The organism is Halomonas sp. HAL1, assembly GCF_030544485.1.
GTDB classification, from domain to species: Bacteria; Pseudomonadota; Gammaproteobacteria; order Pseudomonadales; family Halomonadaceae; genus Vreelandella; species Vreelandella arctica.
Window position 1 is genome coordinate 2,693,938 of sequence record NZ_CP130610.1, and the last position, 57,671, is coordinate 2,751,608.

Here is a 57,671-nt window from a genome sequence, read left to right on the forward strand (position 1 = left end):
GTGTAAAATAGTCCAACAGTTCAAAGTGCTGTAAGAGCGGCTCAATAAAACGCTCAGGCTTATTGGTAATTAGCACCAGTGTCATTCCTTGCTGGTGCAGCCCCTGAAGCGCTTGCTGAACGCCCGAATAGAGCGTTGTGAGAACATGGGGCGCGGCGCCATAGTAATCCATAAAAGTATCATAGCCGCGCTGCTGGAGTGCGGGCGTGGGAGGCGTCTGTAACGCCCAGGTTAGGGCTTTTTCGACTAATACCGGCGCCCCATTACCGACCCAATCACGCACCTCTGCTTCGCTTGGCTGGCGTAGATCAAGCGCCTTTAGAGCATGCGCCACCGCGGCGGCAAGATCAGGTACCGAATCAATCAACGTGCCATCCAAGTCGAACGCAATCAGCCGCTTACCCTGCAGTGCTGAATGTAGTCCTGAATATCGTTCTGTCAATCGTATGGAATGCACCGTCATTGCCCTCTGCCTCATCGTGTTTAGAAAACTATCTTACCTGTTCAAGGTAAACGTTCGCATTAGTCAGAAGCGTAAGAAGCTTCTATGCTGGAGCTAACTTAGCCAAGGAGATAATGATGGCCATACCCAGGATTGTGATTGTCGGCGGTGGCGCGGGTGGGCTAGCCCTCGCTACGCGGCTAGGGCATACATTAGGCAAGCGTAAACGCGCAGAGATTGTGTTGTTGGATCGTAACACCACCCACGTTTGGAAGCCTTTGCTCCATGAACTGGCGACCGGCGTGCTTAATTCCAGTATGGACGAGGTGGATTATCGCGGACATTCGTCTGCTCACTTCTACCGTTATCAGCGAGGTTCACTGACGGGTGTGGATCGCCAGCAGCAAGTCCTACGTTTAGCCCCCGTTAAAGACGAAGATGGCGCTGAGGTACTGCCTGCCCGCGAGTTAACCTATGACTACTTAGTGATGGCGTTGGGTAGTGTTTCCAATGACTTCGGCACGCCCGGCGTCGCCGAGCACTGCCACTTTATTGATTCGCCCCAGCAGGCCAAAGCGTTTCAGCGCGATATGATCAATACCTTCCTGCGCTATACCGACCCCACCCTGCGCCAGCATACCCAGTTGACTATTGGCATTGTGGGCGGCGGCGCAACAGGGGTAGAGCTTGCCGCCGAGCTATTTGATGCCTCACGTATGCTCAATGCCTATGGCGTAACGGCGATAGATCATCAGCACATTAGCGTACACTTGCTAGAGGCTGCGCCACGCTTACTGCCTGGGCTTTCTGACCGGGTCAGCCAGACCGTTAAAACAGAGCTTGAGAAAATGGGCGTCACCGTTCATACCGATACGGCGATCAAGGAAGCACAAGCGCATCGGCTGATTACCGACAACGGTGAGGAGATCAAGACGGATATTAATGTGTGGGCAGCGGGTATCAAAGCGCCGCCATTTCTAACCGAACTTGGCCTGACGACTAACAAGAAAAATCAGATCGAAGTGAAACGTAGCCTGCAAAGTGTCGACGATGAACGAATATTCGCACTTGGCGACTGCGCCAGTTGCCCGATGGGAGACGAGGGTACCGTGCCGCCTCGCGCTCAAGCGGCGCATCAACAAGCCAAGTTATTAGCCAAAAACCTGGTTAACCAACTGGAAGATAAGCCATTACAGGATTTTCGCTACCGTGATCATGGCTCACTGGTGTCACTGGCGCGCTACGATGCAGTGGGTAATTTGATGCGTAGCGGAGCCTCCAAAGGTCTGTTTTTGGAAGGCTGGCTGGCACGCCAAGCCTATGCTTCGTTATATCGTACGCATCAGCTCTCAATTCATGGGCCGACAAAAACGGGGCTGTCATGGCTGGTGGATAAGCTCAATAAGTATTTAAAACCACGCATGAAATTACACTAAACACCCCGTTAATTTTTGCTTGAAGCGTATTATTACGCCGTCGCCAGCGCCGCCCGCAGTTGTTTGAGTACTGTGTCGTAGCCGTGCGGGTCGCTGGCTTGGTGGGCACTGAAAATAGCGGAGCCTGCTACAAAGGTATCGGCGCCAGCGGCGGCAATCTCAGCAATGTTATCCACTTTTACTCCGCCGTCGATTTCCAAGCGGATATCATAGTGTGATGCATCAATGCGCGCCCGTGCCTCGCGCAGCTTGCTCAGCGTACCAGGAATAAATGACTGGCCACCAAAGCCTGGATTAACGCTCATCAGCAGTACCATATCGACTTTATCCATCACGTAGTCGAGATAGGAGAGCGGCGTTGCGGGATTAAACACTAAACCGGCCTTACAGCCACCATCGCGGATCAACTGCAGCGAACGGTCAACGTGCTCAGAGGCTTCAGGGTGAAAGGTGATATAGCTGGCACCTGCCTCAATAAAGTCGCTGATCATGCGGTCGACTGGCTTGACCATCAAATGCACATCAATGGGCGCCGTTACGCCGTGCTTACGCAGCGCTTTGCACACCATAGGGCCAATCGTGAGGTTAGGTACATAGTGATTATCCATTACATCGAAGTGCACCACATCGGCACCTGCAGCCAGCACGTTATCCACTTCTTCACCCAACCGGGCAAAATCAGCTGATAAAATAGAGGGGGCAATGAGAAAATCATGCGCAGCGGTCATATTCCATTCCTGCTTATTAATCAGTAGACGAGAGTAGCTACCCCCTATGCCTGTGAGCACAGGCTAAAGAGCAAAGCCAAACGTCTATCTTATCAGAGCCGCTTACCAGAACCACGTATCAGCAACGTAAGCGCTGCTAGGTATGTCGTCACAGGTATATTCTTAAATAGAATATAAAACATGATTGTAATTCCACATTGATAGATTTAACCTTACGGCTATTGTGACACTACTTTTTGGCGATCCTTTGCGCTTACTGATTTAAGGAGTTACTTATGACGTTGCCGACAATTTTCCGCCGCAGCCTAATTGCAGTTGCACTGGGCGTCACGGTCAGTGGTACCGCTGCAGCCCAGGAGCGTGAACTGCTCAATTCGTCCTACGATATCGCTCGTGAGCTGTTTGCCGCGATTAACCCTGAGTTTCAGGCGTGGTGGCAGGAAGAGCACGGTGAAGAGATTGCCATTAGCCAGTCTCACGGCGGTTCTTCTGCACAGGCGCGTGCCATCCTGCAGGGCCTACGAGCCGATGTGGTGACCTTTAACCAGGTGACTGACGTACAAGTACTCGCGGATGCTGGGCTGGTAGCAGAAGATTGGCAAGACGCATTTGAGAACAATGCCTCGCCCTACTACTCCACTACCGCTTTCCTGGTGCGTAAAGGCAACCCAAAAGGCATCGAAAGCTGGGACGATCTAGTCCAAGAAGACGTAGAAATGGTCTTCCCTAACCCGAAAACCTCGGGTAATGGCCGCTACACCTACTTAGCTGCCTGGGGCTTTGCCGAGAACGAATTTGATGGCGATGAAGAGCAAATCGAAGAGTTCATGAGCACCTTCTTAGCCAACGTGGCGGTATTTGATACCGGCGGCCGTGGCGCGACGACCAGCTTTATTGAGCGAGAAATTGGCGATGTACTGATTAGCTTCGAGTCTGAAGTTAACAATATTCGTAGCGAGTACGGCAGCGACGATTACGAAGTGATCGTGCCCCCGGTCAGCATCCTGGCCGAGTTCCCCGTTGCCGTTGTCGGCGAAAACGCTGAGCGCAACGGCAACAGCGACTTGGCCCAAAGCTACCTTGAGTACCTCTACACCGAAGAGACTCAGCGCCTGCTGGCAGGCTTTAACTACCGGGTGCATAACGAAGCCGTGGTCGAAGAGTTTGCCGACCAGTTCCCGGAGACCGAATTACTCGAAGTAGACGACGTGTTTGGTAGCTGGGACGAGGTAATGGAGACTCACTTTGGCAGTGGCGGCCGACTCGACCAGTTACAGCGCCGCTAATATTCATACATGAGCCAGCCTGAACTATGAGTCAACTTGCCACTTGGCGAACCGGCAGCACACGCGTGCTGCCGGGTTTTGGCCTTTCTATGGGTATCAGCGTGCTGTTTATCTCGCTGGTGCTGCTCTTACCGATTACCGGCCTGTTCGGCCAGTTAGCGGGGCTTAGCTTCGCCGAATACTGGGCGATTATCACCGAAGGCCGTGTGGTCGCAAGCTATATGGTGACCATTGGCGCGGCAGCCGTCGCGGCCATTATCAATGCCATCTTTGGCCTATTATTGGCTTGGGTGCTGGTGCGCTATGAGTTCCCTGGCAAGCGCTTACTGGATGCCTTGATGGATCTGCCCTTTGCGTTGCCCACCGCGGTGGCAGGCATTACGCTGGCAACGCTTTATGCCAGTAGCGGCTGGATGGGCCAACTGCTTGAACCGCTTGGTTTTCAGGTCGCCTATACCTGGGTAGGCATTGCGTTGGCCATGGCCTTTACCAGTATTCCGTTTGTAGTGCGCACCGTTCAACCAGTGCTGGAAGACTTACCCGCTGAAGTCGATGAAGCCGCCATGTCACTAGGTGCAACTGACGGTGTCGCCTTTCGTCGCGTGATCTTGCCGCATATCTGGCCTGCCTTAGTCACCGGTACCGGGCTTGCTTTTGTGCGCTCGTTAGGTGAGTTCGGGGCGATCATTTTTATCGCTGGCAATATGCCTTATGAAACCGAGATCACCGCACTGATGATCTTCGTCAAACTGCAAGAGTACGACTATGCGGGCGCATCGGCGATCGCTTCGGTCGTACTGTTCGTATCACTGGCGCTGCTACTGGCGATTAATGTTTGGCAGGGACGTTTTGTACGCCGCCTGCATGGAGGTAAGGGCTAATGCGCCGAATTGGTGATGCACCGGTTGTCCGGCGTCTGCTGATAGGAGCCGCCCTGGTACTGTCAGCACTTTTTTTGCTGCTGCCATTGGTGGCCATTTTTGCTCAGGCGTTTTCTGAGGGCGTCATGGTCTTCTGGGCCAATGTTAGCAATACCTTCACGCTGCATGCGATTGGCTTAACGCTGATGATTGCGCTACTCACTATCCCGGTGTGCTTGGTGTTTGGTGTGGCGCTGGCGTGGCTGGTAACACGCTTCAGTTTTCCCGGGCGACGCATTTTACAGACCCTGATCGATATTCCCTTTGCGGTCTCCCCCGTGGTGGCGGGTCTGATTTACTTGCTGCTGTATGGCCGCAACGGCTGGATCGGCACGTGGCTGGATGGCCACGATATTCAGCTGATGTTTGCCTGGCCGGGTATTCTGATGGTGACTATTTTTGTGACCTGCCCCTTTGTGGCTCGCGAACTTATCCCGTTGATGCAGGCCCAAGGCTCGCGTGAAGAAGAAGCGGCCGTGACGCTTGGCGCTTCCGGTTGGACGACATTTCGTCGCGTCACGCTACCCAACATTCGCTGGGCACTACTGTATGGCGTCATCCTCACCAATGCTCGTGCAGTCGGCGAATTCGGTGCCGTTTCGGTGGTCTCAGGTGCCATTCGCGGCCAGACCAATACACTGCCACTGCACCTTGAGCAGCTTTATCAGGATTACAACGCCGTAGGGGCTTTTGCCTGCGCGGCCTTACTCGCATTCATTGCCCTATTGACGCTCGCCGCGAAGGCTGGGCTGGAATGGCGCGCAGCGCGCCGGGAGGCATTTGCATGAGCATTCGCTTACACAACATCGCTAAGCACTTCGGCAATACCCAGGCATTAGAGCCAATCAATCTGGATATTCATGAAGGTGAGCTGGTCGGCCTGCTCGGTCCTTCGGGTTCAGGCAAAACCACCCTGCTGCGGATTATCGCCGGATTGGAAAATGCCGACCGCACCACCCAACCGGGTAAAATTCTGTTTGGCGACCGCGACGTGACCAACGTGCATGTACGCGACCGGCGGATTGGCTTTGTCTTCCAGCACTATGCGCTGTTCCGCCATATGAGCGTTTACGACAACGTGGCGTTTGGCCTGACCGTGCTCTCGCGCAAACGCCGCCCCAGCAGCGGTGAGATTCGTGCACGGGTGTTCAGGCTGCTTGAAATGGTCAAGCTGGAACATCTTGCCAACCGCTACCCCGCCCAACTTTCGGGCGGCCAGCAGCAGCGCGTGTCGTTGGCCCGCGCCTTAGCGGTGGAGCCTGAAGTATTGCTCTTGGACGAACCGTTTGGTGCCCTTGATGCCAAAGTACGCCAGGAGCTTCGCCGCTGGCTGCGTCATCTGCATGATGAGCTCAATTTCACCAGCGTCTTTGTAACTCACGATCAGGAAGAGGCACTGGAGCTTTCCGACCGCGTCGTGGTAATGAGCAATGGCCGTATAGAGCAGATCGACACCCCCGACGAGCTCTACCGCACGCCAGCAAATCGCTTTGTGTTTGAATTTTTAGGCGATGTCAACCACCTGGAAGGCAAAGTGAGTAACGGCGTATTGACCTGCGGCGATGCCTATTGGCACGTTGATCTGCCCGATGGTCATGAAGAGCTGTTGCTGCGCCCTCATGAAGTACGCCTGACCGAGCAGCCCACCTCGGAAAGCCATCTGCCGGTTACCATCACAGCGATCTCGCCAGTGGGCGCCGAAGTGCGCGTGGAGTTGGAAGCGGATTGGCTCGCCCAGCCGTGGCTGGCAACCGTGCGCCACACTGACTTTGAACACTTGGCACTACGCCGGGGGCAACGCTTATTCGCCCATCCCCGTCACTGGCGCCGCTTCCCCAAAGTCACTGAGAAAACGACGGAGCAGACACGCGTCGCGTAACGTTTCAATAGCCGCCCCGTCCCGGGGCGGCTTGCGTAAATAACTACTCGGATTAGTTCAAAAGCGCATTTGCCTAAACGTGAGGCTCACCCGCGGCTCGATATCTTTCTTGGTTTTGGGCAGGCTATGTAACCAGTTCTTTTGCGTGGCGCCTTTCATAATCAACAGACTACCGTGCTCTAACGTAAGAGAGACACTCTCGCCTGTTACCTTATGTTTAAAAGAAAACTTTCTTTCGCCGCCAAGCGTGAGCGCCCCGATTGATCCCTTTTCAACCAGATCCTTCTCGGCATCACTGTGCCAACTCATACCCTCATCCCCTGAGCTATAAAAATTACACAGGCATGAGTTAAAGGCATCTCCACAGTGGCTTTCCACCAACTGGTTCATATCGCGTAAAAAATCAGGCCATACCAACGCCGTTTTGGTATATCCAGAGTAGCTAGATTTGACCGGTTCATCTGCATACCATGCCATCTTTCGCTTAGTGACAATCTCTTTACCGTAAATAAGAGCGCGATCATGCTCCCAGCTCAATTCGTTAATGCACCTACTGAAGTACATATCGGCGGTAGAAGCGTCTAGGATTTTGCCGTGGTAATAGGCTGCCCCATCCCGTGGAAGCAGGTTAATCAATTTCATACCGTCGTTTTCAAATAGATCTGTATGCGTCATAGCGATGCCAATTGTATGCCTATTACAAAGACAGCAAGAAACGGGTTTTTCTCACCCTAACAAGGAAGCAATACTGAAAGCCATGCGGCAAAACACCCAGGCTGAGGCCTGTTGGCTAATCAGAAAATTTATAAAGGGAAACAAAATGAGAGCAATAGACTATATACGGCTACTGTCGCTAGCCGCTATCTGGGGAGCAAGCTTTCTTTTTATGAGAATCGCCTCACCGGCGATAGGCCCAATCAACACAGCATTTTTTAGAGTCTTTTTTGGCCTCATCGGTTTGGCTTTTATCATCGTTATCATACGTAAAAGCCTGGCGTTCAGAGGCAAACTAGGCAAAATTTTGATTTTAGGTGCCATAAACTCAGGCATCCCATTTCTTATGTACAGTATAGCAGCAACATTACTACCTGCTGGCTATTCAGCGATTCTAAATGCGACGACGCCTTTAACAGGTGCCATGATTGGCTTTTTTATCTTTAGCGAGAGTTTAACTATAAAAAAATGGCTGGGCGTAACGCTAGGCATTGTCGGTATTACAATAATTACTACAGTGGGTGAATCCAATATTGTTGGCAACATCTACATTGGCGTTGCCGCCTGCATTATAGCTACTATTGGTTATGGCTTTGCGGGATTTCTTACCCGAAGATGGATAACCCAGCAAGGCGGCCTGGATTCAACGCTAGTTGCGTTTGGCAGTCAAATAGGCGCGACCATTTTTCTCACTCCCTTTTTGATTTGGAACCTTTCATCTGGCCCCAACATTGATTGGCTTCAAGGTGATGTGTGGGTCAGCCTGCTAGCAGTCGGCTTTTTATGCACCTCCTTCGCTTATATTCTTTACTTTAGATTGATCGCCGACATTGGTCCGTTACGGTCGCTCACCGTTACTTTCTTGGTGCCGCCTTTCGCTGTGTTATGGGGCTTTTTAATCCTTGATGAAACGATTTCCAGCGGATTTTTACTTGGCTCTTTGGTCGTTTTACTTTCCGTTTGGCTAATCGTGAGCACTGATTCCAAAAAAACCACTTAGCGCACTATCTTGTTTTGCTTCTTTCGCAAATTCAGCGGCGTGCCGTAGAAAATAAATTAATAGTCTTTGAAAATAGCGAGCAAAGCCGTTTCACCAGAACATACCGTCAGCACGCTAGCCGCGTTATACTGGCCTTTTAGCCATAGCGGAGGAAGACCATGCTTCGGCGTCACTTTTTACGGATTTCAGGTGTTCTGCTTGCCAGCGCCTGGCTAGCCGGTTGTACTAGCCCGCAGTACCTGCAACTCAGCCCTGAACGCAGCGCCCAGGTGCCCCAGGTTGGCTCCGGCCAGCAGGTTACGGTAATTGCTCAAGATGGGCGCGAAAGCGATATTATTGGCAATCGTGCTGGCGGCGGAATGTCCACCGCGCATATCACCGTGAGCAGTCACGAATTGATTCCGCGCTTACAGCAAGAAGCTGAGCGCGCCGTTAGCGATATGGGCTTTACACCCACGACAGAACAAGCCGAGGGGCGTCCGAGTTTGACGCTGGAACTTGCCAGTCTGAATTACGCACGTGGCGAGAGCGGCCAGCCATTGGTAGACGAAGCGCGTCTTGAAGGTGTCTTCCGCGCTATTGCGCAAAATAAGGGCACTACTTATACCGGCACTTACACATCGCGCCGTACTCAGGGTTATGCGCTTAAACCCGACGCCGACAGTAATGCGCGCATGCTGAGCGATCTACTTAGCGATGGTATGAACCGTGCTTTTAGCGACCCTGAACTGGGCCAATTGCTCGCCCGCTAAGCTATTCCCTTGCACAAACCACATAAATGCGGGCTGCCCCTCTTAACTCTCTAGAGGCGCGGCCCGCGTCGTTCCAGCGCCCACACGCTCTCCGTGTAACCGCGTTCATCGGGGCTGCCCTGTTCTAGAAATGTTAATGTGAAATTAGGGGCGAACAAGCTTTCAATTTCGCTGGCGGGGACACTATAGGGAGGCCCTGCATCACCCTCGTTGTGGGCCAAACTAATCAGCAGACCTTTGGCGCCGGGCGGTACCAGTTGAGCAAGATGAAAAGCATAGCGCTGGCGGGTTGCTGGCGGCAGCGCTATCAGTGAAGCGCGATCATAAAACGCCCCAATTTCTGCGGCCTGCTGAATATGTAGGTGAAAAAAGTCCCCACACCAGAGTTCAACATTGCCTTGACGGGAGACATTGAATCCTGCCTGGCGATAACGCGACACAGCCATACTACGCTGAGCCAAAAACTGCTCAATGGCTTCAGGGGCAAACTCAATCCCCAATACCGGATACCCTTCATCTGCCAGCCAGCGCATATCCAGGCTCTTACCACACAGCGGCACAAGCACCTTGGTGCGTTTGGCAACACCAAGCGAGCCCCAATGGCGCAGTAGCGCCGGGTGCGCCTGCTGCAGATGAAAACCAATGCGCCCTTCTTGCCAGCGCTTGCGCCATTGATCACTCATTTTTTGCTACCTTGTCGTTGATCGCGCTATTAAAACCAACGGTCACGCTTTTTACGTCGACGTGGCAGATGCGGCACAATCAGGCCAACCAACAAGCCCGCGCCAGCCACACCACCGCCGTACATAAAGTAGCGCATCAACAGATCTTCTTCCTGGGTTTCTAAGCGCGCCTGAAGCCCTCTTACCTGCTGGCGCGACTGCTCAGCCTGACTGTCCAGCTCTTGATTACTCGCTTCAAGCTCGGCAATACGCCGTTCACGAACCTCAAGGGTTTCTGTCATTGAGGAAACCCGCTGTTCCCAGGCCTCATTGATGCCATCCAGCTCCGCGGTTAACTCCTCTACCTGCGCTTCTAACGCGGGTAGCTGCTCAACCGCACTCGGCGTCTGCTGAAGCTCGTCGCTCAATACCCAGACCGCATTGCCATCGCTATTACGAACCCGGGTGTAATTCCCGCTGGTTTCAAGAACATCGACCTGCTCACCGGCATTCAACGTACCGATGATGCGATAACCGTCCGTTGGGCCACTACGCACGTAGGTACTTAACTCGTCGGTCACCCATGCCTGGTTGTCGGATTGGGCGTTAGCATTAATGCTCGCCACACTTAGTAAAACGCCGGCCGCAGCGGCGTAATATCGAAAACGAATTTTATTTACCTGCATGACATCATGTCCTGATTTAAAACGCTGCAAGGCGGACGAAGCCAACAGCGCTTATCGCCTAACTTAGCGGTGCGCTTGTCTCATACGCTTACCCTTCTCCGCGCGGTGGCAACGAAAAGGGACGGGGGAACTCTGCTACTCGGGCATCAGTTTTAACCGCCTTCAATGGGCCTTCACGCTCTACTTCATCAATGCGCACAATAGCATTTAATGGTAAGTAGCTACGTTTGACACCATCAAAGGTTCGCTGCAATTTTTCAGTCGCAGGGTCGACGACTACCCGTGAAGCATCGTCAAAGACAAACTCCTCGACTTCAATAAAGCCCCAAAGTTCGCTCTGAAAGATTTCTCGGACGTATAAATCCCAAATTTCACCCTGCTGGTGAACCACCACACGGTAGATCGGCTTGGCCGCCATCTTGGCCTATTCCTCTTGCCATTTGTACATGAAGTTGAACCGACTAGCTTACCATATTCCTACCGCTACGACTTTACGCAAAGCCTTTAGCGAGTGCTGCGTTAATGCTGCGGATAATGGGCTCATTAGCCGCACCAGCCGCCCTCGTGTATGGTGGGCTGGGTGTTTTGGCAATTCTTTTCACTCACCAAGTAGGAGTCATCAACATGCAAAAGGATCCAAATAAGGGCTATATCGCTCTGCTCGGTTGGAGCCTCAATGCGATTGAAGCGGCTGAGAATTTTGATCGTCGCTACATTGTCGTTGCACCTGACTGGGCCGAAGAGTATTGCCAAAAACACGACATTCCCTATGTGCCTTGGAATTTCGAGCGCCTCAATGACCGCTCAATGGAAATCGCCGAGACACTCAAAGAAAAGGGTGTTGATGTCGCGATCCCTCTCTATGAAGAAACCGTAGAATGGGCTGGGGCCATCAACTCCGTACTGCTTGATAACCCACGTATTTATGGTCAATCGCTACTGCTTCGCGACAAGGCGTTGATGAAGCGTCGGGCCCAGTTAGGCGGCATCCGCGTCGGTATCTTTGAAGAAGCCCACGATAAAGAAGACGTGGTGCGCTTTCTCAAACGCGTTAACCAGACGCTGCTTAAGCTGGATGGTGACCCCAACGACCCCATTCACCTCAAGGCCTTCGATAAAGCAGGCTGCCTGGGCCACCGTGTTATTCGCACACCGGATGAAGTGGATACCATCCCGGACGAAGAGTTCCCGGTGCTGATGGAATCGCACCTGGACGGCTGGGAGTTTGCTGTCGAAGCGTGGATTCATGATGGCAAAATCGCCTTCTTGAACATCTCAGAATATGTAACGCTGGGTTACTCTGTATTTGTGCCTGCGTCTCCAGAGCTTGAGAAGTATCGCGAACAGATCACCGTGCAAATCGAAAAGCTAGTTAAAGCATTTGATATTGAGTTTGGCTTGATTCACCCCGAATACTTTGTCACCAGCGATGGTGAGATGTATTTTGGCGAAGTGGCTTACCGTCCGCCCGGTTTCAAAGTCTTTGAATTGTTAGAACGTGTTTACGGCTTTAATGCTTATCAAGCGTCAATGCTAGTGTTCGACCCGAAAACCACGAAAGAAGAAGTGGCCAAGTTTTTCCCGAAAGAAGTGGTCGATGCCGATGGCTTTGCCGGTTGCTTTGGCGTATACCCACGCCGTCGTGTGGTCAGCCGTTTGGAAATTCCCGAAGAGACCGAAGATCACCCCTACTTTGAGTCTCATGAGCTAACCTCACCAGTAGAAGAAACCGTTACCAAACGCACCGCGTTTGGTACCCATTGGGGTCTGGTCTACTTTAAAGGCGAGGATGCGCATACCATACGCGACCTATTAAAACGCCAAGAAGACCTCGACTTCTATGTATAATCCCTGCTAACGCTGGGATAAGGAGTCACCGTGGAGACTGATCAAGTTACGTCTTCTCAAGAAGATAGCAAGCTCAATGGATTGTTGAGCAAATTTGATGACGCTGTGCGCCTGCTTACGCAGGCGCCCGCCTTCTCAAAGCCCGCCAAGCTGCCGCGAGTAATGGATACTGCGCGGCGAATATTACTTCAGGATGGCGGTTGTGAAGCACTGGAATCCCGCGCGCAAGCGTTCGAGGAGGCTGGTGTGTTTTTAGGCTCCGACTGGGAAACTCCCCAATATCTGGTGCCGACCCTGACAACTTTTGCGCTGAAAAGCGCGGATGCCAACGTGGTCGTCATCGAAGCATTAAGCGAGCTTCGGCTTCTCGCCGTCGCTAAAGGCGACTTTATTCATCCCCTGATTTCCGCCGATCATGCGCACCATTACCTGACTCAGGTCATGGCCATTAATTTATGGCTGCTATTTTTACCGCCCAGTGAGGCGGAGCGGGAAACCCAGGGGCGCCTGGCGACCATTCCTCGCCAGCTTTTCCAGCACTTAGCGGATCGAATCGGCTACGAACATATCGTCGATCAACTGATTGATGAGATTTGGCGCATTTTAAAGCAGCGTCCCATCCAGGTTGACTCGATCAAACAGATGATCACCCAAATTGCCCTTTGCCAAGCCAACCCAGCAATTGATCTAGGAGCTAGTGGCCAAGGTGCCGACCGTTTGGTCAGCTCGCTTTACGGGCCCACTCAGGCCTGCCGGGAAGACCCTGGTGTCGATGTCTATCGTGATCGCTTAGAGCACATGGATCAAGCGGCGCTGCAGGCTGAATCCACGGGCTTTGCCAGAGCAATGCACGATACCGGTCTAGTTTCGCCCTATCACGCCGTGTTGCTACGCCACCTGCTTGAAGAGGGTGATCATTTACTCTCTGAAGCACTGGGCTTGTCGTCTACCGGGCGTGATTGCTTACTCTGCTACCGTGAGCTGGTTCAAGCGTTGATTCGTGGTGGGGTTTATCCTGCTACGTCGCAGGCGGTCTATGGCCTAGCGCTCATGCTCGAACGCGGCATTCTTTATCAGCCACCGGTGGCACCGGCCATGTGGCGTCAGCTTAATCTACCGCTCTCAGAGTGGGCCCAGTCACGACTCACTATCGCCTATGGCGACACTGTTTCGCCCCGTGCACGGCTGATTGAAGGCGTGCTATGCATGCTGGGTCTACCGTTAGGCGTTGGACAGGGTAATAACCCTACCTGCCAATCGGCACGCGCCCTTTCCATGTGGGCCTACAATGATCCGGACTATCTGCTGCAGATGGTGGCGTGGGCAGCGCGCGATGACGAACTCATTATGCATTTCGAGGGCCAGGCCATCTCATCGATGGAGAGCCTTTCTGGCGTTGCGACTGAATTGCCAATGGATTTAGATCCCGTGTCGCTGATTGTGGTGCCACACCTTGATCGCATTTATGCCGAAATGGGCCGACGTTGCATTGGTCGTGAGGGTGACCCTCACCGCTGGGTGAATCCTGAATTTCATGGCTGGTGGTCAGGACGCGGTTTCCGCATCAATGTCGATGTGGCCACCGGGCAGCTAAGCGATGTGGATGATTTTGTACGCCACTTCTATGCCAGCTATCACCCCTACTACAATGGCAACCAACCGCTGATTCATCCCCAGCCAGCGGGCATTGCGGTCACCGATAGCGCAGCACGCTTTATTGGCTGGCACGCGATCACCATTTTGCGGGCCTCCCTCGACCCATCTGACGTTATGCGGGTTTATTTTTATAATCCCAACAACGATAGCGGCCAGGATTGGGGCGACGGCGTCATTGTCAGCACCTCGGGTAACGGTGAACGCTTTGGTGAAGCATCGCTGCCTTTCGAACGCTTTGCATCGCGGCTGTATATTTATCATTACGACCCACTCGAGCGTGGTGAAGTAGTGTCTGTCACCGATGAAGAGTTGGAAAATGTGAAATATTACCTCCACCGTAGCTGGGGGGCATCGCGTTTACCGCCTGTCGAACTGCAGGCTGATCAAGGCCCTAACGCCCCACCGGATGCAGAATAAGCCGCCCTATTAACGACACTCTTAATCATTATGATGCGACTCGATCAACTATTGGTCAGCCAAGGGCTGGCCAATTCGCGTACCCGCGCCCAGCGGCTTATTCGACATGGGCGGGTTCGTCTTGCCAGTAACGGTAAGCCGTTAACTAAGGCGTCAGAAAAGTGGCCCGAAGATACTCGCTTTGAAGTGGAGGACGACCCTGAAGAGCGCTATGTCTCCCGCGCAGGTTTGAAACTGGAAGCGGTGCTGACAACGCTACAAATGCATTTCAATGAAGCGGTGGTACTCGATATAGGCCAATCGACCGGTGGCTTCACCGACTGCGCGCTGCGCTTTGGCGCGCGCCATGTCGTTGGTATAGAGGTTGGCCATGGGCAGCTGGCCCCCGAGCTACGTGGCGACCCACGCGTGACGTGCCTGGAGGGATTGAATGCGCGTTACATGAGTAGCGATGAAGCACTAAAAAGCGTGCTTGCCGCTCAACCCATCGATAGCGCCATTATGGATGTGTCATTTATCTCGCAAACGCTGATTCTGCCTGAAATTGTCGCTCTGCTGCCACAGGAAGGACAATTGATCTCCCTGGTTAAACCTCAGTTTGAGCTGAACGCAGAAGCTCTCAATAAACGCGGCGTGGTGCGTGACGCTAGGCGTTATAACGACGTTGAAACCAATATTCGCAGCACTTGTGACGCCTGCGGATTTACCATTCACCACTGGCAGGAGAGCCCGATTACCGGCAGCGATGGCAATCGGGAGTTTCTACTGCACGCCGTAAAAGGGGCTTAATAAAAAGCATCAAGTCGACGAAGGAGGTGTGAGCTGATTTGCGGACTGCACTTTTATCGCCTCGCCCTTATCGGGATGTAGCCATACGTCCATCTGCTCAAAGGCCACGCGTACACCCGCCTCACGAAACAGTGCATCAACCCGACAGTTAATTTCATCGGCAGCAAACAGCCTGTCGAGCAGGTCATTGACGAAAATACGTAGCTCGAAATTGAGGCTGTGTTGTCCGTAACTCAAACAAAAAACCTGAGGTTCAGGGTCTGCCAGCACGCGAGGATTTTCATCTGCGGCTTTGCGCAGCAGTTGATGCACCTTCGGCATGTCCGACCCATGAGCCACGCCGTAAGTCAGCACGACACGGGTGATATTATCCGACAGTGACCAGTTGATGAGTTGGTCGGTTACAAAGGTTTTATTGGGGATAATAATTTCTTTACGATCAAAATCAGTGACGGTGGTCGCCCGGATGCGGATACGGCTGACAGTACCGTGCAAATTACCAATCGTGATCGTGTCGCCAATACGAATTGGCCGCTCAAACAGAATGATCAAACCGGATATAAAGTTGGCAAAAATTTCCTGTAAACCAAACCCTAACCCCACACTCAGGGCGGCCACCAGCCACTGCAGCTTGTCCCAGGAGACGCCAAGGGTCGATAACCCCATCACAATCCCCGTGCCCACAATGGTGTAGGAGAGCAGCGAGCTAATGGCATAGGCGCTGCCCTGTTTCAAGGACATCCGAGATAACACCATCACTTCTAACAAGCCGGGTAAGTTGCCCGCCATGATAAATGTAATGGCGACAATCAGTAGGGCAGCAAAGATGTCCGATATCGATAACGCGTTATCAACCAGATCTCCCTCTTGCGCCTCCCACAGTGATACGTTGTCCAGATAGCCAAGCACCGAAAGCAAGTCTGCCCAGACCAAATAAAGCAGGGCACTAAAGCCAATCAACACAATCAGCTTGGAAAGCCGCAGCGACTGGCTATTGATTTGCGCCATATCAAGCGGTGGCTCTTCGACAACTTCTAACCCACCTTCTGCACCTTCTTGCACCTGAGCGCGACGGCGCGCCAGCGCACGGCGATAGGCGAGCCGACGAGCAGCTACTGCCAAGCTGCGCACCAACGTGGCTTCCACAACCACCCACAGCCCCAGCAGGTAAAGCGTAATGGCGAACCTGCCTACTAGGCGCAACGCAGTATATTCATAGCCCCAGGCGACTAATCCCAGCAGCATCAGCGGCACCGACGCCATCGCCAGCCCCAACAGCAAACGAAACAGACGCACGCCAAAAATGGGGATATGCGCCAGTATCAATTGCGCCAGCCACCAGCTCATGGCTATCAAACCAAGCGACAGTAATGCTAGCGCAACGGGACGCAGTGCTAACGGAGTCTCCATCTCACCCGACATCGCGGCAATGGCAATGACGGGCACCAAAGCGACCCCTAATCCGCCTAACAGTTGGCGTAACCGAGCAGTGTATTGAGGTGACCAGGTAAAATGACGCTCAGCCACCCCATCAGCAACCAATAGTCGGCGCCCCCATGCCACTACGCCCCAACTCAGGGCTAACTGAAGCAGTGCCGGAGCAACGCTAGTTGCCAACGGCCCCGCCGCGCCTAATAACCCGCCCCCAATACCCGCTAACGCTAAGGGTCCAGGCAGCGCCAGCAATGCATTTAGCAGCACTGCTTTCGGCGTGTGCAGCTGGGTGTCGCTTTTCAAGCGTCCGATTTGTGAATGCAGGTTCGCCAAGCGCGTCTTAATTTGGCGACGTAACCCCATCAGCACGAGTCCCACCAACACAAGCGGTGCCCCGTTAAGCACTTGCCAAGAGAGTCCTTGCCAACGGGTGGGCAGAATGGCGCGCCACTCTCCCTCTTGCCACTCTAGGCGTAAATTATTCGGCAACTGGCGCAGCCAGTTAACGTCCAGCGGGCGGCTGTTGGCGACCCAAAATAGCTGTTCATCAATGGTTTCACGCAGCTCACTGGTGGTCGTTAATACCTGCTGCTGGTTCAGTTGTAGCTCGATCGCTGCACTCAACAAGCTACCATAGGACTGCTCCAATTGTTCGACCAGCTCCCGCCGGGACTGATAGAGCCGTGAGAGTGAATCCACCAGTTCTGGCGTCGCTTCTATGCCCGCTTCGACTAGCTGCTCAGTAGCAAACTGCTCGCTTTGGCGTAACTGGTCACGCTGACGGACTAAATCAAATTGCTTCAAACGCAGATCGGCAATTTCATCCTGCAAATCGCGCCGTGCGATTAATGGCGGGAGGGATTGGCGCTGCTCACGCAGAATACGCGACAGCAGTTGGCTTCCGCGTATGGCATTAATTTGCTCATTCAGGCTGCGCTGTAGTTGGCGGACATGCTCCAACTGGCGCTGGGCTTCAATATTCTCACGCACGATACTGTTAGCGCGGTCGGTGGCCCGTAGCAGTTCAAGGCTTAATGTTTGGTTGGCTTGTTGGGCTTGCACCACCACTGGGTGGCCAGCGGCAATTAAGGGGTTATCCCGGGCGGCATCAGCAATCGCTTGCTCTGAGGCCAAACGCCGCTGTTGGTCTATCACCCCTTGCAGCATACTGAGCTGCTGTTCTTGATAATCAATTTGCAACATAAGAACATCACGGCGCTCCTGCGCCAATTCGCGCAACCGGCTATTCGCGCTGAGTTCACGCTGGTAAAAGCTTACTTCGCGGTCAGCAAGTGCGCGCTCAAGGCTCAGCTGTATAAGCCGTGCATCATTCAATGCCGAAAGTTGCCGATCTGCTAGCAAAGCCTCGCGCTCAGCGTGTTGTCGGCGTAAACTCTCCGCGCGCTGAAGGGATTCAGCGATAGATTGTTGGGCACGCTCAGGGAGTGTTTGGGCAGCCAGTAGTTGGGAGTTCACTTCCGCTAGCTGGCTTTGCAGCTGCTGAAGTTCGACCACCGCTTCAGTTTGCAGGGTTTCCAGCTCGTCAAGGGGCCGGTCACTCAAACCAGCCACGGACAGTTGCTGTGACGCTTCTTCGGCTTCGCTCAACTCACGCTGCAAACGAGTTAGTAATTCTGGGGCTTGCTCTACGCGCGTATCTAACGCGGCCAGGCGCTCATCGACAGAGGCTAGCCGTTCATAGGCATCAAGAGCGGCCTCCAAGGCCTCTTTATCGCTGGTTTGTTGGGCGGTCAATGCGCCCTCAAGCGCTTCCAACTGAGCAAGCCTTGATGCCAGCTCAGCCTGCTCAGGCACGCGTTCGAGCATGCTGGCCTGGAATGTGGCCTGGGCCGCGGCACTGCTCACAATAAGCAGCAAGAATAAACACGTTACGATCCACTTACAGGTGCATCTCACCACGTTACTTATGCCTCGTTGACATCGAAAGCTCCGCAGACACGGATAATAGGCGTATTGTCAGACGTTCTGATAGCCAGCGCAATCAGAGGTGTTGACTTCCGCAGGCGGCGTGATAGAAACAACCATGGCATTTGCCTATTCATTCATTTTGCGAGCCACCTTAGATGGTTATCCGAAAACTACCGATCACGAAATTATTGGTTCTGCTGGGTCTTGCTACGTTGAGTGCAAGCTCCTTCGCTGAGTCCCAACAAGAGATTGAGGCGCGTATCCGTGCCCTCAACGCTGAGCTATATGATCTGCATCAACAGTTGCAGCAGGTAGAAAAAACCGAAGACGCCGCCCAAGGCTTACCATTTGAGCAGTTGCCTGAAGAAGCTGCCAGAGAAGACTTGAGCGAGCGCCGTGAACTTGAGCAGGAATCAAGCCGAAACCCGTTTTCAATCACAACGCACCGCACCAATTATCTGTTTCCGGTTAGCTATAATGCGAACCAGAACCGCGAAAGCTTTCGCAATATCTCAGACGACAGCGAAATAGATAGCGTAGAGCTTAAGTTCCAGTTTAGCGCCAAGGTAAATCTGGCTGAGCAGGTGTTTGGCAACTACGGTGACGTCTTTTTTGGCTACACCCAGCGCAGCTGGTGGCAGGCCTACAATACCGACGCTTCATCGCCTTTCAGGGAAACCAACTACGAACCTGAAATATTCATCGATTTTGACAATGCTTGGGAGGCGCTTGGCTGGGTGAACACCCGCAACCGAATCGCCCTTAATCACCAGTCTAATGGTCGCTCAGATCCTCTCTCCCGTAGTTGGAACCGGGTGTATCTTGAAAGTACTTTCCAGCGCGGTGACTGGGCGTTCACCCTGGCACCCCATTGGCGGATACCGGAATCCACAAAGGATGACGACAACCCAGATATCGAACGTTACATGGGGTACGGCGATATTCGCCTCGCCAAGCGCCTTAATAACAACCATGAAGTGAGTGGACAGCTGCGTGGCAACCCAAGCGCTGGCAATATAGGCACACAGATAGATTACAGCTGGCCTGCTTTCAACAGCTTGCGAGCACATGTACAGTATTACTATGGCTACGGCGAAAGCATGATCGATTACGATCACCGTGTGCATCGCTTAAGCCTGGGGTTCAGTTTAAATCCCTTATTTAGTGCCACAGGGCTGAACCGATAGGTGTAACTGCTTGTCTGTTGTCAGGTGGCTGCTATGCTTGTAGCAGCCCTCTCATTCATTCGTCAAAGGAAGACTTCATGGCCAAACGTCAGCAAACTTATTCTACGCAAGCCGATCAACTTAAAGATGATCTGCGCCATTTGAGCGAAACCGTTGAAGAACTCGTCAACGCGACAGCTAAAGATGCCAGCGGAGAGATGAACGATCTACGTACTCGCGCCGAGCGCCGATTAAAAGATACCCGTGCGCGCCTTGAAGCTCGCGGCGAACGCATCTATGACGACACGCGCGACTCACTGACACAGCAAGCTGATGCCTGTGACCGCTATGTTCATGAAAACCCCTGGACGAGCATTGGCATTGGTGCCGCAGCAGGTATGGTTGTGGGTATGCTGCTCGGTCGTCGCTAATGGCTTTGGGTCCAACCCAACGCGTCTTCTCTGCTGCCAAACGCTTACTAAAATCGCTGATCGCTAATAGCGAAACTCGCCTGCGTTTGGCGGTGTTTGAGTTGGAAGAAGAGCGTGCGCGGCTACTGGTTTTACTCCTTCTTGCAGGAGCGAGCTTACTGTTGCTCTTGCTGGGTATTGCCACACTGACAGCGCTGGTTGTGGTTCTGTTCTGGGATAGCTATCGTTTAACCGCCATCGCCATAAGCGCTGGGGTGTTGATAGGTGCCAGTTTGTTACTAGCGTGGATCGCTGTTCGCCAGTCGAAGCGCCATTCTCTTTTAAAAGAAACACTCAAACAGCTTGCCGCAGATCGAGCACTGCTTGAGGAGCCAAGTGATGAAACCATCCGCAGACACCGCTAACCCCCCAACAAAGCCACTAAGCCGTGCTGAACGTAAAGCCCTGCTGCTGGCAGAATTGGAGCAGCAGCGCGTGGATATTCTGGTCGATAGCGAATACCTGCAGCAAGCCGCCTCGCCCCTGGATAAAAACTGGCAAAGTTTCAAGCTGCCGCTTTACGCCGTCGGCGGTTTTGCCGCATTCAGACTAATGCGCCACCCAGGTGGAGCAATGGCGGCAGGCAGAAAAGTGCTTGCAGGCTATATGCTACTCAAGAAGCTTAAGTTATTAGCCAAAGTGGCTACTTAAGCCTGTTGCTAATACCCTGAGCGAGTGGCGTTGCCTAGCAAGACTGACCACAGGCTACGCCACTCGCCCACGCCCACTGAAAGTTATACCCACCAAGCTCGCCTGTTACATCCACTACTTCACCGATAAACCGCAGCTGTGGCAATCCTTTCACTTCAAAGGTTTTGGATGATAGCGCGTCGGTATTGACTCCCCCCATGGTCACTTCAGCAGTACGCCATCCTTCAGTACCCGCCGGCTTCAGTTGCCAGGCATTAAGCCTGCCAGCCCATTCGTCCAAGGCGTGATTGGCATATTGAGCGAGCGGCCGCGCAGGATCATGATCGGGATACCACTCAAGCAACGCTTGGGCCAAGCGCTTCGGAAAACGTTCCGTCAGCCACGTAGAAAGTTGACGCTTGGGCGTTTCTTGACGCGCCTCACGCAGCGATTCCGCCACATTTTCACCAGGCAATAGATCAACGGTAAGACTCTCCCCTGGCTGCCAAACGCTGGATACCTGCAGCATCGCTGGCCCAGACAGGCCGCGATGGGTAAACAGCATAGGATCAACGAAGCGACTGCTGCCAGCACTGGCGGCCACTGGTATGCTAACGCCCGAGAGTGCCGCTGCACGCGCTTTCCAGGTATCGCTGAGGGTGAACGGCACCAACCCCGGCCGGGTATCGAACACTTCCAAGCCAAATTGACGCGCTATGTCGTAGCCAAATCCCGTCGCTCCCATGCTCGGAATAGAAAGCCCCCCGCTGGCCACTACCACCACTCCGGCATCAATTTTACCGATCGACGTCGTCAGCCGCATGGCATTGCCCTGCTGTTCCACGCGGGTAATCTGAGTACTGAGTTTTATTTCAGCCCCAGCCCACTCGCACTCGGTGAGTAGGGTGCGAACAATTTCCTTGGCGGAGGTTGCGCAGAACAGCTGCCCCGGTGTTTTCTCAACATGCTCAACGCCATGGCGCTCAACGAGCTCGACAAAGTGTTCTGGGCGGTAGCGCTTGAGCGCCGATATACAAAAGTAAGGATTTGAAGAGTAAAAATGCTGTGGCGTCGTGCCTAGATTGGTAAAGTTGCAGCGGCCGCCGCCGGACATCAGAATCTTTTTGCCCGCTTTGTTAGCATGATCAAGCACCAAGACCCGTTTACCGGCATAGCCCGCTTGCGCTGCGCACATCAACCCTGCGGCGCCAGCGCCAATGATAACGACATCATAGATCATAATGGGCAGTTCATATTGGACGACATTCAAGGCGGCTCCGAGTGCAAAAAACAGGCATTCTATCAGGGGCATGCTTGATAAATTTTTATATTAAAAAAATACTCTGCATAATAAACGTATAACTATTTACAACACTGAGATCACTATGTCTTTACCGGTTCGACGACGACTGCTTCTAAGACTCACGCTTGTTCCTTTTGCCCTGCTGTTAGCGCAGGTGGCGTTTGCCCAATCGGCACCGTCTGTCATCGGGACACGGGCAGAAATGACCACCTGGTCTGACCCCCTTGAAGCGCTGGGGACGCTGAGTGCCGATGAAAGCGTCACGCTTTCCACCACCGTCACGGAAATTGTCTCCGAGATCAATTTCCAGGACGGTGAACAGGTTGACGAGGGGCAACTGCTTATCCGACTAGAAGATGCCGAAGAGCAGGCGCAACTAAGGGCCTCGCAGGCGCTACGCGAAGAGCGACGCAATGCCTCGAACCGTGCCACGCAGTTGCAAGACCGTAATCTGGCGGCCAGAGCCGACGTAGAAGATAGCCAGTCCCGCCTGCGTCAGGCAGAAGCCGACATTCAAGCCATTGAGGCCCAACTAGCCAACTACCAAATAGAAGCTCCCTTCAGTGGCCGCGTTGGGTTTCGTAATATCAGCGTCGGTGCGCTGGTCACCCCAGGAATGGATCTGGTGACGTTGGATAAACTAGATGTTATGAAACTGGACTTCAGCGTACCCGAGGTGTTTCTAGGCCGCCTTGCACCAGGATTAATACTAAATGCCACTACCGCTGCCTTCCCAGACGATATTTTCAGCGGTGAAATTGCCACCATCGGCACTCGGGTCGACCCGGTGACGCGCAGCATTGATGTCCGCGCCGAACTCGACAACTCTGACGGCCGGTTGCGCCCTGGCATGCTGATGGAAGTCATCGTTCAGCAACACGTGCGCGACACTATTGTGATCCCTGAAGCCGCTATCGAACCCAGTGGAGACCGTCATTTTGTGATGCTTATCGAACAAAGTGATGGCACGACTCGCTTGGCACGCCGCGAAGTGGCGATTGGCGAACGACGCAATGGCGAGGTAGAAATTCTTGAGGGGTTGTCTGCCGATGAGTTAATTGTCGTTCACGGCCTACAACTGGCCCGGGATGGACAAGAAGCCAGACTGATCGGGATTGTCGATGACGAGACCGGTATTCGAGCGTTGCTAGAGGCTGACCGCTGATGCGCCTTTCGGATATCTCCGTTCAGCGCCCTGTGCTCGCGATGGTGATCGCGGCGCTGATTATCGCGTTTGGTCTTTTGGCGCTCAATCGCCTGCCATTGCAGGAGTACCCCACCATTGACCCGCCGGTGGTCACTATCGACACCCGCTACCCAGGCGCCTCGGCCAGCGTGGTCGAAACGCGCATCACCCAGGTGCTTGAGGATCGCATAGCCGGGGTGGAAGGCATCGAGCTGATTACTTCGCAAAGCGAAGATGGCCGTTCCCAGATTGAAATCGAATTCGGCATCGATATGGATATCAATGCCGCCGCCAATGATATTCGTGATCGAATTTCCGGCGCCCTGCGCAACCTGCCCGACGATGCTGACAACCCCGAGGTCACCAAGGCTGACAGCAGTGAAGAGATAGTGGTGTGGCTCAGCCTTTCCGGTGAAAACTACTCCATTACCGAACTCACCGATTACGCTAACCGCTTTCTGGTCGACAGCCTTTCCGTGCAACCAGGCGTGGCACGGGTACGCGTTGGCGGCGGCAGCGACTACGCGATGCGGGTTTGGCTGGATCGCAATGCACTGGCTGCCCGAGGGCTTACCGTCGGCGATATCGAGGATGCCCTGCGGGCCGAAAACGTAGAGCTCCCGGCAGGCTCGATTGAATCTGTCGATCGCCAGTTTATCGTTCGCCTTCCCCGCAGCTTTGCCAGCGCTGACGACTTTCAGCGCCTTGCGATCAACTCTCCTCAAAACCAGAGCGAAAACGGCTACCTGGTGCGCCTTGCCGACGTAGCCCGAGTGGAGGTCGGTGCGGTAGAAGATCGCTCTGTCTTCCGCTCCAACGGTGTGCCCATGGTCGGGCTTGGCATGATCATGCAGTCCACGGCCAATGTCATCGAGCTTTCCGAGGCGGTGCAGGTAGAGCTTGAACGGCTGCAGGGCACGCTGCCCGAAGGAATGACGCTTAGCTTGAACTACGATGCCTCACTGTTCGTCTCCGGCGCGATTGATCAGGTCGTCATGACCCTATTTATCGCCATGGGCTTGGTAGTGGTGGTGATTTTCCTGTTCCTGGGAAACTTGCGCACTACCCTGGTACCCGCGGTAACAGTGCCCATTGCCGTTATTGGCGCGTTTACCGCCCTAGCCGCGATGAATTTTTCGATCAACCTGTTAACCCTGCTAGCGCTGGTGCTGGCCATTGGCCTGATTGTGGATGACGCCATCGTGGTGCTTGAGAACATCAATCGGCGTATGCACGACTACGGTGAAACACCGCTGGTCGCCGCCTTTCGCGGCACCCGGCAGATCGCCTTTGCGGTCATCGCCACCACGCTGGTATTGGTGGCGGTTTTTGTGCCCCTGAGTATGCTGCAGGGGGACATTGGCCGGCTCTTTTCCGAATTCGCGCTGACCATGGCCGCCGCAGTGGTGATCTCTACCCTACTCGCGTTGACACTTACGCCCATGATGGCGTCTAAAATTCTTAAGCCAGGCATGCACGATAGCCGCATTGGTAAAGCCGTACAGTGGCTGCTTAATGGCACCCAGCACCGCTATCAGGCGACATTGGAGTGGATGCTCAAGATGCGCTGGCTGGTCGTCGCCATGTTCGTGCTGTTGATTGCGGCTACTGCCTGGCTGGCGACAGCGCTGCCAAATGAATACACCCCGCAGGAGGACCGCGGCAACTTTATCGTATTAGTGAATGGCCCTGAAGGCGCTACCTTCGATTACATGATGGATTATATGGATGAAATCGAAGCGCGTATGACGCCGCTGATCGAGAGCGGCGAGCTGGAGCGTGTGGTAGTTCGTGCGCCGCGTGGCTACGGTAATATCGAGAATTTCAACAGCGGCTTTATTATCGTCAATATGGCTGATTGGGGCAGTCGCCGTAGCGCTTGGGAAATCATGGCCGACGTACGCCAGACACTGAGTACCCTACCCGGCGTACAAGCGTTCCCCGTCATGCGCCAGGGCTTTGGGCAACGCACCGAAAAACCGGTCCAGTTTGTACTGGGTGGCGGCACGTATGAGGAACTTGCCCGCTGGCGAGATATGTTGATCGACCATGTGCGTGAAAACAATCCGCGCTTAACAGCCCTGGAAAGCAACTACAACGAGACCCAACCGCAACTGCGGGTGGAGATCGACTACGAGCGTGCTGCCTCGTTAGGCGTTACCGTCTCGGAAATCGGCAGAACGCTGGAAGTGTTGTTGGGCGGTCGCAATGTCACTCGCTATGTGGATGAGGGTGAGGAGTACGATGTCATCCTGGAAGGTGACCGCGGTAGCCAGAACAGCCCCAGGGCGCTGGATAACATTCAGGTTCGCTCGGCGCGCTCCGGTGAGCTGATTCCTCTGGCCAGCCTAGTCACGCTTTCCGACTTTGCTGGCGCCAGCACCCTGAATCGCTTTGACCGCATACGCGCGATTACCATTGAGGCCAACCTGGCAGATGGTTACCCGCTCGGCGAAGCGTTGGCGTACCTAGAGGAGAGCGCTGCTGAGTTGCTGCCAGAAGAGGCACAAACCAATGTGGCAGGCGCATCGCGCGACTTCCAGCAGGCTAGTGGCGCCACCGCCTTCCTGTTGATAATGGGCGCACTGGTGGTGTTTTTGGTACTCGCTGCCCAGTTCGAGAGCCTAATCCATCCTTTTGTCATCATGCTCACGGTGCCACTGGCAATGAGCGGCGCCCTGCTTGCCCTACTGCTCACTGGACAGTCGTTGAACATCTACAGTCAAGTAGGCTTAGTGTTACTGATTGGCTTAGCCGCTAAAAACGGCATTCTGATTGTCGAGTTTGCCAATCAATTGCGTGACGAGGGGAAAGCGTTTCGAGCCGCATTGATTGAAGCCTCTGTGACACGCTTGAGACCTATCTTAATGACCGCCGTCACCACCATGGCCGGCGCCATTCCATTGATTATCTCGACAGGGCCAGGGGCCGAGTCGCGTTTGGTCATCGGTACCGTGATTATGGCGGGGGTCGGTTCAGCCACGCTGTTTACACTGTTTGTCGTGCCCGTGGCATACGACCTGCTGGCACGCCATACGGGATCGCCAGGCGCAGTGAAGCGACAGCTCGAAGATGAAATCGCCAATGCCCCTTCCCATGAAGGCGCTTCAGGCAGGCAGTAAGTACCTCTCTAGTAAGTACCTATGCAGTCAGTACCAACGAAAAGGGCCTCCCGGTTAAACGGGAAGCCCTTGCTTTGAACTAGCATTGCTGCTGGCGGTTACTCACACTCGCCGAGGTACTCGCCTTCAATGACCGTGTTCATGCTCAGCTCGCCCATGGGCGACTGGGTCAGAATATCGACACTGCCTTCAATACGTTCACCCATAAAACGCATTTCGCCATCGATGGTCGCTTCGCCACCTTCAGCACGGCATACCATGCTGTAACTAAGACCGTCTGCGTTCAAATCCTGATCGAGTAGCTCACAGCCCTCTTCTTCTTCGATGAAGCCGAATTCAGCGCCCTCAAGCTCTTCCTGAGTAATACACTGGCGCTCGGTTTCCGTTTGATCCGGAATTTCCATTTCGCCGCTGACGCTGGTTTTGCTGACAAACTCCCATTCACCAGCGGTCACATTGGGGGTTTCAGCCAACGCGACCATCGGAAAGGCCACTAGGGCCGCTACTGCCATGTTACGTAACATCATCGCTACTCTCACTGCGTTGCTTTAGGAACCAGCGAATATCCTACCTGATTCAATCCTACGATGCCCTACCTGACGACCACACTGCTACACTCACTTCCTTAGAAAAGCTTGATTAAGCGCACTCCATCTAAAAGGAAGCCAACCATGCATGACGACGCCCTAGTCAATTATGACTTCCACTGCCCTTACTGCGACTCACCGCTGACCTTTCTCATTGATACGTCACAAGGCAGCCATGACACGTGGGAAGATTGCCATCAGTGCTGCGCGCCTATCCAGTTACAAGTTGTCGTTTCGCCGATGACCGGCGAACTCGATAGCGTAGTGGCCGGGCGCGACGACGACGTTCTATAGTTTGAATTAAACGTCTTGCAGGGCAGCCTTTCGCTTGGTTTCGTTGCGGCGCATAAAAAACCAAGCCAACAATGTTGCCAGGGATACGATCAGTATAATCAGCGTGGCAAGCGCATTAATCTTCGGTGATACGCCCATACGCACCGATGAAAACACCACCATTGGCAGCGTATTCGCTCCTGGGCCCGAGACAAAGCTGGCAATCACTAAGTCATCGAGTGAGAGCGTAAACGCCAGCAGCCAACCGGCTGCCAGCGCTGGAGTGATAATCGGCAGCGTAATGGAAAAGAAGGTTTTCACCGGCGGCGAGCCCAAGTCCATGGCCGCCTCTTCAATAGAGTGATCCACTTCTCGCAGGCGCGCCGCCACCACGACCGCGACATAGGCACTGCAAAACGTGGTGTGGGCAATCCAGATCGTCGCCATGCCACGGTCAGCGGGCCACCCGGTAATCTGCGCCATCTGCACAAACAACAGCAGCAGCGACAGACCGGTAATCACCTCGGGCATGACCAATGGGGCCGTCACCATGCTGGAGAGTGCCGTTTTACCCCGGAAATGGCCGTAGCGCGTCATCACAAAGGCCGCTACGGTGCCTAAGCAAACCGCCATGCTGGCAGCGAAAAATGCGATCCTCAGACTCGTCCACACCGCCGACAGAATCTGCTCGTCACGAAATAGTTCACCGTACCATTGGGTAGAAAAGCCAGCCCACACGGTGACTAGTTTCGAGGCGTTAAACGAATACACCACCAGTACAAACATCGGCAGGTAAAGAAACAGCAGGCCAAGCACCAGCATAACCGTTGAGAAGTTGATCCGTCGCAGGCGGCTCATGATGCTAGCTCCTTGGACTGATAGCGATGGAACCAGACAATTGGCACCAGTAACAGCAGCAGCATCACCATGGCCAGCGCCGACGCCACGGGCCAGTCGCGGTTAAGGAAAAACTCCTCCCACAACACCTTACCGATCATTAATGTGTCCGGGCCGCCAAGTAACTCGGGAATCACGAACTCGCCTACCGCCGGGATAAACACTAGCATCGAACCGGCGACAATCCCCCCCATAGAGAGCGGCAGAGTAACTTTGATAAAGGTATTGACCTTGCGCGAACCCAGGTCGGCAGCAGCTTCCAATAACGAATTATCCATCCGAGTTAGGTGGGCATACAGCGGCAACACCATAAACGGCAAGTAGGCGTAAACGATACCAATCGTGACCGCAAACTGGGTATTCATCATGCGTAGCGGAGAATCGATTAGCCCTATCCCTATCAGTAGGTTATTGATCAGCCCGCTATTGCTTAAAATACCCATCCAGGCGTAGACACGAATCAGAAACGACGTCCACGAAGGCAGCATGACCAGCAGCAGTAACAGCAGCTGCCAGCGAGCCGGTGCCCGCGCCATGGCATACGCCATTGGGTAGCCGATCAGCAGACAAGCCACCGTCGCTATGAACGCAGTTTTGACGGAGCCCCAATAGGCGGCAATATAGAGCGAATCCGAAAGGAGAAAGAGATAGTTGCCCAGGTTTAAAAAGACATGTAGCGTCTGGTCGGCATACTCAAGCAGTGGCCCGTAAGGCGGAATCGCAATCGCCGCCTCGGACAGGCTGATTTTGAGTACCAGCGCAAAAGGCAGCAAGAAAAACAGCGTTAACCAGACGAGCGGAAACGCAATCACTGCCCGCCGCCCCAGTTTCAAGCGTTTGAGCAGTGCTGAAGAACGAGATGGCTTCATTGAAGGCAGGCTCCTCGCAGTAGGAAAGGCACCACGCTAGCGGTTCAAGACCCTAGCGATTCAGAACAATAGTGCTGTGATCTTCCCAGTGGACATAGACGCTGTCTTCCCAGGTTGGCCGGTCACCACGGCGTTCCGTATTGGCCATGCTGACTTTGATCATCTGGCCCGACGGCGTGCGCACGTAGTAGAGCGAGAAGCCCCCCAAGTAGGCAATATCATCCACCTTGCCTTCCGCCCAGTTATATTCCGTGGTGGGCTTTTCACGGGTTAACCAGATTTTCTCGGGGCGTATAGCGACCCACACCCGGCGATCCATCGCTTGGGTAGTTATCCCATGATCAATATATATGGGGCGCTCCAGCGCAGGGGCGACGATGCGGCAGTGGTCGGCAGCATCCTCGATAATTTCCCCTTCAAACAGATTCACCGTACCGACGAACTCTGCCACCATGCGGCTTACCGGGCTTTCATAAATATCCACCGGCGAACCTACCTGCTCGATCCAGCCATCGGCCATGATCGCCACACGGTCAGCCATGGTCATGGCTTCTTCCTGGTCGTGCGTCACCATGATGCAGGTAACGCCTACCTGTTCAATGATCTCGACCACTTCCAGCTGCATTTCAGTGCGTAGTTTTTTGTCCAGCGCTCCCATAGGCTCGTCCAGCAGCAACAGTTTGGGCCGCTTGGCCAACGAGCGCGCCAGTGCCACCCGCTGACGTTGCCCGCCGGAAAGTTGATGCGGCTTGCGCTTGGCAAAGCGCTCCATGTGCACCAGCTTGAGCATTTGCGCAACACGGGCGTCGATATCTGCTTTGGGCAGTTTGTCCTGCTTTAAACCAAAGGCAATATTCTGGGCAACCGTCATATGCGGAAATAAGGCATAAGACTGGAACATCATATTGATGGGCCGCTTGTGAGGCGGCATTGCGGTGATATTGACACCGTCTAACAAAATGCGCCCTTCTGTTGGCGTCTCAAACCCCGCCAGCATCCGCAGCAAGGTTGATTTCCCCGACCCGGATCCCCCTAATAACGCGAAAATTTCGCCGCGCTTAACCTGCAAATTGACATCATCCACCGCCAGCGCATCATCAAATCGTTTGCTTAAGCGCTTGACTTCCAGCACGACGTCCTCGGCAAACCGTGGGGTTTTACCCTGAGGACGTAATGCGGAAGGAGTGCTTGGCGCAGCAGATGAAGGCTCGTTCGACAGGGGCGTAGTGACCATTCGCCACTCCCATCAAAAGGCCCGGCAACCCGGGCATTAATAAAGACGAACAGCGAGCCGGTGAGTGAATGCCTCTGGCTCGCCGTCGGATAAATGTCGGTTTAACGACCGGACTTTACACGATTCCAGATCCGTGTACGTGCGCGAAGCACATCTTGAGGCTTTTCAGCCTGTACGTACAGGTTTTGCATGACATCGGTGGTCGGGTAAATCGCCGGATCATTCAGGATTTCATCAGAGAGATATTCATTAGCCGCCGAGTTAGGGTTGGCATAACGTACATACTCGGTGATCTCGGCAGCAATTTCCGGGTCAAGAATGAAGTTGATAAATGCATGGGCGTTTTCAGTATTCGGCGCGTCAGCGGGCACCGCCATCATGTCGAACCAAAGGGCAGCGCCTTCTTTGGGAATGCTATAGCCAATAGAGAAGTCGCGTCCTGCTTCTTCAGCACGAGCAGCGGCCTGGAAAACATCACCGGAGTAGCCTGCGGCGACGCAAATATCGCCATTCGCCAGGTCAGACACATAGCGTGACGAGTGGAAATAGGTCATATCGTCGCGAACACTGGCAATCAGCTCACCCGCCGCTTCGATATCGTCAATATTTTCGCTGAGCGGGTCTAAGCCTAGATACGCCATGGCGGGTGACAACATCTCATCAGCGGAATCCAGCATTGACAAGCCACAGCCCGCCTCGCTCAGTGCGCCGGTTATTTCAGGATCAAACAACAGTGCCCAACTGTCCAAGGGGGCGTCGTCACCGAGGATTTCTTTTACCCGCTCAACGTTATAGCCGATCCCATTGGTGCCCCACATATAAGGGACCGAGTATTCGCTACCGGCGTCGATGGTTTCCAGGTTAGCCATCAGCTCTGGGTTGAGGTTATCTAAATTGGGCAGTAACTCGTGGTTCAGTGGCTGGAACACGCCAGCTTTCACTTGGCGGGTAAAATAGTAAGTGGATGGCACGACCACATCGTAACCGGAACGCCCGGCGAGCAAGGCGGCATCAAGGATTTCATTACTGTCGTAAACGTCGTAGGTCACTTCAATGCCGGTACGCTCGGTGAATTTTTCCAGCGTTTCCGGGGCAATGTAATCTGACCAGTTAAACACCCGCACCTCGTCGGCGTGGGCAGCGCTAGCCGCTGCGGCAAACGAAATGGCCGCAACGGCCGCGGAAAGTTTGTGGATGTTCCCCATTATCACTGCTCCTGATATCTAAGCTCTATTTGTCTAAGCTCTATTAGCGACGTTTTGAACCACTCGTTTTTAGCTCTCGCTGTTAACAACGCTTGGCTACGACTGTTTGTGCCAGCAGGCCCACGGCTAACAATAGCGTAGGTCATAACGCTGACCGTGCGAATTTTGCGGTGCAGTGACGCCTACCGCAAGCCAATGTGAAAAATTCTTGTATTTTACTTCATCGACCCCATTAACCAGCTAGTGCAACGACAACGGCCTGACCAATAGAGAAATGCTATTGATGGCATGGCTATTCTTAATTTTAGCCATTAGTCGTTAGCCATTAGTATTATCAACAATTTCACATTATTCATTCACCAATCCTGGAGATTATCTGAATGTCATTGATCAACACTGAAGTTAAGCCGTTTAAAGCAACTGCCTATTTGAATGGCGAATTTGTTGATGTTACTGAAGCCGACATGCAGGGTCAGTGGTCCATCTTTTTCTTCTATCCCGCTGACTTCACCTTTGTTTGCCCGACTGAGCTTGGTGACTTAGCCGACAACTATGCTGAATTCAAGAAATTGGGCGTTGAAATCTACAGCGTTTCAACCGATACCCACTTTACTCACAAGGCATGGCACGACAGCTCTGACACCATCGGCAAACTTCAGTACCCGATGATTGCGGATCCGACGCTGCGCATTTCACGTAACTTCGAAGTCTTGATCGAAGAAGCCGGTCTTGCCGAGCGCGGCACCTTTGTTGTCGACCCCGACGGCAAAATCCAGATCGTCGAAATTAACGCCGGCAACATCGGTCGCAATGCCGAAGAACTGCTGCGCAAAGTGAAAGCCGCTCAATACGTTCGTGCCAACCCGAACGAAGTGTGCCCAGCCAAGTGGAAAGAAGGCGAAGAGACTCTCGCTCCTTCTCTGGACTTGGTAGGCAAAATCTAAACCGCTCGCGGTTTTCGCGCCCTTGCTCTTTTTTGCTGCGCAAGTGCGTGCATGTTCAACGCCCGGGTTCGCCCGGGCGTTCTGTTTTAAAACTGTTATTAAACCTGTTGTTAAAACAGTTTTTTAAAGTATTAATTGTTAGCACCGTCACACACGTGTGTTCAATACGTCTGTTACCTGCGAGGAAGCTACTGTCATGCTGGACGCCAATTTAAAATCCCAGTTAAAAGCGTATCTGGAAAAAGTGACTCAGCCGTTCGAGATCGTTGCGTCCCTCGATGACGGTGCCAAGTCACAAGAACTGCTTGGTCTGTTGGAAGATATCAGCAGCCTGAGCGACAAGATTACCCTGCACAGCGACGGTCAGGATGCACGTACGCCATCGTTTGCGATCAACCGCCCCGGTGAAGAGACTGGCGTGGTATTTGCCGGTATTCCTATGGGCCACGAGTTCACCTCGTTAGTGCTTGCCCTGCTGCACGTTGGCGGTCATCCGCCTAAGACGTCTGACGAATTGCTCGATCAGGTTCGAGCATTAGATGGCGAGATGCTTTTCGAGACCTATTACTCGCTGTCGTGCCAGAACTGTCCGGACGTGGTTCAGGCACTGAATTTAATGGCCACCTTCAACCCGAACGTTCGCCACGTCGCTATTGACGGCGCGCTGTTTCAGGATGAAGTCGAGTCTCGCGAAATCATGTCGGTACCGAGCGTCTATTTGAACAGTAAACCGTTCGACCAGGGCCGCATGACGCTTGAACAGATTCTGGCCAAGGTTGACACCGGTGCCGCCGAACGCGATGCCAAAAAGCTGAGCGAAAAAGCCGCTTTCGATACGCTGGTGATTGGTGGTGGCCCAGCAGGCGCTGCGGCGGCTATCTACTCGGCGCGCAAAGGCATCAATACCGGTGTTGCCGCTGAGCGCTTCGGTGGTCAGGTGGCGGACACCATGGGCATTGAAAACTTCATTTCGGTGTCACACACCGAAGGCCCGAAAATGGTCAGCGCGCTTGAAGAACATGTCAAAGATTACGAAGTTGACGTCATGAACCTGCAGCTTGCTACTTCCTTTAAAGCTGCCGAGACAGAAGGCGGCCTTCACGAAGTATCGTTTGAGTCCGGCGCTAAGCTGAAGAGCAAGACGCTAGTACTGGCGACAGGCGCCCGCTGGCGTGAGATGAACGTGCCCGGCGAGCAGCAGTATCGCAACAAAGGTGTTGCCTACTGCCCTCACTGTGACGGTCCGCTGTTCAAAGGCAAGCGGGTAGCGGTTATTGGGGGTGGTAACTCGGGTGTTGAAGCGGCGATTGACTTAGCGGGCATTGTCGGCCACGTCACGCTGGTTGAGTTTATGGGCGAGATGCGCGCTGATGCGGTGCTGCAGAAGAAGCTCAAGAGCCTGTCTAACGTTGAGATCATTCTCAACGCACAATCGACCGAAGTCACCGGTGACGGAAGCCGTGTCAATGGCTTGAACTATAAAGACCGTACGACTGATGAGAGTAAATCCATCGCGTTAGAAGGTATTTTTGTTCAGATTGGTCTGGTACCGAACACCGAGTGGTTGAAAGGCTCACCGATCGAAATGACGCCACGTGGTGAAATCATTGTTGATGCCCATGGCATGACATCTGTACCCGGCGTGTTTGCCGCAGGTGATGTGACCACCGTGCCCTACAAGCAGATCATTATCGCCATGGGCGAAGGAGCTAAAGCATCGCTCGGCGCTTTCGACTACTTGATTCGTAACTGATCTTGACGAAAAAAAGCCCGCTGACATATATCAGCGGGCTTTTCTGTTGGGAAGTACCTTTAACTCGCGACCCGTTAGGGTACCCACGTACAACCTTTTAGGTATCCATTAAGTTTTAGCTGGAATTTCCCCTAGTACCTCTGGAATCGTCATTTTCACATAGCGCCCTGGCGCAGGCTCAATCACTTTGAGCTCACCCTCGCCAGGTTGGCGCACAGGCACCATCTTTTCGCTATCGGCATAGCCATTTTCCGTCATCCAAGACTGCCAATGGGGCCACCAGGAGCCTTCATGAGGCGCTGCGTTTGCTAGCCACTCTTCATGCGTTTCCGGCAGCGCATCGTTCGTCCAGTAGCCGTACTTGTTTTTATGGGGTGGATTAACAATACCCGCAATATGGCCTGATCCGCCCAATATGAAGGTGACCGGCCCTTTAGGTAACAACGCCCCATAATAGGTACTGTTCCATTTGGCGATGTGATCCTCTTTGGTGGACACGAAATAGCTGGGCGTGGAGACTTTACGCAGGTCTATTTTCACATTATCCAATTCAATGCCGCCAGGCTCAACGAGGCGGTTTTCCAGGTACATATAGCGCAAGTACCAAGCGTGCGTCCCGGCAGGAAGGTTGGTGCCATCGGTGTTCCAGTAAAGCAGGTCAAAGGCGGCGGGCGTTTCGCCCTTTAAATAATTATTGATGTAAAACGACCAAAACAGATCATTTTCACGCAGCAAGTTGAAGGTATAAGCCATTGAACGACCATCAAGATAGCCTTTCAACTGCAGCGTCTGCTCAATGCCTTCTACCACTCGCTCATTAAGAAATACGCCGATATCGCCAGGGTCACGAAAATCCTGCAGCGTCGCCATATAAGTAACCGACTTTACTTTGCGCCCACGCCGCGTGCTGGTGAGGTAGGCCACAGTAGAGGCGGCTAGTGTGCCCCCCACGCAATAGCTGAGTAGATTGACCGACTTCTCACCACAGGCCTGTTCGATGGCTTCCATCGCGCTGATGGGTCCCATCTGCATATAGTCGGCCCAGGTGATATCGCGCTGTTCAGGGCCAGGGTTACGCCAGGAGATCAGAAAGACTGTATGGCCTTGATCCACCAGCCACTTAACCATTGAGTTGTCTTCACGTAGGTCAAGAATGTAGTACTTATTGATCCACGGCGGCACCATTAGCAACGGTGTTTTAAAGGTTTTTTCAGTGGTGGGGGTGTACTGGATCAACTGGATCAATTCGTTTTCGTAGACCACTGCCCCGGGCGTTACGGCGATATTTTCACCCACGCCAAAAGCGCCACGATCCGTCATGCGGACATTGATACCCTCGGCAGAATTCCCCAAGTCTTCGCGTAGGCGGGCTAACCCGTCCACCAAGTTCTGGCCACGGGTTTCAAGCGTGCGGCGCATGACTTCAGGGTTGGTGCTCATAAAATTTGTCGGCGCCATCGCGTTGACCAACTGGCGCGCGTAAAACATCAGATTACGCTTTTTGGTTTCGTCTAAACCGCTTAGGCTTTCAACCAGCTCTTCCACCATCTGCGAAAACAGTAGGTACTGCTGCATGATAGCCATATAGTGCGGGTCTTGTGTCCACGCCTCGTCTTTAAAACGGCGGTCATTTTTGGCTGGCGTGATCAACGGAGTGACCTGCTCGCCAGCCATCCCGCGCATGGCTTGCTGCCACAACAACCATTGATCCTGCACCAACCGCGCCTGGGTTTCCCACAGCAGGGTAGGATTCTGCATCAGCGACTGCGCACCCGCTTCAAAGCTTTCGCGCATATCGCTATAAATGGAGTCGGCGGCTTCACTTGGTGCGATACGGGAAAGCAGATCCTGCATCAATCCTTGGTACTGCTCACCGATCTCTTTGAGCTGATTATTCCACTCTTCAAGCTCTGCCTGAGATAACCCTTCAGGTAAGCCCTTGGCTATTTCATCGGCTAGCCCTTGAGAAAGCCCTGATGATAATGCCTGGAACGGATTGTGCCACGCTGACTGCATACTAACTCTCCCTACGCCCTCTCCAGGCGCACCGACCACTTTGACCAAGACCAAGCTGTTATATAGCTAAGTTTTTAATACGATAAAGTTTTTATACGATAAGGCTTCTATATGACAAGGTTTTATCGTTGCAATGTTTTATTTATAGTTGCAGCGTTTTAAATGCATCGCGGCGCCCTAAGGCGCCGCGATGATGTCGTCAATCAGCTTTTGCGCGTTGACTGACTGGAGGCTTTCGCAGGCTGGTCACCTTTCGCAGTAGTCTTGGCTTGGTCGGACATTTGCTGCCCGGCTTCACTGAACATCTTTTCCATTTCAGATTTAAACTGCAGGCTCATTTCGCTCATCACCCGCGCGTCTTCCTGCATCTGCTGGGAAAGTTCGTTCATCATCTCGGCTTGCTTGGTGCCGAAATCACGCAGGCTTTCTGCGTCTTGAATTTCAGTGGCGCTACGAATGCGCTCGGTACCCATCTGGCTGTAGCGCTTCATGGCTTCCAGCTGATACTGGGTCATTTTTTCCATATTGTTGAGCATCAGCGAATTAATTTTTCGCATGGGCTCAAACATCTGCTTAGTTTGGGCGTTAAAGGCGTCCATCATATTGTCTTGCATAGTGTCTGCTCCTGTATCGTTCCTTGGCATGAGCCTTGGAGTGACTCACCGTGATGTAGCTTTGCTGCACTGCAAAAAGAGTAATCTTTGGCATGCTGCATTGCAACAGTGGTGTCATTTCAGTATCACCGTGCAAGCCTGAACCGCTTTGCCATATTACCCTGCCCTACCTCAACAGGTGGAGAACCACCTGTTAAGTTAATGCGCGTTAACTGCTTGCTTCAATCTATGTGCCGCTACGTTTGGATTCAGAACGGGAACGGGAACGTGACGATGCCGTTGACTTTGCTTTGCTGGAAGTAGCGCTTTCTGAATTGCTTTTAGAGCTAGTCCCCCCCGACTTCTCATCCTCATTGCTGTGGGCCGAAGAAGCGCTGGCGCTGCCCGCTTGCCGCAACATATCGAGCATCATTTGCTGGTAGGTTCCGAAATTAGCTAGCCCTTGAGAAAGCCCCTGCTGCATCATCGGTTGCTGCAGGAAAGGCCGCATTAGGCTCATAGGATCGTAACCTTCCACCCCAGACTCCATCTGCCGTTGAATATTCTCTAGCAGATTTTTCTGGAAAGCTTCGACATCAGGCAGTCCCAGTGATTGGCGAAACTCATCGGGGGTAAGATCAAACTCAACGTTAATCTTCATAGGCGGCTCCTGCACTGTTTTTCATGACGACTGCTCATGCATTTGTTTTGTTTGAGTGTAGCAGCGAACTGCAAACCTCACCGTTATGCGTTAACGCTGAGTTAAACGCGGTGTATCAACGCTGACATCGCCATTCTGACCACGCTGACGCAGCCAGTGATCCAACAGCGTAATCGCCATCATCGCCTCAGCGATAGGCGTTGCGCGGATCCCTACGCAAGGGTCGTGGCGCCCTTTAGTCACCACCTCAACTGCCTGACCATGAATATCGATAGAGCGGCCCGGCGTAGTGATACTGGAAGTGGGCTTCAGCGCTAAGCGCGCTACAATCGGCTGCCCGCTAGAGATGCCACCAAGCACGCCGCCTGCATGGTTGGAAAGAAAACCCTCTGGCGTCATCTCATCACGATGCTCGCTGCCGCGCTGGGCGATACAGCCAAACCCTGCGCCGATCTCAATCCCTTTTACCGCATTGATACTCATCAAAGCATGCGCCAGATCAGCATCCAGGCGGTCAAACACCGGTTCGCCCAGCCCTACCGGTACGCCTTCGGCAATCACGGTAATTTCGGCACCGACCGAATCCTGGTCGCGTCGTAATTGGTCCATATAGGCTTCCAGTTCAGCGACGCGCTCCGGGTCGGGGCAGAAAAACGCATTTTGACCCACCGATTCCCACTGTTTGAACTCAATCTTGATAGGGCCTAACTGGCTCATATAGCCACGAATCTGGACGCCCTGGGCGGCTAGATACTTCTTGGCAATCGCCCCCGCTGCCACGCGCATAGCAGTTTCACGGGCACTGGAGCGCCCGCCCCCACGATAGTCCCGGTGGCCATATTTATGGTGGTAGGTGTAATCCGCGTGGGCTGGCCGAAACTGCTCTTTGATTTTCGAGTAGTCGTTAGAGCGCTGATCGGTGTTCTCAATCAGCAGGCCGATCGAGGTACCGGTGGTTTTGCCTTCAAACACCCCGGAAAGGATGCGCACCTGATCGGGTTCTTTGCGCTGAGTGGTATGCCGCGAACTGCCCGGCCTGCGGCGATCCAGGTCGAGCTGTAAATCGGCTTCGCTTAACGGCAGCCCAGGCGGACAACCATCCACAATAGCGCCGAGCGCTGGTCCGTGGCTCTCACCAAAGGTAGTCACACTGAATAGTTTGCCAAACGTATTGCCAGACATGGCCGTTAATTCCTCACACGAAAGACGCCGCATGGGCGTCGAGTTCAGCGGCGCTCAGAGCAAAAACACCCTGGCCGCCACGCTCGAATTCAAGCCATAGAAAAGCGACATCCGGAAATGCCGCTTCCACATGGCGGTCAGAGTTGCCGACTTCTACAATCAGCCAGCCCTCATCGGTTAAGTGTTCCCGCGCCTCGCGCAAAATACGCCGCACAATATCCAGCCCATCGCTACCGGCTCCCAGGGCGAGCGAAGGCTCGTGGCGAAACTCGGCGGGCATGGTGGCAAGGTCACGGGCATCGACATAAGGCGGATTAGAGACAATCAAATCAAAGCGTCGACCTTCTAAGCCACTGAAGACATCCGACTCTACCGCCCGTACCCAGTCGCCCACATCATGGCGGGTAATATTCTGACGCGCGACGGCCAAGGCCTCCTGACTAATATCGGCAAGCGCCACTTCGCAGGTCGGTAAATAAAGTGCCGTCGCAATGCCGATACAGCCAGAACCGGTGCATAAATCCAGCACACTGGCAGGCGGCTCTTCAGGAAACCAGGCGGCAAAGCCGTCTTCAATCAGCTCGGCAATCGGCGAACGCGGTATCAGTACCCGTTCATCGACACTGAACGGATGGCCGGCAAAAAAGCTCTCGCCCAATAAATAGGGGAGCGGACGGCGGGTGGTAACACGTTCCCGCGCCAGAGTAATAATCCGCTGCCGTTCTACGGGCAGTAGCCGCGCCTCGAGCACACCGGGATCGATGTTCCACGGCAAGTGCAGCGCGCCTAAGCAGAGCGCTACCGCCTCATCCCAGGCAGAATCGGTGCCATGGCCGTAGTGCAGGCCCGCCAGATAAAACTCGCTGGAGACCCAGCGCAGATAGTCGCGTAGGGTAAAGAGCTGGCTCACCAGCAACGACTCCGACAGGGAAAGGGTTGAGTGAGAATGCTCAACGTTTAGATGCGTGGTCACAGCGGCTCCTGATTGACGATAATGATGAATACAGCTGATAAAGCCTTATTCATGCAACGAATAAAAAGATTGTACCTTTCACGCCGCCCGGTTCACAGCAACGCTCAGCCCGCTATACTGTGCCTCTTTATCTGTTTCACCTTTATTTGCCACTTTTTTGCCACCCGAGCCTACCATGACGCGACGCCGCCACCTGCCCGACGATGACGATATCAATGCCTTTCGCGATGCGTTAAAGGCGGCAGGCGTGCGCCGTATCGCGACTAACCAGGCCGACCCTGGCAAACCTAAAATTGACGGCAAGGCCCATGAAGCTAGACGCCATGCGGCTGTTGAAAGCAATACGCCTCAGTCCAGCGGGCGCACCTCTGATGGCCGGGTGGAGGCCGTGCGCCCTTCTGAGTATTTAGAGTTTTGTGTGCCGGATTTACCATGGCGTACTTTTAGCCAACTAAAACGTGGGCAAACGGCGTGGCAAGCGGGACTTGATATGCACGGCTATACGCTGGAAGAGGCGCGTGTGGAGTTGGAGAGTTTTTTGCGCGACGCCGCCAGCCAAGGCTTGCGCTGCGTACTGGTGGTGCATGGCAAAGCGTGGGGCACCACGTCCGACTTTCCTGTACTTAAAAGCCATACTAATGCTTGGCTACGTGAGTGGCCGGGCGTACTGGCTTTCTGCTCCGCTATCGATATCGATGGTGGCACCGGGGCGGTATATATCTTGCTGCGGAAGCGGGGTCAGTAGCCGTTACTCGGTCGCGTCGGATGCGATGCTCGGCATGCGCCGCTCCAGTGCTTCATCAGCCAGATGCCGGCCCAGGCGAATCAAATCCTTGCCGCGGTGGAATTCATAGGTACTGCAGACTGTTTTGGGTATTTCGATCAGCACGTCGGGCGGGTAGCCCGCCACCTTGTACTTGGCCAGCGCCGCCTGGGTAATATCAAACGACTCCAGAATCATATCGAGCTTGCTCCACTCCCGCTTGCCACGGGCTTCAGTGGTCTCCTCCAGCTCTTCGCCCTCTCCGGCTGCCCCCTCCCCATTAGCGCCCAGCCCCGCCCACAGTTTTCGCGTAGCGGCGCGCACATCCCCCATCCAGTTACCCATGTTTTGATCGCGCTCAATCTCTTTTTTGCTACGGCTATCGGTCGCCTCCTCTTCCTTAGGCAGCAACTCCTCCATGGTGACTGGCAGCGGGCTATGCGCGGTCACGTTGACTGCCACCACAAAATCCGCTTGATGAGCCGCTACCACAGGCATAATCGGCAGCGGATTGAGCAACCCGCCATCCACCAACACCTGATCACCCAAATGCACGGGCGTTATTACTCCCGGCACGGCAATTGAAGCGCGAATCGCCTGTAATAAGGGGCCATTTTGAAACCACACTTCCCGCTGGCGAACCAGATCCGTTGCCACCGTTGTTACTGGAATCGTGAGGTCTTCAATTAAGATATCGCCCACCAGCGCTTCCAACTTGCTCATGACCTTGCTGGCACGCATCGCGCCCATGGGGCTCCAGGTCACATCGACCAATTTGAGTACATCCAAATAGTCAAGGTTGCATACCCAGTCGCGGTATTCAGGCAGCTTGCCTGCCGCGTAAATACCCCCAATCAGCGCGCCCATCGAGCATCCTGATACGGCGATGATTTCAAAGCCCCGCGCCTCAAGTGCTTCAATCACCCCAATATGCGCATAGCCGCGCGCACCGCCGCTGCCCAACACCAGAGCGACCTTGTTTCCACGACTGACATGCGCCAATTCGTTCATACTGGTATCCATCGCTAGGCCTTATTGGTCTTAACCCTGTCGCTCATAACCCAATGAGCGCTGATTACCGCGGCGACTTGCGCTACGGCACGGGGTTCCAGATGCAAGTGGTGGCCACCATTAAGCACATGCCGGGTCAATGCTTTTACTGCTTGCCGCGCCTGCACCGCCCAGGCGCGTTCACCCAGAATCCCCTGCTCCCCTTCAACCAATAGCACTGGAGCGCTGATTTCCGCCAGCAATGACAACACCTGTTCGGGCGTGAAGCGCACCAATGAAGGCTTCAGCAAGCGACTGTCGGTGCGCATTTGCACATGGCCATCGGCTGTGGACTGGGTGTTGCGCTCCACTAACGGTGTGGCCGTAATGGTATCCACCGGTGTAACGCCACCGGCAACACGCGCAGCGATGGCACTCTCGATATCCGGGTAGCGAGGCGCGCGGGAAATTGGCCGACGGTAGGCTGTCAGTCCTTTGCGCAGTTGGCTAGCGGTCTCTTCAATGGGCGTATTGAGCGCCCCCAGCCCGTCAATCAACGTTAGCCGCTCCACCCGTTCGGGCAGCGCAGCAGCAAGCAAGCAAGCCACTGCGGCGCCCATGGAGTGGGCCAACACGCTAACTTGGTTAAGGCCGAGGTCTTCCATGGCATCCAACACATCGTGGCAGTAGTCCCATAGCGCATAGTCACCGCCCTGGGGCACATGTGCCGAATGACCATGGCCGCGAAAATCCAGCGCCACAATACGAATATCCAATGCCTCTACCAGAAGCGGGGCTAACCGAGTAAAACTGGCTGCATTATCCAGCCAGCCGTGCAGAGCCAGCCAAACCTGGGCATCAGCGCGCCCCCAACTAAGGGCGGCCAGGCGACCCTGGGCAAGAGAAAGCGGCTGCGGCGCAACGCTGCGTGCAGCCGTAGATTCGGTGTGGGGCATAATCAACCATCCTGAACAAACGGCAACGTCATAAGGCAAGCAAGATGACGACGTAAGCGACAAACGTTACCATGCCCGGCGTAATGCTTCCGCCTCTTTTACCTCCACCCTCATTTGGTGCCATTATGAAACCACACCGCGATACCCGCGCTCGTAATCTGGTCTTTTTTGTTGCTGTCATCAGCGCACTGGTGGTCGGTTTCTGGCTCGCAAAATAGGCTCAAGCCTCACCGAGTAGCCCCAGGCTGGCCGCTGGCGCTTGGCGACGTAATCCCCGCGAGAGTGCATGACCTATTACGCCAATCAGCACAGCACCGCCAATGGGGAGGAAAATCCATAGTCCCAGATGAAGGCGCGGGGTTAGATCCAACAAAAAGATGTACAGCGCAGCCGTGGTCAGTTCGGCCAGCACCGCACCCATCAACCCACTGGCAAAGCCCAGCAACGCGTATTCAGCGCCCTGCACCCGTGAAATCATTTTACTGCCTGCGCCAAATACGCGTAATAGGCCGCTTTCATGGGCACGCACCGGCAAGCTTGCGGTCAGTGCGGCATACAGTACGCTTACCCCTGCCAACAGGACCAATGCGAGGACTAACTCCACCGCCCGTGTAACCTGGCCGAGTACATCCCGCACCTGGCCCAAAATGGCATCAACATTCAGCAAGGAAACCCCCGGGAATTCGGTAATCAGTTCCCGGATCAACCCCTGCTCCGCTTCAGGCAGATGAAAGGCGGTAATGTAGCTATGCCCAAACTGTTCCAGCACGCCTGGCGGAAAAATGACGAAGAAATTAGGCTGAAAACTATCCCAATTCAGGCTTCGCAGGCTGGTAATTTGGGTGGTGATTTCATCGCTACCCACCGAGAAGGTCATCTCGTCACCGATGCTTAAGCCAAGCCTTTCAGCGAGCCCATCCTCCATGGAGATGGGCACTGGCGCCGCTTGCTGCGTTGCCTCAACGGCGCTCATCCAGCCTTGGCCTTCACTGCCCTCTTCATTACCCTCCTCACTGTTAGCGTCGCCTCCCAACTGGGCTGGCGAGAACCAATCACCGGCCACCACAGCATTGCCTTCGGGCACTTCAGATTGCCACGTCAGATTGAGCTCCCGGCGCAGCGAGTTATCACCACGGGCGTCAGGCGGCACGGCGTCTCCAGGCGGCTGACCATTAATCGCAATCACTCGCCCACGCACCATTGGGTAGAGGGTGCTTTGGGTTTCCACCCTTGGAGAGACTGCCGCCTCGAAAGGATCGCGTTCGGAAGGCTGGATATTGATGGCAAAGTAGTTAGGGGTATTGTCAGGCAATTGATCCTGCCACGTGCTAAGCAGATCGCCCCTTACCAGAACAATCATCGCCATGGCAAAGAAGGTCACAGAAAAGGCCAATAACTGGCCTAGGCCCGCTTGGCGACGCCGTGCTAGCTGGCGGCCGCCTAAGCGGAGCGCCTGAGACCACTCACTACGCCCGGAAAATCGCTGTACAACGCGCAACAAACCGCTAAGCAGCAGCGCACTAATCATCCACAGCACACCGAGCAGAGCCGCCCCACCAATCAACAGCGCAATCGCCAGCGGCAGGCTACCCGAGTAGAGCCACAGCAGCCCGCCAAACACTAGGCTGGCCACGCCCACCACGAGCCAGGCCGAAGGCGGCAGCGGATCTAATTCGCGACGCAGAACTTTTAATGCGCTCACTCGTTTGATACGCAGCAGGGTTGGCCCAGCAAACCCCACCAGCACGGCAAGAGCCGTAAATACGCCTAATCCCAACGGCATAAGACCAGGCGGCGGTAGCGTCATGGGTAAGAAACTCACCAACAGCCAGATCAGAACCGCTTGGCCAATCAGTCCAAGCAGCGCCCCAATCACTGCGGCTACCAGTGCCAAACCCATTAGTTGAAGCGAAAAAATCGTCACCAGTTGCCGCTGGCTGGCGCCAAAGCAACGCAACAGTGCGGCAGTATCCAGGTGGCGTTCCACATAACGGCGAGTCGACATTGCCACTGCCACGCCCGCCAGCAGTACCGCTGCTAAACCGGCCAGCCCCAGATAACTCTCTGCACGCTGCAAGGCATTGCCAAGCTGGGGGCGATCAACGCGGACATCGCGCACTTCCACCCCATCGCGGCGTAGCTCAGCAAGCAGGCCTTGCACTTGATCAAGCGCTTCCGGCGGGCCTGCTGCCAAGATTTCAAACTCAATCCGAGAGCCTTCTTGAACAAGGCCGGTGGCTTCGACATCGGCGGTATTGATCATCAAGCGTGGATTAAAATTACTGAAGCCGCCGGACTGATCCGCTTCGCGCTCAATGATCCCTGTTATCTCAAGTTCGGTCTGGCCCACTTGGACCCGGTCACCCAGTTCTATCTCAACCAGCTCTATCAAGCGTGGGTCAGCCCATGCTTCACCAGGGGCTGGACCAGACGCTACTTGTTCGGTGCCATTGCCAAAGTCGACGGAAGAGGCGCCGTAGTGAGGGTAGACCTCATCCACGGCTTTTAAGCTAGCCGGTTGAAAACGTCCATCGCGGCTAATCATTGATACCAGATCGACTTGGTCACTCAGTACGAAACCTGCATTTTCAAGGCGTTCTCGCAGCTCCTCTGAAAACGGATCACGCTGCTCTAGCACCAGATCGCCACCCAGCATCTGGCCCGCCTGGCGCTCTAAGCCGCGCTCTAGGCGATCAAGGAAAAACGCAATCATGGTAGAAGCTGCGACCGCCAATACCAGGGCGATAAACAGCGCACGTACATCCGCAGCTCGCAGGTCTCGCCTGAGGCTGCGCATGGCCAGGCGCCAATTCACATCACTCATTGCGTGCCCTCGTCAATCGGAGCCGCGGTGGGTACAAACGCTTCTAATTTTCCATGGTCTAATCGCAGGCAGCGATCACAGCGGCGCGCCAGAGCATGGTCGTGAGTCACTAAAATCAGCGTGGTGCCTGCTTCCCGGTTTAGGGTGAAGAGCAGATCAATGATTTGCGCGCCGGTGTCGGGATCCAAATTACCGGTGGGCTCATCGGCAAACACCAGCTCGGGGTCGGTAACGAAAGCACGGGCTACGGCAACGCGCTGCTGCTCACCACCGGAAAGTTGTTTGGGTAAGTGATTCACTCGCTCGCCAAGCCCAACACGCTCCAACCACTGGGCGGCGGTTTGTGTCTCCCCTGCACGCGGTGAGAGTTCGAGGGGTAACATGACGTTCTCAAGCGCGCTCAAGGTGGGCAGTAGTTGGAAGTTCTGGAACACAAAGCCCACTCGCCCAGCGCGTAGCGCAGCTCGCCCATCTTCATCCAAGCGGCTCAGCGCATGGCCGAAGAGTGTTAGCTCACCGTCGCTTGGGGTATCAAGGCCAGCCAGTAGCCCTAGCAAGGTTGATTTTCCCGCACCGCTCTTGCCTAGAATCGCCACACTTTCACCTGCCGCCACGCTTAGCGATAGGTCGTGTAAGATAGTTAGTGAGCGTTCACCGCTCGTCACTTTTTTAGACAGCTTGTCGGCATGCAGAATAGGATGCCTAACGGCGCCTTGTGGAACATCGCTTAACGCTTGGTGGTCGGTATTAGGCTGGCGCTCACCGTAGGGTGACTCGCTCGACATTGATATATCCGTAGCAGTATTTTCAGTTTTATCTGAGGAGCTTGGATTTGAAGAACTTGGATTTGAAGAGCTTTGATTTAAGGAGTAAGACATGAAGCGTGGCATCCCTGTGGCATGGCATGGACTGAACCGCATGGTAACCGGATGGCTGGTGTTGCTGATAGTCACCTTTGCCTCGGTGTCTATCAACGCTTCGCCTATCAATAGCGAACAGTCACCCAGCTTATTAGTGATGGGCGATAGCTTAAGCGCCGCCTACGGTATTGAGCGTGAAGAGGGCTGGGTGAGCCTGCTGGCAGAGCGTTTAGAAGGCGAGGTGAACGTCATTAACGCCAGCATTAGCGGTGAAACCACATCCGGAGGTCTACAACGATTCTCTGATATTCTCGGACAGCAGCAGCCGGATATTGTTCTACTGGAATTAGGCGGCAATGACGGTTTGCGTGGTCTGGCACCCAATCAAATGCAGGCGAACTTAGCCGGCATGATTGAGCAGAGCCAAGAGGCAGGTGCACAAGTACTGCTACTAGGGATCGATATACCGCCCAACTATAGCCAAGCGTACCGGGACGCCTTTACCGGGGTTTTCCACTCGCTGGCTGAAGAATACGACATTTCCCTAGTGCCTTTCTTACTGGAGGATATCGCCCTAAACGACGCACTAATGCAAAGTGACGGCATTCATCCTACCGCCGATGCGCAGCCGATTATCCTCGACAATGTGTGGCCCGAGCTTGAGCCGCTGATTGAGCCCCTGGTTGAGGGGCAGTTAGAGACAACGCATCAGGCAGCAGCTCAGTAAGGTTAACAAAAAGCTGTTTATCTACGTTATCGACGGGTGGATAAACCGCCCTATGAAATAAACGTTAGTGCATATCTTCTGCCATATGGACTAACATCAGCAGTGTCGCTGAAAAATAGTCGTCCTGTTGTTGAGGTGTTGAGCTAGGCAGCGTTTCGCCACTGACATAGGCTCTAATCGCATCCACTCCACGTGAAATCGGATATTCAGCACGCTCATCACTTACCACATCAACCCAAGCGGGTGCTGGTTGATGTACAGGATCATCCCAAAAAGCCTTAATACTGCCAAGGCCGCTGGCTTCCTCACGCCCACCCCATACAAAATAGAGCGGGATACGAACAGCATCAAAGCTGAATCTAGGTGCCCAGTTTGTTGCCGGGCTCAATTCACCCTGTTGAGTGATTTGAACCCAATCGGTTGGCAATAAATATGCACCAAAACGTGCTTGATCCAGTAATTTAACGCCATCATTAATCAGGCGGTCCCAGGACTCATTCGGCTCAATTTCAGCGAAGTCTTGTAACGCGGGAATAAACCAGTATGAGAGGTTGAGATCAGCTCCTTCGTTGCGACGAAAACCTTCTATGCCTGGCAGTAACACCTGAAAGCCAGCAACTTCGTATGTTAGGTTTTCAAGTATTGCGCTTCGTATACTTTTTGATGCACTCGCATAATTAGCGTTACCCCAGCGCTCGGCTGCTAAATATAATGCCCAGGCAATAAATAAATCACCATCGGTTGCGTTATTTCGATCGCGCACTGCTGGTATATCGCGAGGGTCATATCGCCAAGAGAAGAGTGATACATCCGGTCTATTCAGGTGACGGCGGGTCCAGTGCCAAATCTGATCAAACGTTTTCTGATCATTATAATGCTGAGCAAGCATCATGCCCCACCCTTGCCCTTCCGAGTGACTGATATTGTGATTACCTGTGTCAATCACCCTTCCCTCTGCATTAACAAAGCGCTCACGATAGACGTGCCAAGCAGAGTCTGCCTGGGCTGCACTTATGCTGCTGAACAAACAGACAAGAAGCCCAGCGCTTAACGTAAACCGATACAGCATTTTCGGTTAGCCCTTTAATTGTGCAGCTCCATTAACAAAAGCCGCTAACGACCATAGAGGAAAGTGCATTCACGCTGTTCTAGATTACGACTTATACATCTGATAGGCACATCAAAATCTCCACCCTGCTGTTGCAGCCACCCTTTAAACACGCCTTCTAGCAATGCGGACATTGCTAGCAAACTGGTATCGAGGCGCTCCGGAGACGATCCTGGTACTGGGAATGCAGTATGACAAATATGCATTGCTTTATTTTCGGCCACGATGCTCGCCTGCCCCCAGTCCAGCAGGCCTAATTCATCGTTGACGGCTTGCTCCAGCCGCTCTAGCGTAGCGCACTCTCCAATAGGCTTTTCTGCAGCTATTCGACTACCAATATGGCGCCAAAAACCAGATGATTCCTCTTTACCCGCGTTATTAGAGAGCTCATCAAAGACCAGTTCTAAAAAAAGCCGCCACTGGGGACTACAGTGTCGCTTAGCGTAGTACTCGATGTGTTGAATATGATTATCTGGCTCGTTCACCGCTATCTCCAAAGATATAGTTCATAAACATACTCGCGGATGTATCGTTGTAATCACCGAAGCTATTGAAGTCCACATTGCCGCCAAGGGAAAGTTCCGGGGTCATTTGATACTTCATAGTTCCACCGAATGAAAGACCTACACCACTTTCGCTCTCTCCCTCATAGCGTGATTCTTGCGTCGCTCCCAAAGCAGCAAACACATCTAGCAACGCTTGTGCATCCGGATCAGTGGGAAAATAATTGCTTTCATCAGTACTATAGCTTTGGAAACCTGGAGCAATGTATCCACCCAACGTTAACTGGTCGGTAAAGTTTTCCTGATAATTGATAGGGAAGGTCACGCTAACGTAGTCCTGAGGACTGAAATATCCTCCATGCCCATAGGTAAAGTGGCTGAGATCATCATCAAAAGCCATCGCAGAAATATGAACACCCGTTTGCAGCTGACGACGTTCATTACTGATCGGACGCGCATAGCCACCCAGAGATAGTTCATATGACTGGTTATCGGCAACGTTATTACCGGTATAACGATATGTACCAACATCAGCATAGAGACCGCCCGTTTCAGTATCGTAATTGATACCTGCTCGGCCACCGGTGCTCACTACGCCACCCCACGTATCGCCAGAATAAGCATCGTAGGTGCCCGCATACGAAAGAACACTATCCTTCACAGCTCGGCGCTCAGCAGTAAAATTCAGCGATATATTGTCAGCGACCTTAGGGCGCCAATTGATTCCACCAACCAAATTTGTTTCTTCAAACCCAAGAGGCGTGCTGCCAATATCCAAGTTTAGGTTGCGATTTGTATAACTAAGCTCTAGCCCCGAACCGCTATCCCGTAAGCTGGAGGGACGCGCTGATTGCGCCTCTGTCTGCAAACGGCTTTGGATGCCAGCAAGGGCAGTTTCAATCTGCTCACGACTATTTGCAAACGCACTTAAAGACTCGCCGTCCAGGTCTAGCTCAGCAAAATTGACACTATTTTCTTCAAGGTAACTATTAAATAGCGCTAGCTGTTGATCAGTCAGACTGGCGACCGTTAAGCCTGCTTCAAATAGTGGATTACGCTCAAGAGCTGCCTCATAAAAGCCTCTCGCCTCCTCTAGTTCAGCAGCCAATCTAACCGCCTCTTGTTCATTTACTGCAGCATCCAGGCTACTCTGGGCAGCGAAAAAGCTTGTTACGGCTGACTCAATCTCGTCCAAGATAGAGGAGACGCCACCCAACGACTGATTTAATGTACTGGCACTCTCAGCCAGACCACTGCGCCCATAGCGTCGCAGGCCATCTCCCTCAGGCGTTCCCGCCGTTACTTGTGTTGGCGTGACCGCTACTTCAAGGCGACCCTCTCCGAATGGTATTGCTGAAAAACGCAAGGGAGCTTCAATGCGATCCTGTTGGCTCAAGCCACTCTCGCCATCGCGGAAATTAAACACAAACTCGGTGGCAACTCTTGGCGCCCGCTCGCGCCTAATCTCTCTAGAGAGATCATCAATCTGTTGGCTTAAAGTAGGGGCTTGCATCTCTGGTTCAGCGAGCACCACTTCACTGCTGATTTCGCGACTAGCCCCCGGTAGCCAGTTAGGCCGTTGCGAATAGTGCGTGCTTCCTCTAGCCCTATCCGTAAACGGATTCTGACCGTGAGAAAGGGCAGTAACCTCGCCTTCTTGCCCACTTAACCGCTGGCGGGCTTGGCTCAATAATGCAAGAGCTTCACGGCTCTGGCCGTTAGCTCGAGCAACTTGGGCGCGGAGCAGTAGCGTATCAGCCGTTTGCTCCTCTGGAGCATAACGGTCCAGCAGTTGGCTCGCTTGACGCGAACGGTTGTTAGAAAGCGCCGTTTGCACAGCACCTTGTAGTGCCTGCTCACTCTGTGGGTGACGAGTCAACGCATAGGTGTAAATTTGTTCTGCTTGAGCTTGGCGCCCCCCATCAGCATATACACGACCCATCGCCAACAATAAATCTTCATTGTCAGGTGTTTGTCTCATCGGTTCAGCAAGCCGATCGTAAGCACTGGCTAATCGGCCACTCTGACGCAGTTGGTCAGCTTCAATAATCACCAACCCACGTTCTGCTGCTAACGCATCTTGATTTTCTTGCCATTGAGGATAAGCAGCTAAGCGATGAAATAATTGGCGAGCTGCTTCTGGGCGTCCTGCCTGGGCCATCACCAGCACGTGGTTGATATAATCATTAGGTGTTTGCTCGTCAACTCCACTTGCCAAGTCCTGCTCCACCCAACGTAGGGCTTCACTTTTTGCACCCGCCTGAGATAAAGCTCCCGCAATTTGACTAACCTGACTTGGCGTCAGTTCTGAATCTCCATAGCGCAGATATAGCTGCTGAAGTGAAGCAACCGCGGCAGTGCGATTTCCCTGCTCTAGCTGAGCAATTGCTTCCCTGAGGGGCTGCTGAATTTGCGCCTGCTGCTGAAGTGATTGCATATCAGCGGTTATTGCATTGGCCGGAATCCCAGATAGCAAACGCTGGGTTTCTGACCAACGTTCCCGCTCAGAAGCAAATAACGCAGCGGCGTAGCGTTGGTCAGGTGTTGCACTGCCGCTTTGAAAAGGCACCATCAAGGCTTGCGCTTCATCAGGGCGTGATTGATCAGCTAAAACCCGTGCTAAGTCGAGCCGCGTCCAAGGATCATTTGGCGATAAATCAATGGCTTCGCGAAGCGCCGCCTCAGCCCCAAAACTATCCTGCTGACGCGCTTGACGACGCAGCGCCTCCACTTGCGCAGTGGTTAATCCGCCAATTTGGCTGCGGGCACTTTCCGGAAGAGCCTGCGCTACTTGCTGAGCAGCCGTCCAATCACCTTTATCAGACAGTACTTGAACCAAACCAACACGCGCGTCTACATCATTTTGACGGGCTTCCAGCAAGCCACGATAGGCCTGCTCTGCAGCATCCAGGCGCTGCTGTCTGCGCAAAATGTCTGCTTCTAATAATCGCGCGGAACGCCCCGCATCACCATTCTGCTGAGTCAGCGGCCGTACTTGCCCAAGCGCCTGCTCAAGATTATTCGCCTCGGCTAAACGCCGGGCTTCTCCCAAGCGGGCATAAAACGCTGCACTTTGATACGCAGCTGCCCACTGTTCTCGCTGGTCAGGTGCTTCATCCATCGCCTCTCCGAGTAAATCTCTCGCCTCAGCAAACTGCTGTCTTCGTAGCAGTATTAGACCTAAACCGCCTTTAGCCTCCGCATCTTGAGGATCATCGCTAAGCGCTTTCCTGAACGACTCTTCGGCACTACCAAGCTCTCCAGACTGAAGCGCAGTAAAACCGTCTGCACGCGTGTTCTGAGCTCTTGACTCTTCAAACCGATGCATCACTTCGTTATCATTTGGATTGACCTGTGCGTACGTTTGATAAAGCACTTGGTCCGCTGGCGTAGCCTCTAGCCACAATAATGCTTGACGCCAAGCACTTTGTGCAGCCGCCGCATCTGGGCCATCTTGCCGCGCTATCTGCGCTAACTGCTCAATTCCATCACGCCGGGTACCCTCGCGATAGGTTAAGACCTCCGCTAGGGCTAGGCTTAGAGGATCATCTTCAGGATAATTATTGCTAAACTGGCGCAAACCATCACGCGCTTCTCGCCATTGGGTATCGCTACCACCAGCCAGTGTTTGATAATACTCGACCGCTAAACCGCGAGGAGGAGTTTCGCCCCTAAATAACTCGCGATATGCGGAAGCAGACTCTTCATAGCGGTTAGCACGGGCTAGCTGACGAGCACGATTCAGCTGCGCGGCGTCTAACTCACTGCCCTGCTGAAGCTGGTCTAGCTCGATTAGACGCGGGTTATTAGGTGATGCCTCTTCAAGACGCCGAATCCACTGCTCTGCTTGATCAGGTTGTTCATCCACGAGGGCTTGGCGCGCTAATCTGAACAGAACCTCTGGGTCGTTCGGCCGACCAGAAAGGTATCGCTCTAAGGCTTGCCGGGCTAAATCTGGGCGTTGATTTTCTTGCCAGAAATCAGCTTGGCGCAATAATACATCTAGTGCGGTTTGCGAGTTATCTTGCCCCCACGTCGTTGACACCGGAACGCAGCAAGCTAATGCACTCAGCAAAAACCGTTTTTTAATCTTCATAATAGTATTGATGGATGTATACATATTTATTCCCCGCCAGGGCGCGTATTGCTACCCATATGTGCTCGACGCAACGCCCGACGCTTGAGAGTGCTATAAAAAAGCCCTGCCAGTAATAAAAGTACCGTCACCATCGCCAGTACCATGGGAATAATATACTGACCTGCATACCAACGAATCAGGCGATGCCAGACCATCTTTCCTCGTGCTGTACGTGGGCCTACTTGATAGGCATTAACTTCCTGATCAGGAGAGATCACTACTAAATCGCCCACGGCTTGGCGGTTAATTTGGGGCTGATCAATGATCGCTGGTAACGCCCGCATTCCTTCATCGTGAAAAGCAGTTGCTACTACGATACTGCGCATTGGATTAAGCGGTGACCGAACCCCCATTAATACTTGTTCAGGCGCTTGACTGCCGAGCCTGTTACGTGAGCGTTCTACGTCTCTCCCCCACTGTGCCTGCGCCCACAAGTTGAGCCGATTAAGCAGACTTAACGGTGTAACACGCAAAGCGCCTTGCTGAATGCTAAATGGGTCTATGTGGCTATTGAGTTGGCTATTTTCTAATTGATCAGCACGAGCAACGACCAGGATATCGTGCTGGGCTAGGCTGTCATTAAGGGTTAATCCTTTTCGTATATTTAAGGCCGTACTGGTATAACCCGTGGAAGCTCCCATACGACCAATCAAACCAAGCGCGGTGCTAATTTCAACAGCGTCTGGCTCGCTTGCCAGCAGCAACGTTGTTTGTGACAAATCCGCCCACTGAGTGAATGGAAAGCCAGCGCTTAGCCAGTATGAGAGCTCAGGCAACGCTGCAAAATGCTGCGCATCACTCATATCTAAATAAGAGTCTGGATCGAGCCGCGTTTCAATACGATCAGGTAGGCCAAGCTCACATCCATCTTCGGGCGTATTGACCGCCATATTAAAGTAGAAATTAAGCTGGTTATTTCCATACAGTTGCTCTTGGGGGATGCGTAGCGTCGCTCTTTCTTGGCGAATATCATTGCCAAGTAGCCGCCAAGCGTCCCAGGCGAGCGGGCGTTTTTCAACGGGTAAAGAGCCAAGATAAGATCCGTTTAATCCCACTTCTAAGCGTGAATCGCTTTCATTTAACCATTCTCCGCGTGGGAACTCATAACCTATCTCCAGCGTAACATCGTCACCAGGCCACAAATGCATGTTCGGCGGTAGACGGAAGCTATAGTTTTGTGGCGGAGGGCGAATGCCTTCACCGACCATTTCACTGCCACTTGTCATGCTAGTGAGAAATATTGGTTCATTAAGTGCCTGCCAGTTAGGTGCGTCATAAGGTTCCCTCAAAGGAAAAAGAGGAGCGCTAACTTGTTCGCTATCCCCACTCAACCTCGCTTGATAACTAGCTAAATAAGTTGCAGCGTTTTTCACTTCCTGTTCGGTTTTCCCCGTCGCAATAAGCAAGCGATACATAGGATTATTGGGATTGGCTTGTTGCAGTAAAGTTGGCCCATTTATCCGCGGCAACTCCACTCCTAGGGGCATTTGCTCAGGGGTGCCTATCACAATCGCATGCTGGTCAGGTATTTGGGTATGATGAACTGGAAAATCCGCACCCCTAAATCCAGATTCAACAGCAAAATGCGACGCTAAAATAGCACTGGCACTCAGTAACGTTTCAGAGGGAGAAGCAGGCATAACAAAGGGTAATTCCAGCCGATCCATGTCTGCTGTATCAAAAAATGGAGCTGGCAAATTAGCTAAACCGCTTACTGGGGGTAATGATTGAACGTCTACTGTAAGTGTCGAGCTAGGCAGTATTTCCACCCAAATATCTTGACTCAGCAGATTATTACACTGCTCTAATGTTTGACCTGTAATGCTAAGCAACAATGTGTTGTAGGTTACAATTAACTCAGGAGGGATAGTAATTTCAGCCACTAGATGATCTGCGGTGAAGCGATCAAGCTCAAGAGTATCAACCACTATGCCGTTTAGATTAACGTCTAACTGACTAAGTCCTTCCAATAACATATCGGAATAGCGTATCTCCAAATGCAATACAGCTTCCGTTGACACTTCATCGCTGCGTAAAGCGAACTCCACCCCCGCCTGGGCGCCATTACCCTGTATGCGTAAGAAATTAGGCTCTAACGATTCGCTATTCGTTTGCTGTAAAAGCGGGTAGATGCGTTCGCGAGTTTGAGTAGGCATGCTGAAAGCCAGCCCTCCTCTCGCGCTTACTTCAACGTCAGGCAAAAATGAGTCGTCAGACGATATAGTATCTGTCATGAACGACCTTGCTGGCGGTGGTGGTAGTGGATCCTCTAACTCTTGGCTCCATGCCCGCTGGGTAGACATAATGCCAATGATAATTAAAGAGACCAATACCATGCGCCATACCCATGTAGACGCTGGAGTTGCTGCTTGCGCAACTGCTGGGGTCTCACGAGTAGAGCTACCTTCTGCCTGCTTAGCTTGTTTTGTGCCTGGAGCTCCCCCTACAAATAAGCGACGCTCCTTCCAGTTTTTGAAAAACAGGCCTGTAACTGCACGAAAGACCGTCCACATGGAGCGAAGCGGCTGATCTTGGGGAAGCTCTCTTTTTTGTAACCAAGAATCAGCACGCCCCATAACCAATTTGACCAACTGGCGGCGTTGCGCCACGTTCAAGCTCCCAAACCGTAACCGGATATGTTGGCTATCATGGCTCACTATATGCACTGGAAAAAGAACCGGATTGCCGTCGAACTCCATTTCAACAAAGTCAATTCGGGTATCTTGAGGAAAGCCTGCTACGGCAGCAATTTGCATTCCTCCCATTGAAAGGTTCTGAGTGGTGGCAGATAAGGTATAACCGCCGACTAGATGCAATACCGCAGGACGGCTAAGCTTAATCCGAACGTATTCACGAACTTGTCTTTGCTCGCTTCCCACTGCGATTGCCGCCATCAAAAAGAAAGCGCTAAAAGAGGCCCAAATTACATTGAAGATTAAGACGCTTAATTGTTCACCTTCGGGATTCCACCAGATAAGGCGTATAACGCCCCATACCGTACCGGCGGTCAGCAACGCTAGCAAAAATAGATGTGGTCGTGTGACATTAAAATCAAAAAAACTTCGATCTAGCCGTCCGCCCTTTTCGGTAACATCAAACTTGCCACGGTTAGGATTAAAAAGAGTAACAATTGAAGGTTTAAGAAGATGAAAGGTTAGAACCGTTTCATATATTTCATTCCAGAATGTATAGCGATACTGACCGACTAGCTTTGCATTGGTATAAACGACGGCAAACAAGTGAGGTAAAACATACACCGCAACTGTCTGTGGAGAGGCCTGAATAACATTAAGCCCAAACAACAGGTAGGCTAATGGCGCCGTTAAAAATACAAAACGCGCTAATGGAAACTGAAAATGTAGCATTGCGCTCAAGTAGCAGAGACGCTGAGGAATACTTAAACCTCGCCCCAGTAGAGGGTTATCTCGGCGTAATATTTGGGTCATACCACGAGCCCATCGCGCTCGCTGAACGATGTGCAGTGCCAAGCGCTCCGTTGCCAGCCCCGCGGCAAGAGGTATCCCCAGGTATGCGGTAGACCATCCTTTCCTCTGTAACTTTAAGGCCGTATGAGCATCCTCAGTGACAGTTTCGACGGCAAAGCCGCCGATTTCAGCCAGTGCACTGCGACGGATAACAGCACAGGAACCACAAAAAAAAGTTGCGTTCCAGTAATCGTTCCCTTTCTGAATGGGGCCATAGAAAAGCTCACCTTCATGAGGCACTTCTCGTCCACTTACTAGGTTACGCTCAAAAGGATCAGGAGAATAAAAATGGTGAGGCGTCTGTATAAGTGCTAAACGATCATCAACAAGAAACGAACCCACTGTTGCCTGTAAAAACACTCGCGTCGTCACATGATCACAATCAAATATACAAATTAGCTCTCCTTTTGTTTTTTGAAGAGCATTATTTAAATTACCCGCTTTAGCGTGCTTATTATCTGAGCGTGTTATATATCCAACGCCTGCTTGTGCCGCGAAAGCACCAAATTCAGCCCTTTTACCATCATCCAAAATATAGACATTAACTTTATCAGCCGGGTAGTCAAGATTTTGCGCTGCCAACACGGTATCACGGACAACATCTAAACTTTCGTTATAGGTGGGAATATAAACGTCTACCGTTGGCCATTTAGAAGTTTGCTTAGGCAAAGGCACCACTTTACGTTCAAGTAGCCAAGCTGTCTGAAAAAAGCTAAGCACTAGTACTAGCCAAGCATACAATTCAGCACCCAAGAGTCCAAAACTAAAAACAGACTCTAAAAGCCCCTCCGTTACCAGCGTCTCGGTCACTCTCCAATAGATATAACGGCTAGCAGTCATTACCGTGACCAAGGCCATTGCTAAGCGTATACGTGGCGAATTAACTTGACCCATTACAATTAAAAGAGCAGCCGTAATCACCCCAAATGCTAACTGATTACTCAGCGTCATGGGCGTTGAAATCACAACTAGCAAAATAGGCGTGCAAATAAGTAACAAAAGGATAATCCAAATTTTATACAGAAGCTTTTTCATCACTCATCTTCCTGACGAATTTGCACTAACGCAGCATCCGGCAGTAAACGCATAAGATTATGAGCGATTACTTCCAAATCATTAACCACCGCTGATGTATAAGCATGCTGTAGAACAGAGACCTGCAGAGCATGTGCTTCAGACACCGCAGGGTCGCGGTGTACAGATCCTAGCAGAGAAGCACCTAATCGTTCTTTTAAAAGCGAATAGACGTCACGACTAAGCTCGCTTCTTAAATCCAGTTGGTTAACAACGTAATACAGGTGCCTATTTATATCTCCTGAATAGAAGTCTCCTTCTTCAATTGAAGGCAGAACAGCCAAAGAAGCGCTATCTGAAAGCAGCGCCGTCACACATAGTGGCTTTAACTTACATATTGCATCTAAAGCAACCGAATGCCCCGGGGGTAAATCTACTAATAAAACATCATCCGGGGAGTCATAGAAACTCCTAAGTGATTGATATAGAGCTTTCGGCTCACTGAATATATAGCTCTCAAAACGGAAGCGTTCTTCTCGAGTTGTGGAACCGTAAGCAAGCACATTGATGCCACTGGATGTAGTTCTTACCTTTTCATGCCAATATGGATTTGAAGTTGCTTCAGCCACATATCCTTGCGGGTCATTAAAAGCAATGCCAA

General features: G+C 53.1%; 48 protein-coding genes (2 of these 48 only partly in view). 21 read left to right on the forward strand and 27 right to left on the reverse strand.

All coding sequences use genetic code 11. From position 1 onward, the window contains the following. On the reverse strand, positions 1–463 hold the 5' portion of the coding sequence (locus tag Q3Y66_RS12650; protein WP_008959567.1) for a phosphoglycolate phosphatase. It extends 278 nt beyond the left edge of the window; 463 of the gene's 741 nt are visible here — the first part of the coding sequence; its start codon is at positions 461–463; its stop codon lies off the left edge, out of view. Between the two features lie 116 nt (positions 464–579). Between Q3Y66_RS12650 and Q3Y66_RS12655 the strand changes: the two genes are divergently transcribed. Further along, on the forward strand, positions 580–1,878 hold the full coding sequence (locus Q3Y66_RS12655) for an NAD(P)/FAD-dependent oxidoreductase (protein ID WP_008959568.1): 1,299 nt from the start codon (positions 580–582) through the stop codon (positions 1,876–1,878). Positions 1,879–1,910: 32 nt separating this feature from the next. Here Q3Y66_RS12655 and rpe read toward each other — a convergent pair whose 3' ends face one another. Continuing rightward, complete coding sequence (gene rpe, locus Q3Y66_RS12660; RefSeq protein WP_008959569.1) at positions 1,911–2,606, reverse strand: ribulose-phosphate 3-epimerase; 696 nt, start codon at positions 2,604–2,606, stop codon at positions 1,911–1,913. 275 nt (positions 2,607–2,881) lie between these two features. On the opposite strand from rpe, the gene cysP reads away from it, so the two are divergent. The 4 genes from cysP to Q3Y66_RS12680 are packed head-to-tail and all read left to right on the forward strand — an operon-like array spanning position 2,882 to position 6,691. Continuing rightward, complete coding sequence (gene cysP, locus Q3Y66_RS12665) at positions 2,882–3,892, forward strand: thiosulfate ABC transporter substrate-binding protein CysP (RefSeq protein ID WP_008959570.1); 1,011 nt, start codon at positions 2,882–2,884, stop codon at positions 3,890–3,892. 26 nt (positions 3,893–3,918) lie between these two features. Continuing rightward, complete coding sequence (gene cysT / locus Q3Y66_RS12670; RefSeq protein ID WP_008959571.1) at positions 3,919–4,773, forward strand: sulfate ABC transporter permease subunit CysT; 855 nt, start codon at positions 3,919–3,921, stop codon at positions 4,771–4,773. Continuing rightward, on the forward strand, positions 4,773–5,600 hold the full coding sequence (cysW, locus tag Q3Y66_RS12675) for a sulfate ABC transporter permease subunit CysW (RefSeq protein WP_008959572.1): 828 nt from the start codon (positions 4,773–4,775) through the stop codon (positions 5,598–5,600). The genes cysT and cysW overlap by 1 nt, the downstream gene beginning before the upstream one ends. Beyond that, positions 5,597–6,691 carry a sulfate/molybdate ABC transporter ATP-binding protein gene (locus Q3Y66_RS12680; protein ID WP_008959573.1) on the forward strand — a complete coding sequence of 365 codons (1,095 nt, stop codon included), beginning with the start codon at positions 5,597–5,599 and terminating at the stop codon, positions 6,689–6,691. The genes cysW and Q3Y66_RS12680 overlap by 4 nt, the downstream gene beginning before the upstream one ends. Positions 6,692–6,748: 57 nt before the next feature. Here the strand turns inward: Q3Y66_RS12680 and Q3Y66_RS12685 are convergent, their stop codons facing one another. Continuing rightward, entirely contained in the window at positions 6,749–7,366 is a 618-nt protein-coding gene (locus Q3Y66_RS12685) for an alpha-ketoglutarate-dependent dioxygenase AlkB (protein WP_008959574.1), read from the reverse strand. 4 nt (positions 7,367–7,370) lie between these two features. Here Q3Y66_RS12685 and Q3Y66_RS12690 point away from each other — a divergent pair, with 4 nt between their 5' ends. Both Q3Y66_RS12690 and Q3Y66_RS12695 read left to right on the forward strand, forming a co-directional pair. After that, on the forward strand, positions 7,371–8,405 hold the full coding sequence (locus tag Q3Y66_RS12690) for a DMT family transporter (RefSeq protein ID WP_238528592.1): 1,035 nt from the start codon (positions 7,371–7,373) through the stop codon (positions 8,403–8,405). Positions 8,406–8,563: 158 nt separating this feature from the next. After that, complete coding sequence (locus tag Q3Y66_RS12695) at positions 8,564–9,157, forward strand: YajG family lipoprotein (RefSeq protein ID WP_008959576.1); 594 nt, start codon at positions 8,564–8,566, stop codon at positions 9,155–9,157. A gap of 50 nt (positions 9,158–9,207) precedes the next feature. Here Q3Y66_RS12695 and Q3Y66_RS12700 read toward each other — a convergent pair whose 3' ends face one another. From Q3Y66_RS12700 to Q3Y66_RS12710, 3 genes are all read right to left on the reverse strand, one after another. Then, positions 9,208–9,840: a thiopurine S-methyltransferase gene (locus tag Q3Y66_RS12700; RefSeq protein WP_008959577.1), complete on the reverse strand. Its 633-nt coding sequence runs from the start codon at positions 9,838–9,840 to the stop codon at positions 9,208–9,210. A gap of 29 nt (positions 9,841–9,869) precedes the next feature. After that, positions 9,870–10,505, reverse strand: a complete 636-nt coding sequence (locus Q3Y66_RS12705; RefSeq protein ID WP_008959578.1) for a TIGR04211 family SH3 domain-containing protein — start codon at positions 10,503–10,505, stop codon at positions 9,870–9,872. 88 nt (positions 10,506–10,593) lie between these two features. Continuing rightward, positions 10,594–10,923 (reverse strand): DUF1820 family protein, encoded by a 330-nt coding sequence (locus Q3Y66_RS12710; RefSeq protein ID WP_008959579.1) that lies wholly within the window; start codon positions 10,921–10,923, stop codon positions 10,594–10,596. A gap of 206 nt (positions 10,924–11,129) precedes the next feature. Here Q3Y66_RS12710 and Q3Y66_RS12715 point away from each other — a divergent pair, with 206 nt between their 5' ends. The 3 genes from Q3Y66_RS12715 to Q3Y66_RS12725 are packed head-to-tail and all read left to right on the forward strand — an operon-like array spanning position 11,130 to position 15,215. After that, the gene (locus tag Q3Y66_RS12715; protein ID WP_008959580.1) at positions 11,130–12,353 is read left to right on the forward strand and encodes an acetyl-CoA carboxylase biotin carboxylase subunit family protein; all 1,224 of its coding nucleotides are present in this window, start codon (positions 11,130–11,132) and stop codon (positions 12,351–12,353) included. 30 nt (positions 12,354–12,383) lie between these two features. Then, complete coding sequence (locus Q3Y66_RS12720) at positions 12,384–14,426, forward strand: hypothetical protein (RefSeq protein WP_008959581.1); 2,043 nt, start codon at positions 12,384–12,386, stop codon at positions 14,424–14,426. Between the two features lie 30 nt (positions 14,427–14,456). Next, the gene (locus Q3Y66_RS12725; protein ID WP_008959582.1) at positions 14,457–15,215 is read left to right on the forward strand and encodes a TlyA family RNA methyltransferase; all 759 of its coding nucleotides are present in this window, start codon (positions 14,457–14,459) and stop codon (positions 15,213–15,215) included. A 9-nt stretch (positions 15,216–15,224) separates the two neighbouring features. On the opposite strand, the gene mscK is transcribed toward Q3Y66_RS12725, so the two are convergent. After that, the gene (gene mscK / locus Q3Y66_RS12730; RefSeq protein ID WP_035587378.1) at positions 15,225–18,569 is read right to left on the reverse strand and encodes a mechanosensitive channel MscK; all 3,345 of its coding nucleotides are present in this window, start codon (positions 18,567–18,569) and stop codon (positions 15,225–15,227) included. 164 nt (positions 18,570–18,733) lie between these two features. Between mscK and Q3Y66_RS12735 the strand changes: the two genes are divergently transcribed. From Q3Y66_RS12735 to Q3Y66_RS12750, 4 genes are all read left to right on the forward strand, one after another. After that, positions 18,734–19,765, forward strand: coding sequence for a phospholipase A (locus Q3Y66_RS12735; RefSeq protein WP_008959584.1), 1,032 nt, complete (start codon positions 18,734–18,736; stop codon positions 19,763–19,765). Between the two features lie 77 nt (positions 19,766–19,842). After that, positions 19,843–20,175 (forward strand): YqjD family protein, encoded by a 333-nt coding sequence (locus tag Q3Y66_RS12740; protein ID WP_008959585.1) that lies wholly within the window; start codon positions 19,843–19,845, stop codon positions 20,173–20,175. Next, positions 20,175–20,579 carry a phage holin family protein gene (locus Q3Y66_RS12745; protein WP_008959586.1) on the forward strand — a complete coding sequence of 135 codons (405 nt, stop codon included), beginning with the start codon at positions 20,175–20,177 and terminating at the stop codon, positions 20,577–20,579. The genes Q3Y66_RS12740 and Q3Y66_RS12745 overlap by 1 nt, the downstream gene beginning before the upstream one ends. Next, complete coding sequence (locus Q3Y66_RS12750; protein WP_008959587.1) at positions 20,554–20,865, forward strand: YqjK family protein; 312 nt, start codon at positions 20,554–20,556, stop codon at positions 20,863–20,865. The genes Q3Y66_RS12745 and Q3Y66_RS12750 overlap by 26 nt, the downstream gene beginning before the upstream one ends. Positions 20,866–20,899: 34 nt before the next feature. Here Q3Y66_RS12750 and Q3Y66_RS12755 read toward each other — a convergent pair whose 3' ends face one another. Beyond that, entirely contained in the window at positions 20,900–22,084 is a 1,185-nt protein-coding gene (locus tag Q3Y66_RS12755) for an NAD(P)/FAD-dependent oxidoreductase (protein ID WP_035587380.1), read from the reverse strand. Between the two features lie 145 nt (positions 22,085–22,229). Here Q3Y66_RS12755 and Q3Y66_RS12760 point away from each other — a divergent pair, with 145 nt between their 5' ends. Both Q3Y66_RS12760 and Q3Y66_RS12765 read left to right on the forward strand, forming a co-directional pair. Continuing rightward, entirely contained in the window at positions 22,230–23,312 is a 1,083-nt protein-coding gene (locus tag Q3Y66_RS12760) for an efflux RND transporter periplasmic adaptor subunit (RefSeq protein ID WP_035587382.1), read from the forward strand. Continuing rightward, on the forward strand, positions 23,312–26,455 hold the full coding sequence (locus tag Q3Y66_RS12765; RefSeq protein WP_008959590.1) for an efflux RND transporter permease subunit: 3,144 nt from the start codon (positions 23,312–23,314) through the stop codon (positions 26,453–26,455). Before Q3Y66_RS12760 ends, Q3Y66_RS12765 begins: the two co-directional genes overlap by 1 nt. A gap of 98 nt (positions 26,456–26,553) precedes the next feature. Here the strand turns inward: Q3Y66_RS12765 and Q3Y66_RS12770 are convergent, their stop codons facing one another. Then, entirely contained in the window at positions 26,554–26,982 is a 429-nt protein-coding gene (locus Q3Y66_RS12770; protein ID WP_008959591.1) for a DUF3617 family protein, read from the reverse strand. Positions 26,983–27,126: 144 nt separating this feature from the next. On the opposite strand from Q3Y66_RS12770, the gene Q3Y66_RS12775 reads away from it, so the two are divergent. Continuing rightward, on the forward strand, positions 27,127–27,336 hold the full coding sequence (locus Q3Y66_RS12775) for a CPXCG motif-containing cysteine-rich protein (RefSeq protein ID WP_008959592.1): 210 nt from the start codon (positions 27,127–27,129) through the stop codon (positions 27,334–27,336). A 6-nt stretch (positions 27,337–27,342) separates the two neighbouring features. On the opposite strand, the gene Q3Y66_RS12780 is transcribed toward Q3Y66_RS12775, so the two are convergent. The 4 genes from Q3Y66_RS12780 to Q3Y66_RS12795 form a co-directional block, all read right to left on the reverse strand. Further along, positions 27,343–28,173, reverse strand: a complete 831-nt coding sequence (locus Q3Y66_RS12780; RefSeq protein ID WP_008959593.1) for an ABC transporter permease subunit — start codon at positions 28,171–28,173, stop codon at positions 27,343–27,345. Further along, positions 28,170–29,081 (reverse strand): ABC transporter permease subunit, encoded by a 912-nt coding sequence (locus Q3Y66_RS12785; RefSeq protein WP_008959594.1) that lies wholly within the window; start codon positions 29,079–29,081, stop codon positions 28,170–28,172. Before Q3Y66_RS12785 ends, Q3Y66_RS12780 begins: the two co-directional genes overlap by 4 nt. 52 nt (positions 29,082–29,133) lie before the next feature. Then, positions 29,134–30,315, reverse strand: a complete 1,182-nt coding sequence (potA, locus tag Q3Y66_RS12790; RefSeq protein WP_008959595.1) for an ABC transporter ATP-binding protein — start codon at positions 30,313–30,315, stop codon at positions 29,134–29,136. 101 nt (positions 30,316–30,416) lie between these two features. Next, on the reverse strand, positions 30,417–31,520 hold the full coding sequence (locus Q3Y66_RS12795) for a polyamine ABC transporter substrate-binding protein (protein ID WP_008959596.1): 1,104 nt from the start codon (positions 31,518–31,520) through the stop codon (positions 30,417–30,419). Positions 31,521–31,900: 380 nt separating this feature from the next. Between Q3Y66_RS12795 and ahpC the strand changes: the two genes are divergently transcribed. Further along, positions 31,901–32,464, forward strand: coding sequence for an alkyl hydroperoxide reductase subunit C (gene ahpC / locus Q3Y66_RS12800; protein WP_008959597.1), 564 nt, complete (start codon positions 31,901–31,903; stop codon positions 32,462–32,464). Positions 32,465–32,660: 196 nt separating this feature from the next. After that, positions 32,661–34,217, forward strand: coding sequence for an alkyl hydroperoxide reductase subunit F (gene ahpF, locus Q3Y66_RS12805; RefSeq protein ID WP_008959598.1), 1,557 nt, complete (start codon positions 32,661–32,663; stop codon positions 34,215–34,217). Positions 34,218–34,325: 108 nt separating this feature from the next. Here the strand turns inward: ahpF and phaC are convergent, their stop codons facing one another. The 5 genes from phaC to prmB form a co-directional block, all read right to left on the reverse strand. Then, on the reverse strand, positions 34,326–36,233 hold the full coding sequence (gene phaC, locus Q3Y66_RS12810) for a class I poly(R)-hydroxyalkanoic acid synthase (protein WP_008959599.1): 1,908 nt from the start codon (positions 36,231–36,233) through the stop codon (positions 34,326–34,328). 203 nt (positions 36,234–36,436) lie between these two features. Then, positions 36,437–36,847 carry a phasin family protein gene (locus tag Q3Y66_RS12815; RefSeq protein ID WP_008959600.1) on the reverse strand — a complete coding sequence of 137 codons (411 nt, stop codon included), beginning with the start codon at positions 36,845–36,847 and terminating at the stop codon, positions 36,437–36,439. Between the two features lie 226 nt (positions 36,848–37,073). Continuing rightward, entirely contained in the window at positions 37,074–37,487 is a 414-nt protein-coding gene (locus Q3Y66_RS12820; RefSeq protein WP_035587385.1) for a hypothetical protein, read from the reverse strand. A gap of 90 nt (positions 37,488–37,577) precedes the next feature. Continuing rightward, complete coding sequence (aroC, locus tag Q3Y66_RS12825) at positions 37,578–38,669, reverse strand: chorismate synthase (RefSeq protein ID WP_008959602.1); 1,092 nt, start codon at positions 38,667–38,669, stop codon at positions 37,578–37,580. 13 nt (positions 38,670–38,682) lie between these two features. Next, positions 38,683–39,642, reverse strand: a complete 960-nt coding sequence (prmB, locus tag Q3Y66_RS12830; RefSeq protein ID WP_008959603.1) for a 50S ribosomal protein L3 N(5)-glutamine methyltransferase — start codon at positions 39,640–39,642, stop codon at positions 38,683–38,685. A 175-nt stretch (positions 39,643–39,817) separates the two neighbouring features. Between prmB and Q3Y66_RS12835 the strand changes: the two genes are divergently transcribed. After that, positions 39,818–40,387, forward strand: a complete 570-nt coding sequence (locus Q3Y66_RS12835; RefSeq protein WP_008959605.1) for a Smr/MutS family protein — start codon at positions 39,818–39,820, stop codon at positions 40,385–40,387. Between the two features lie 3 nt (positions 40,388–40,390). Here Q3Y66_RS12835 and Q3Y66_RS12840 read toward each other — a convergent pair whose 3' ends face one another. The 4 genes from Q3Y66_RS12840 to Q3Y66_RS12855 form a co-directional block, all read right to left on the reverse strand. Then, on the reverse strand, positions 40,391–41,416 hold the full coding sequence (locus Q3Y66_RS12840; protein WP_008959606.1) for a patatin-like phospholipase family protein: 1,026 nt from the start codon (positions 41,414–41,416) through the stop codon (positions 40,391–40,393). A 14-nt stretch (positions 41,417–41,430) separates the two neighbouring features. Further along, positions 41,431–42,351 carry an alpha/beta fold hydrolase gene (locus Q3Y66_RS12845; RefSeq protein ID WP_008959607.1) on the reverse strand — a complete coding sequence of 307 codons (921 nt, stop codon included), beginning with the start codon at positions 42,349–42,351 and terminating at the stop codon, positions 41,431–41,433. Positions 42,352–42,571: 220 nt separating this feature from the next. Next, entirely contained in the window at positions 42,572–45,175 is a 2,604-nt protein-coding gene (locus Q3Y66_RS12850; protein ID WP_008959609.1) for an ABC transporter permease, read from the reverse strand. Continuing rightward, positions 45,172–45,960 (reverse strand): ABC transporter ATP-binding protein, encoded by a 789-nt coding sequence (locus Q3Y66_RS12855; protein ID WP_008959610.1) that lies wholly within the window; start codon positions 45,958–45,960, stop codon positions 45,172–45,174. Before Q3Y66_RS12855 ends, Q3Y66_RS12850 begins: the two co-directional genes overlap by 4 nt. A gap of 91 nt (positions 45,961–46,051) precedes the next feature. Here Q3Y66_RS12855 and Q3Y66_RS12860 point away from each other — a divergent pair, with 91 nt between their 5' ends. Further along, positions 46,052–46,762, forward strand: coding sequence for an arylesterase (locus Q3Y66_RS12860; protein WP_008959611.1), 711 nt, complete (start codon positions 46,052–46,054; stop codon positions 46,760–46,762). 64 nt (positions 46,763–46,826) lie between these two features. Here Q3Y66_RS12860 and Q3Y66_RS12865 read toward each other — a convergent pair whose 3' ends face one another. The 5 genes in view from Q3Y66_RS12865 to bcsQ are tightly spaced (at most 44 nt apart) and all read right to left on the reverse strand, a layout consistent with a single transcriptional unit that may run on beyond the window. Next, the gene (locus tag Q3Y66_RS12865) at positions 46,827–47,831 is read right to left on the reverse strand and encodes a glycosyl hydrolase family 8 (protein ID WP_008959612.1); all 1,005 of its coding nucleotides are present in this window, start codon (positions 47,829–47,831) and stop codon (positions 46,827–46,829) included. A gap of 44 nt (positions 47,832–47,875) precedes the next feature. Next, positions 47,876–48,355, reverse strand: coding sequence for a cellulose biosynthesis protein BcsD (gene bcsD / locus Q3Y66_RS12870; RefSeq protein WP_008959613.1), 480 nt, complete (start codon positions 48,353–48,355; stop codon positions 47,876–47,878). Beyond that, positions 48,339–52,493 carry a cellulose biosynthesis protein BcsC gene (locus Q3Y66_RS12875; protein ID WP_008959614.1) on the reverse strand — a complete coding sequence of 1,385 codons (4,155 nt, stop codon included), beginning with the start codon at positions 52,491–52,493 and terminating at the stop codon, positions 48,339–48,341. The genes bcsD and Q3Y66_RS12875 overlap by 17 nt, the downstream gene beginning before the upstream one ends. A gap of 2 nt (positions 52,494–52,495) precedes the next feature. Beyond that, positions 52,496–57,031, reverse strand: a complete 4,536-nt coding sequence (bcsA, locus tag Q3Y66_RS12880; RefSeq protein WP_008959615.1) for a UDP-forming cellulose synthase catalytic subunit — start codon at positions 57,029–57,031, stop codon at positions 52,496–52,498. Further along, positions 57,031–57,671 carry the 3' portion of a cellulose biosynthesis protein BcsQ gene (gene bcsQ, locus Q3Y66_RS12885; RefSeq protein ID WP_008959616.1) on the reverse strand. It continues 142 nt past the right edge of the window, so the window shows 641 of its 783 coding nt (coding positions 143–783); its start codon lies off the right edge, out of view — the gene reads right to left on this strand; its stop codon occupies positions 57,031–57,033. Before bcsQ ends, bcsA begins: the two co-directional genes overlap by 1 nt.

Coding starts and splice junctions, on each gene's coding strand:
- Q3Y66_RS12655 (WP_008959568.1), top strand. CDS start 580: ATGGCCATACCCAGGATTGTGATTGTCGGCGGTGGCGCGGGTGGGCTA.
- rpe (WP_008959569.1), bottom strand. CDS start 2,606: ATGACCGCTGCGCATGATTTTCTCATTGCCCCCTCTATTTTATCAGCT.
- cysP (WP_008959570.1), top strand. CDS start 2,882: ATGACGTTGCCGACAATTTTCCGCCGCAGCCTAATTGCAGTTGCACTG.
- cysT (WP_008959571.1), top strand. CDS start 3,919: ATGAGTCAACTTGCCACTTGGCGAACCGGCAGCACACGCGTGCTGCCG.
- cysW (WP_008959572.1), top strand. CDS start 4,773: ATGCGCCGAATTGGTGATGCACCGGTTGTCCGGCGTCTGCTGATAGGA.
- Q3Y66_RS12680 (WP_008959573.1), top strand. CDS start 5,597: ATGAGCATTCGCTTACACAACATCGCTAAGCACTTCGGCAATACCCAG.
- Q3Y66_RS12685 (WP_008959574.1), bottom strand. CDS start 7,366: ATGACGCATACAGATCTATTTGAAAACGACGGTATGAAATTGATTAAC.
- Q3Y66_RS12690 (WP_238528592.1), top strand. CDS start 7,371: ATGCCAATTGTATGCCTATTACAAAGACAGCAAGAAACGGGTTTTTCT.
- Q3Y66_RS12695 (WP_008959576.1), top strand. CDS start 8,564: ATGCTTCGGCGTCACTTTTTACGGATTTCAGGTGTTCTGCTTGCCAGC.
- Q3Y66_RS12700 (WP_008959577.1), bottom strand. CDS start 9,840: ATGAGTGATCAATGGCGCAAGCGCTGGCAAGAAGGGCGCATTGGTTTT.
- Q3Y66_RS12705 (WP_008959578.1), bottom strand. CDS start 10,505: ATGCAGGTAAATAAAATTCGTTTTCGATATTACGCCGCTGCGGCCGGC.
- Q3Y66_RS12710 (WP_008959579.1), bottom strand. CDS start 10,923: ATGGCGGCCAAGCCGATCTACCGTGTGGTGGTTCACCAGCAGGGTGAA.
- Q3Y66_RS12715 (WP_008959580.1), top strand. CDS start 11,130: ATGCAAAAGGATCCAAATAAGGGCTATATCGCTCTGCTCGGTTGGAGC.
- Q3Y66_RS12725 (WP_008959582.1), top strand. CDS start 14,457: ATGATGCGACTCGATCAACTATTGGTCAGCCAAGGGCTGGCCAATTCG.
- Q3Y66_RS12735 (WP_008959584.1), top strand. CDS start 18,734: ATGGTTATCCGAAAACTACCGATCACGAAATTATTGGTTCTGCTGGGT.
- Q3Y66_RS12740 (WP_008959585.1), top strand. CDS start 19,843: ATGGCCAAACGTCAGCAAACTTATTCTACGCAAGCCGATCAACTTAAA.
- Q3Y66_RS12745 (WP_008959586.1), top strand. CDS start 20,175: ATGGCTTTGGGTCCAACCCAACGCGTCTTCTCTGCTGCCAAACGCTTA.
- Q3Y66_RS12750 (WP_008959587.1), top strand. CDS start 20,554: ATGAAACCATCCGCAGACACCGCTAACCCCCCAACAAAGCCACTAAGC.
- Q3Y66_RS12755 (WP_035587380.1), bottom strand. CDS start 22,084: ATGATCTATGATGTCGTTATCATTGGCGCTGGCGCCGCAGGGTTGATG.
- Q3Y66_RS12760 (WP_035587382.1), top strand. CDS start 22,230: ATGTCTTTACCGGTTCGACGACGACTGCTTCTAAGACTCACGCTTGTT.
- Q3Y66_RS12765 (WP_008959590.1), top strand. CDS start 23,312: ATGCGCCTTTCGGATATCTCCGTTCAGCGCCCTGTGCTCGCGATGGTG.
- Q3Y66_RS12770 (WP_008959591.1), bottom strand. CDS start 26,982: ATGATGTTACGTAACATGGCAGTAGCGGCCCTAGTGGCCTTTCCGATG.
- Q3Y66_RS12775 (WP_008959592.1), top strand. CDS start 27,127: ATGCATGACGACGCCCTAGTCAATTATGACTTCCACTGCCCTTACTGC.
- Q3Y66_RS12780 (WP_008959593.1), bottom strand. CDS start 28,173: ATGAGCCGCCTGCGACGGATCAACTTCTCAACGGTTATGCTGGTGCTT.
- Q3Y66_RS12785 (WP_008959594.1), bottom strand. CDS start 29,081: ATGAAGCCATCTCGTTCTTCAGCACTGCTCAAACGCTTGAAACTGGGG.
- potA (WP_008959595.1), bottom strand. CDS start 30,315: ATGGTCACTACGCCCCTGTCGAACGAGCCTTCATCTGCTGCGCCAAGC.
- Q3Y66_RS12795 (WP_008959596.1), bottom strand. CDS start 31,520: ATGGGGAACATCCACAAACTTTCCGCGGCCGTTGCGGCCATTTCGTTT.
- ahpC (WP_008959597.1), top strand. CDS start 31,901: ATGTCATTGATCAACACTGAAGTTAAGCCGTTTAAAGCAACTGCCTAT.
- ahpF (WP_008959598.1), top strand. CDS start 32,661: ATGCTGGACGCCAATTTAAAATCCCAGTTAAAAGCGTATCTGGAAAAA.
- phaC (WP_008959599.1), bottom strand. CDS start 36,233: ATGCAGTCAGCGTGGCACAATCCGTTCCAGGCATTATCATCAGGGCTT.
- Q3Y66_RS12815 (WP_008959600.1), bottom strand. CDS start 36,847: ATGCAAGACAATATGATGGACGCCTTTAACGCCCAAACTAAGCAGATG.
- Q3Y66_RS12820 (WP_035587385.1), bottom strand. CDS start 37,487: ATGAAGATTAACGTTGAGTTTGATCTTACCCCCGATGAGTTTCGCCAA.
- aroC (WP_008959602.1), bottom strand. CDS start 38,669: ATGTCTGGCAATACGTTTGGCAAACTATTCAGTGTGACTACCTTTGGT.
- Q3Y66_RS12835 (WP_008959605.1), top strand. CDS start 39,818: ATGACGCGACGCCGCCACCTGCCCGACGATGACGATATCAATGCCTTT.
- Q3Y66_RS12840 (WP_008959606.1), bottom strand. CDS start 41,416: ATGAACGAATTGGCGCATGTCAGTCGTGGAAACAAGGTCGCTCTGGTG.
- Q3Y66_RS12845 (WP_008959607.1), bottom strand. CDS start 42,351: ATGCCCCACACCGAATCTACGGCTGCACGCAGCGTTGCGCCGCAGCCG.
- Q3Y66_RS12850 (WP_008959609.1), bottom strand. CDS start 45,175: ATGAGTGATGTGAATTGGCGCCTGGCCATGCGCAGCCTCAGGCGAGAC.
- Q3Y66_RS12855 (WP_008959610.1), bottom strand. CDS start 45,960: ATGTCGAGCGAGTCACCCTACGGTGAGCGCCAGCCTAATACCGACCAC.
- Q3Y66_RS12860 (WP_008959611.1), top strand. CDS start 46,052: ATGAAGCGTGGCATCCCTGTGGCATGGCATGGACTGAACCGCATGGTA.
- Q3Y66_RS12865 (WP_008959612.1), bottom strand. CDS start 47,831: ATGCTGTATCGGTTTACGTTAAGCGCTGGGCTTCTTGTCTGTTTGTTC.
- Q3Y66_RS12875 (WP_008959614.1), bottom strand. CDS start 52,493: ATGTATACATCCATCAATACTATTATGAAGATTAAAAAACGGTTTTTG.
- bcsA (WP_008959615.1), bottom strand. CDS start 57,031: ATGAAAAAGCTTCTGTATAAAATTTGGATTATCCTTTTGTTACTTATT.